This window comes from Chitinophaga sp. 180180018-3 (assembly GCF_037893185.1).
Lineage (GTDB): Bacteria > Bacteroidota > Bacteroidia > Chitinophagales > Chitinophagaceae > Chitinophaga.
On record NZ_CP140772.1, the window covers coordinates 5,420,181 to 5,477,851 of the forward strand.

Below are 57,671 nucleotides of genomic sequence, written 5' to 3' on the forward strand. Positions count from 1 at the left end.
ATGAAACGGAAATGCGCTACCAGCAACCTTTTGATACAGCAGGAGCTGAGATAATAACCACGCGGTCGTACTTCAGTAACGATCATCTGGCACATCAGCTCAACAGCGAAGATTGTGGGGCTCCTTTTTCGTCCGACTATCTGGAAGAAGAACGCAAACGGCTATACGAATCATACGGGCAATTGTTGCAATTAGTGAAGGAGAGATAAATCACACCTGTTATTTAGCTAACTTATTTTCAGGTAGAAGAAAATCTGGCGATATTCTAAGCAAGGAAAGAAAAAGAGACTTATTCGCTTACATACCCCATCCCCTGCCCGTTATATAGTCCCATGCCTGCATTCAGTAACAGCTCTACAAATCTTCTTTCAGCTGTAGCCTGTAGTTCAAAGTTCATCCAGCCCGTCATTCTTTTTTCAGTTGTAGTTCCGCCGTTGAGGATGATCACTCTTGGTTTAGGAGGAGTTTCCAGGAAAACTGGTTCCAATTGCAATAACGCGCTGCTTGCAGTGGCTTCATCATAGCAGGAAGCGATTTTGCATTTCCAGTTGTGTAATAGGTTAGGGATAAATCTGACATCGACCGGAGAGAGGAAATCATAACCAGCTTTATCCGGCATGCCGGCAACGATCGGGGATAAGGGTTTCAGTACCAGTTGTACGATTGTTCGTTCTTTATAATCCTGCACGGGATTAGGCAGGATTTCTATTTCACGCACCACAAAGCCTGTTTTCGACTTTTTGTCGGAAATACCAATCATTTCTGAGTGGAAAAGATCTTTGATAAATGTTTCCGCAGTGTCGGGCAGGTGAAAAGAGATAAAAAAGGACAGCTCGCGGTTCAGGAGTCGCAGGCGATCGCCGTTTTCCTGAAACGGACAATTGATCTGCGAGAAGCTGAACAGTTTGAATCCATTTCCGTATCCTTCTTCATCAAGATAAGCAGCGTAGCTACTATCTGCATGGGATAGTATCCGGTATATGGAAGCGGACAGCGGATAGGCATAGTTCGCCGGTATAACCGGTTTTGCGGCTGCGGTATGAAGTTTAAGGACAAAGCGCATCGGGCAGATTCGGTAAATCGGGAGTAAAGAAAGGGAGAATTGGGGAGATAAGGTACGGGAAAATTCCCGGGGAGAATGAGGTGGATTTTACAGAGGGGTTGGGTTAGCGGCTGCGTAGTGGTTTTACATAAATTAAAAATTAAACGTATATGATTTTATTATTTGACTAGATAATGCTAGAGACCCAATTACTATCATGGGAAAGGGCTGCAAGTTGGGGAAGAATCTTAGTTCTATATAGTCCGATTATTATAGGCTGAGAGTGGCCGCAGCCTGCGAAGCAAATTTCAATTCTGGTTAGTTTGATTATCATTTTCTTCCGGGAAAGGTCGGAACATAATGGATTTTAATTCTATTTAGTCCGATTATCACGATAAAAAACCGGCAAATGCCGACATAGTCAAAACATGATCAATTCACTCCCTCTTTAACGCTTTGATTATCTCTTCAATATACCAAATTCTTGGTTCGCCTATAGCCATTTCCAATTCCTGTATCTTGCGTTCGATTGATCGTAAGTTTGGCATATACTCATCGATCTTTTCCGCTGGTATCTGTGATCTAACAAATCTAACTCCTTTTACCAATTGCTGAATAAGGCCATACGTACTACTCTCAACATAGCTGCCTTTTTCTATTTTCAAATAATCAAATGCAGGTTTCATATGCATTATTTTAATCATTCAATGGCTCATACTCCATGTCTTGCTGAAGAGCAACTTTGGGACCGGTCTTTACCGCATGTTTGATATCCGGGAAGAATGATAGTTCGTGTTTGAATCCAGACAGTGTCTCAGCCTTTCCATTATGCATCAATTCACCGCAATAAGACGCCACCCAATGCTTGTTCATTTCCAAGCCTTCTTTCTTTGTATATAATCTCTGCTGATTCACTATTGTATGAATCACGGTATTGGCAACAGCTGTATCATCATATACATCTAAAGAAAACTTTTTGGTCTCCCTCTCTATTGCAAAGTCGTTTATTAATGATTTAATAGTATCGACCAATCCTGGGCCATAAGAATATTCTTTTATGCAGACTATATATGTTGGAGCATCATCATAACGTGGAATTCCTGGTCCCATTAATTTATATGGGATCAAAGATTTTTTTACGCTTCTAATAGCATTGTCTTTAGGGTCTTTAGAAGGCCCACAGCCAAGAAAAATAAAAGGAATAATAAAATACATTAATTGGGGGAAGGGTGTTCGGAAAATCATAAATGAATTATCAAAATGGTTTTATAAAACAAAGGCTGCTATAATAATTGCCATCATATCTGCTATCCTGTTCAGGATATACAAGTTTAAACTCACCTAATAATCGACCCGCATAAGGACGTATTTTTTTTACTGATGAATCATACTCAGATGCCGATGTAAAATAAATTGTACCAGGTAAAAGTCCTCTCCAAGTAATTTGATTAAACGTCCTGACATGTATCGCTTTTAATTTCTCTGGGCTAGGTATTTTCCAACCATCCTTTTTAAGGCACTCAGCAATAACTAATGCCTCTGAGTAGTATATAGTCTTCTAGATTGTATCATAAATCATGGTATAATAGGTTTTGACGTCTTCCCTCGAAGCATCAACATGAACCGCATAATCAAACTAGGTTTTAGTACAACAAGCCGGGTCAAAAATCTCCGAATAATTAATTGGCCAGATGCCTGGCAGTAAAGAAAACTATTTTTTTTGATTTAGCAAACGGGGTTTTCCCCGGTTTATCATGTTATTCTTAATCTCATCTTATCTTTATTTTCACCCAGCATATTTAATTCTCAACTGAGAAGCTCTCTTTATTAAATAACACATTACACGTGTCCTTAAGTGTTTGCTGAAGTATCATATTCCTCTTCAGCTTAGCTTTGCATTATGAATGAAACATTCAATGCCCCATCTTTGCACTTACAAAAACATGCCATGGTTGTAAATACGCATCAAATAACAAGAAGGTACCATATCAGGCTTCGGATTGTTTCATTCTTCCCGTCAATCTCAAAATCCATTTACGAAATATTTATTACTAAGAGTTCAAAGCTTTAATGCACTTCCATTACACATGCTTGGAAGGCTCCAACGCAGTGACTTCCATCTCCTTATAATATTTCGGGCCAAAGACAAACCGGGTAATACTGCCGATTTCGGGCTTTGTCGTTGTTTCAGGAGACCACCATCCCGATAATCTTTTCTGCGTGGTTACTGCTTTATAAACTCCTCATAATCGACTAACGTTTTTGAATATCATTATTGAAAATTAGCGCCAACCCAATCCGGGCGCCACATGCTCTAAAATAGAAGACAATACATGTAGATTGTAATCAACTCCTAATGTATTGGGTATTGTCAAAAGGATGGTATCTGCCTCCTGAATCGCTTCGTCCTCTGCCAATTCTTTTATGAGTTGATCCGGCTCTGCAGCATAGCTTCTTCCGAAAATGGCCCGCTTATTCGCTTCAATCATTCCGATTTGATCAACCCGATTGGTTTCACGTCCAAAGAAATGGCGATCCTGGTCGTTTACCAATGCGAAAATAGACCGGCTCACCGACACCCTCGGTTCACGATTGTGCCCGGCTTTTTTCCATGCATCTTTGTACAATCTGATCTGCTCGGCCTGCTGTATATGAAAAGGTTTGCCACTTTCATCGTACTTCAGGGTAGAACTTTGAAGGTACATTCCATTTTCAGCGGCCCAAACAGCAGTAGCATTAGAAGCAGCGCCCCACCAAATGCGTTCCCGCAGTCCTTCCGAGTACGGTTCCAGGCGTAGTAAGCCCGGAGGATTCGGAAACATCGGATATGGATTAGGCTGGGCAAAGCCAACACCTTTTAACTTATCCAGGAATTCCAGCGCTTTACGGCGTCCCATTTCTGCATCAGTTTCTCCTTCGGTTAACTCATATCCGAAATAACGCCATCCATCGATTACCTGCTCCGGCGAACCTCTGCTGATTCCCAACTGCAACCGCCCCTCCGAAATTAAATCTGCAGCTCCCGCATCTTCCACCATGTACAGTGGATTTTCATAACGCATATCGATTACGCCTGTTCCCATCTCTATTTTGCTGGTTTTGGCCCCGATAGCCGAAAGCAAAGGAAATGGTGATGCCAACTGAGCAGCAAAATGATGCACGCGAAAATAGGCCCCATCTAAACCAATTTCTTCCGCTGCAACAGCCAGGTCAATAGATTGAAGCAATGTGTCACTCGCTGTGCGGGTCTTATAAGCAGGATGGTCAGACCAATGTCCAAACGATAAGAATCCTATTTTCTTCATAACTTCTTTTTCATACTGAAAAATAGGCCTTTATTATTTATTTTTTTGTTGTTGCAGGTAATGAAGTGCTATACACCCGGATGGAAGCGTCCTCGAATCTGCCAGTGTTAAATTTAGCCGACCCTGAAGGCTGGCGCCATCTAACAACCGTCTTCCCTGACCCACCAGGACAGGATGAACGAGAAAATAATATTCATCAACCAGACCAAGCTTTATCAATTCCGAAGGCAGGCTTACACCACCAATGGAAATATTTTTGCCTGATTGCTGTTTCAGCTTTAAGATTTCTTCTGCGAGGTTCTCACGAATAATCCTCGTATTACCTTCAACGTTGGTTAACGATCTGGAACAAACCACTTTGTCAATGGCGTCAAATGTTTGTGCAAATTCGTTCTCCACTTTTGTTCCGGATTGTTTTTTTGCGACGTCAGGCCAGTAAGGCACCATCAACTGATAGGTCTTACGTCCGTAGATGATCAGGTCAACGTCCTGCATGAGATCCGTGAAATACTCGACGGTCTCTTCGCTGCCACCAAATTTGGTATGGTCGCAGCAGCCATCTGGAGTCAGATTGATACCATAGATTACTTTTCTCATTTGATCGGTTTTAGTGTTACTAGTTCGTGATCATACCCGTGAGGATATACTTATCGATAATATAGGCGGTAATTGGCTTTAACTGGCGGCCAAAGACTACTGGGTGTGCTCCACCGGATGTATAGTATTCAATTTTCCCGTTAATTTTAGAATACCAAACCTTTCCTATGGCCTGGTAGGTGATGGTGTCCGGCCTGGTTATCTTCCTGAAATTTTTCAACTTCATTGTATCTAACGCTATAAGCATCGCATCAGGTACTTTCTGGTTACAGGGTATGGGTTCGTAATGATCTTCATGCCAATACATACAATCTCTGGAGTTCAGCATCTGATTTTTATCTTTCCACAACCACATGGTACCTGTTCCTAGTGCCAGCGATAACATAACTACGGCAGCCAGTGTTTTTGTGGATTTCCCCCCTATTTTTTTCTGATTATTGGGTCCAACGGTTCTAATACCCAGCCTTTCTTTTCCCATTGAGTCATCAATCCAGCCTGGAATTATTGGATTTTCAGGAATTACAGGATTTGCGGCTGGTTTATCGCTTTCAGCTTCGGGTGGGTTGACCAGGAAATCTGATGCCGTCACCTGATCACCTGCTGCCAGACTGGCATCATTTAACACCGAAGCTTCATTTATACCCTCATCGGCGGGAAAATTTTTCCCCAGTTCCCAGGGCCTGCCGGGAAAGTCAATTAGCCAGGCCAGGAGCTCTATATTCTTCACATCTGTATTTTCAGACTTCCCTTTCAGGTAATTCACCAACGGTCTGAACTTATCCGTGTCACATCGCTGAATGATAACATGACAGTTTCTCGATTCATTCAAATCCCCACAGAAATCTCTAATGACCTTTTCATCCTGCCTGGTTACATCTTTTGTGCATCTCTTCACACATTCATCTCTGAGTTTCGCAGGTGTGAGGTACATCAGGCCATAGGGTAGCGTATTGTTTACCTTCTTTCGTTCATACGCCTGCATGACCAGTTGTTGGTAGTCAGGAAAATATGTAGCCATAAATGAAAATATAGAACTGAATAATCGGAGTTAAACTCACATTCCCGGAATTATCAATGGAATATCAGGAATTACCGGAATTACTGGAATTACCTGCAAATCAACCACTTACCTCGAACTATCTTCGTTTTGCAATCAGGTAATGCCTCCCTTGCTAAGAGGCTCTCTGTACAGACTGATTCAACCCGGGTAAAGAAAGCGGAGGCCGGTAACCGGCTTGGGAAACGATCATCAGCTTCCGTAATCCACACCCACACTTCCCAAAAAACAAGAAGCGCTTCTTCACTGACTCGAAACTCCGCTGCCGGTTGCCCGGCAACCGGCGGTCTATTTCCTCAACATTCAAAAAATTAAACCAATGTTTTACATCATATTAAACCTTTTGCTTTCATTCTTCAGCCCCAGCCATTCCGTTAACGGCAATCATAATAATGGCGAACAGGTCACTACTCTTGAGGATACCGGTGGCGAAACCGGAACAATTCCTCCAAGAAGGATACCCTGATTTATAATGTCTGTGAGGCAGGAAAGTTCTTGCCTCACTTTTTTTAGTTCCCCGTCAATAATAATTCCTCAAAATTGAGAAATTCGATACTTTTAAGAGAAATAATCCCTGGTGCGCCCCTCAAACATCATTCTGTCCATACTCCTCAGCGGTCTTGTAGCCTGCACATCCAACCGGGAGCCCCCACAGCCGATTTCCATACCCACATTGGAAAAAGGTGAATCATTTTTCAATAAAAATAACGACTCTGCCTTTTATTATTTCAATCTGGTTGCAACGGGCGCTACAGACAGTTTGGAAATTGCAATGGCCTATACTTATATGGGTATCATCCAGGCATATGAGGGCGACCATTATGGGGGACAGGAAAGCCTGTTGAAATCCCTCGCTTATCTCGATGAACACAAAAGAGAAGACCAGAAATGCCTGAGCTCAGATTACCATGAGTTGGGCAATATCTGTCTTAATCTCAAAAATTATGAAGCAGCTATTGACTACTATCAAAAAGCACTCAAATATATAAAACATTCGGACTACGAGACCATTGCCTTAAACAGTATAGCCCTTACTTACCAAAAGAAAAGAGATTATGATCAGGCTATTGATCTATATAAATCCCTGCTGAACAGGAGTAAGGACAAAAAAGAATATGCCCGGGTACTTTCCAACTACGCTAAAACTAAATGGCTGAAAGATTCAGCTTATCCCGCGGGACCTGAGCTGCAACTCGCATTGCAAATCCGTAAGGATTCAAACGATATCAGGGGGCTCAATGCCAGTTACGCGCACCTGTCGGACTATTATTCGCTATCCTTACCTGATTCGGCGCTTTATTATGCCGGGAAGAGATATGAAATCGCCAGGGAAATGAAAAGTCCGGATGACGAAGTCGAAGCACTATCAAAACTCATTACTCTTAGCCCCACCAATCTGCTGAAACCTTATTTTACCCGTTACCAATACCTAACGGATAGTATCCAAACTGCAAAGAACGCAGCTAAGAACCAATTCGCATTAATCCGGTACGAAGCCGCAAAAAGTAAAGCCGACAATCTTCAGTTGCAAAAGGATAATGCACAAAAGAAAAACCAACTGATGCTGCAGCGATTCATATTAGCGCTAACCATCCTATTCTTCATTAGTGCCGGAGTTGTTTTAACTCTTCGGTACCGCAGACGCCGGCAACAGATAGAATTTGCATCCCGGCAGGCGATACAGGAACATCAACTTAAAACCTCGCAGAAAGTGCATGACGTGGTAGCAAATGGCTTGTACCGCATCATGACAGACCTTGAGTATAAATCGTCTGTAGACAGGGAGGAATTGATAGATAAGATTGAGGTACTGTATGAGCGATCCCGCGATATCTCGTACGAAAATCCCATAATTCCAAATATTCCTTTTGATGTTAAAATTAATGATTTGCTGAAGTCCTTTGGATCCGAGCATATCAAAGTCCTGATCGTAGGCAACGACTCTATGCTCTGGAGCCGGAGCAATACGCAGGTACAACATGAAGTTGAACATATTCTGCAGGAATTAATGATTAATATGAAAAAGCATAGCCAGGCCAATTCCGTGATGATAAAATTCGAAACTCAAAACGGCCATGTTCAGCTGCTTTATACCGATAATGGTGTCGGCATTCCCCCGCAAGTTAAGTATGGGAACGGATTACGGAATACGGTTTCCCGTATTAAAAGAATTGGCGGGCAATATACATTTGAACATCCTGCTAAAGGATTAAAAATTCACATTTCCTTCCCAATAGCTCAATCCTCATGATTACAAAAGTACTAATTGCTGAAGATCACGAAAGCGCCAATATTTCTGTACAAAAAACGCTGGAAGAACTTGCCATCAAGGATGTAGCATATGCCTATTATTGCGATGATGCTTTGTATAAAATAAAACAGGCAGTTAAATCCGAAAGCTCTTTCGATCTCCTTATCACAGATTTATCTTTCGATCCGGATGATCATAAGCAGGTATTATCTGGTGGTATCGATCTGATTGCTGCCGCCAGAGAAGTACAGCCTGACCTGAATATCCTGATTTTTTCATTAGAAAGCAGACCCGCTGTTATTGACCAGCTTTATAACAAGTATGGCATCGACGGCTTTGTACGCAAAGCCAGGAACGATGCCCGGGATCTTAAAGAGGCCATCCATGAAATAGCCCAACACCGACGTTACTTTTCACGTTATATCAGACAGTTGATCGATAAAAAGAATGCCTACTCCTTTTCGGAATTCGATCTCAGGATCATAACACTGCTTTCGCAGGGAATGCTGCAGAAAGACATACCTGCATATCTTCAACGCAACGGGATAACACCATCTGGCTTAAGTAGCATAGAAAAAAAACTCAATCAAATGAAAGAGGCACTTGGCTTTACCAAAAATGAGCAACTGGTGGCTTATTGCAAAGACTCAGGCGCTATATAAACATCTTCTGAAAAATATCGGATTACGGTTTCCCGTAAAAAAAGGAGGTGAGTGAAATATACTTTTGTTTCATAAATTTAAAATAGCACTATGAAACAGAAGTACTATGTAAACAACAATGCACAGCACAATGGCGATCATGAAGTTCACGCCATTACCTGTCGCTACTTTTCTATGATGTTTAACCGGACTTATCTGGGAGAATTTGAAACCTGCCAGGAAGCCGTCCGCGAAGCAAAGAAATTTTATCCAAAGTCGAATGGCTGTAAAGATTGCTCTAAGCCCTGCCATACAAGCTAAACAACCAAGCCGGTTCTCATATAAACCCTTTTCTCCGAATCGATCGAGCTATGAAACTCCTATATGTCTGGTTGCTTATAAGCTATGTCCATTGCAAACCAATAACAGTGTATATCTGTGACAGCAGAGGCGCTACGAAGTACCATTATAACTCGAATTGCCGTGGGTTGAGCAATTGCAAGCATAACATCATCAGCATTCCACTTGAGAAAGCGTTGGAAACCAGAACCCTTTGTAAGTGGGAGCAATAAACTGGCAGCAACTGAAAATATGTTTCAATAAACTCCAAACGATGTTATTATGACAACTCCAAACGATGCGCCGTATAAATATTTGCAGTTTAAGGGAGACCAATTTTATCGCAGATATATCCAGGAAGATATTCCGGCAAAATCTCCTCCGGCACAACCTCAGGAGCTGGATTCTCTGAACGTCAGATCTCACGGCAGTTATGGTGCACTTTTATTTCACCCTAACTGGAAAGCAAAACGAAAGGAAATACTTCACCGCGATATGTATCGCTGTGTACACTGCCGTAGCGATAAAGACTTACAGGTACATCACCGGCAATACCACTTTATAGCGAGCGAGCAAAAATTCAGCCCTCCCTGGGATTATCCCGGCCATTTACTCATTACGCTTTGCGAATCCTGTCATAACAAAGGGCATAATAAATATAAAGTGCCGACAATCACTATTTAATAAAATATGTATGAGCTTATTTGATATTTTCAACCGGCAGCGCCAAAACGGACACTCCCACACGATCGCAATTGAAAATGCAATACCTGATATTCCGGAATCTACTTTCATTGAGAAGGAGTTACCGGAAAAGGAGCCGCCTGAAGGAAAATCTGTTGCGCCGCTCAATGGTGGAATACATCTTTTATACGATTTCCTTGACAAAAATTATGAATCCAAAGGGTACAATGATGCATTGATTAATCCGGACGCCACTCACCTGGACCAAAATGTGATCGCGTTAAAGAATGACCTGGAAAGATCTATCCGAAAAGTAAAAACGTTTTATGAAGACTTTATCCGGCAAATCAATTTTCACATCTCGAGCAGGAGCAGAAGTGGCATGATAGATACTGTAGAAGAGCTGACCATCAAGAAGGAAATTGCAGAGAGCCATATCAAACAGGTCAAAGAAATCGAGGAGCAGGCAAAAATTAACGAGGGTGTTGGTCATGGTATCATTATCAGCTATACCCGCGGATTCAGGAATGGTCTGGCGGCAATTTCCAGTCATATCATTCTGAACAAAAACTTTTAAAATCGAATGTTATGAAACATCTATGGATCCGTTTCGGCTGCTTCATGACCGGATACAATTACAACATACTGCGAAATTGCAGCGAAGCCGCTTTTAAATCCGTGAAAAAGTATACTGCAGCCATGCTGATCGTTTGCATTCTGTGGTTTTTTATCGGCTTTACTTTTGCGCATCGTTACTTGTCACTCAGCCTGCCCGGTTGCATATTTGCGGGAGTGCTCGCCACTGTAATCATTGTACAGGTTGAAAAGCAGATTGTCTTGTCCATCAATCCAAGCCGGCTGCTGCTTTTTTTCAGAGGCTGCCTGGCTTTCATGATGTCTATTCTGGGCGCTGTGATTATTGATCAGATATTGTTCGAAAAAGATATTGAAATCGAGAAGATTTCATACGTCTCGGAAAAAGTAGACAGGATATTACCATCAAAAACGGAAGAATTAAGAAAGCAAATCGCCACGCTGGATACGACGATTGGGAAAAAAGAACTGGAAAGAGACAATTACATCGAGGATATCAGTAAACATTCAACGACAACTGCCACAACAACGCAAACAGCAACCAAACGGGTACCTGAGAAAACAGTAACAGCTTCAGGCAAGGATACCACTATTTGGAAAACGATACATGAGAATACTGTTGCATCTATGCTGGTGCCCAATCCCAAAATAGCTTTGTTGCCGTCCATTGACTCTACCATTGGCGCTATGCGGCAACAAAAAGCCCAAAAGGAAAACGAACTGCTTCACATTAAACCTGCACTTGAAAAGGAAATGAAAGCAAGTACAGGATTTTTGGATGAGTTAACAATCATGACGCACATGTTATCCTCGTCTTACGTTGCATTAGGTTTCTGGTTCCTGTGGATTTTGTTTTTTTTGTTTATAGAGATGCTGGTACTATTTAGTAAGATGGGAGACCGGTCTAATGATTACGAAAAGGTCGTATTGCACCATATGAATCTGCAAATGCGACGGCTCGATGCCCTTGGAAAAGGATTTGAATGATGAAATGCGCTCTAAATAAAAAGCCTTCAAATAATATTCGAAGGCTTTTTATGCGGGATGGAAGGACGTCCAGTCGAACATCTTATATCTCTTCTAATCTTTTTAGATCAACCAGAACCATATCCATCTATCTATATTTTATTACTTTCAATATAATTAATTAATAAAATATTTATATTACAAAAGCAGTATTCCAAAAACTCATATTATAAACGTGGGAATTATTCTGAAATGGTGAGCAGAGTTTTTCAAACAGGAGTCCTAAAAAACATTATCTGATTTGATGTTTATCAAAGTACCAATGAGCCTTACCTGCCAACATATAGGGTATCCCCCTATAGGGGGGCTATTTTTCTAAAGTTTTATCTTAATTGTCGTTAAGTCCTAAAAAAGCCATGTTAGTGTCAATGATAACACGGCTTTTTCGGGACTTGCCTTTTCTACAGCAGCTACCGTCGATGAACTATGTACTAACGCTGCATCCGGACGGATAGTTGATTTATCATGGACATGGTAGAGATTCTTCAGTATAAAAACCGTCCCGTCTTTATTTTACTCTCCCGACAAATCTCTTTCTTCAAAACATCGGGCCCTTTAAGGCCACGTGTATTAAACTCGATGCTGTCTTTGGGCTGATTGCCGGCAGGCGTAATACGGATAACATAATCTGTTTCCTTCTCCAACGTCATAGTAATGGTTCTTCCGGGGGTTGCTATGAAGCACCAGCCAATGTTACGCTGCCGGTTGTACAGATATATGCAGGCATTATAATAGCGTGGGCATACCGTACCTTCAAAAGGAATCTCTAAGGCCGGTCGCGCCAGGGGTATTATATCCCTTCTTTGCGGCGCATGCCAGCTATAAATATCATCGTCGCCCTTCCCACCAGCTCTGTTGGACGAAAGATATCCGCTCCCATCTTCCCGGCTCACAAAATAAAAATCGTCCCCGGACGTATTCATGGGATATCGCATATTTTCCGGAGTTGTCCACTGTGCCTTGCTGCCGTTAGATTTGAAGATATCGAAACCGCCCATACCAACAAAGCCTTTGCTGGAATAATAGAGATTTCCATCAGCTCCTATAGTAGGAAATTCTTCTTCATCTGTTGTGTTAATGATTGGGCCGCAGTTCCGGGGCGTTCCCCAGGAACCATCTGCCTGCCGTTCGCTATACCAGATATCGGTGGCGCCTTGTCCACCGGGCATATCTGAGGCAAAATACAGGATGTTGCCATCTTTGCTCAAAGCAGCATGCCCCACTGAATATTCGCCTGGTTTATTATAGGCAAATGCCGTTGGCTGTGCCCATTTCCCATTACCATCTTTCTTACTGACATACAATTCCAAACGCCTGTTACCCGATATCGTCACCTTTTCTATTTTTTCTTTCACCGTAACAATGCGGCGATCTGGTTCTGTTACAGTGAACCAGGCCGTCTGGTATCCATTATCAAAGGCTACAGGCCCTACGTGGTACCGGTACTGGTTAAACGCTGAAGAAAGATCGCTCAGGTAAACGTTTCCATACCTACTGCTATCTGCGAGATACAATTTATAATAAGGGTCGTTTGTACGGCCATAGTTGTTCTTATTCACTTTGCTACCATAAGCCAGCTGGTCCCGCAACAGGGAATCCGACATAAATACAATACCATTAGGGTACCAGGTAGCTCCCCAGTCAGATTTTGCTGTATTGAGCCTGGTCACATTCCGGATATCATCCATCGTTGGTTGCTGCATCCATTGAACAGCAGCATCACAACCAGCGATCCTGTTTTCCACCTGGCGGGCCTGGTTGGTCTTTTGGGCATATTGCTGAAAGGCTGTTTTGGCAGCATCATATTTGCCCAGGCTTTTCAACATATCGCCATAATACAATTCATCGGTGGGGTCTGCACCCTGCATTGCTATTAATTTCCCATACCACTCAGCTGCATTGGCATAGTCATTTATTTTCCGGTAACACTCCGCCAAACGCTCCAGGTTTTTTATACTGACCTTCTTCTTTTTTGCCATTCTCTTATAGAGATTAGCTGCTTTGGCATAATCTTGCTGCAGGTAATATATGGTTGCCTGTTGTACTACAGATCTTTGTTCCTGGGCGCATACATACCGGGCCATCAAACAGCAAAATATAATTCCAACCGTTTTCATCATGTGGTTATTAACTAAGTGGAAAGCTTTCATGGTGATCAGAAATATCTTGGACTGAGTATACGTGTTCTTTTCCCGGGAAAGGTAATACCCAGGGATATTTCATGGGACCCGTTCTGGGCAGAAGCCAGTTTACTGATCGTAAGATCATAGGCATACCCTATCCGGAACCGGTCATTAGCATAAAATTCAACCACTGCACTGGCAGCATCGAGCGGGTCAAGGTAGGAAGGCAGATTTGACTTGTTCCACAAACGCACGCCTGTTCTGTACGAGCCCCCTACCCACAGTTTTTCTGCGATCAGTAAAAATGCCGTCAGATCCACATTAGTAGGGCCTTTGAAATCTTCCTTTATCAAAATTGAAGGTTTGAGTTTGAAGTTCTCACCCAGATCAAACACTGTTCCTGTTGTAAGATACAGGTGTTGTGTTTTGCGGATCGTTTTGTATTGATACCCTTTCCAATAATACCGGGTAGGGTCGGTATACAATGAAAACAGGTCCATGACCGATGCACTGGCATAAAACCGGGGGGTAAAATAATAAATCCCGAAACGCGCATCCGGAATAAGCGTTGACACCCTCGCAGCTGGGATGGTGGGATCTCCGTCATCGTTGAACTGCAGCGTAGTTCCATCAATAGAATACTGTGTAGCTCCGGCGCCTATGCCTAAACATAAACGCCTGGTACCATCTTCATCCAATGGAATACGGTAAGAATACATTCCGTAAAATGCAGTAGCATCCTGCGGCCCCAGCTTATCGTATGTTACCTGTAGCCCCAACCCCACCCTTTCGTCTTTTGATTTAACTACTCCATCCACCGAAACAGCTGCAGTGACCGGCGCCCCGGGAAAGCCAACCCATTGCTTTCTGTAAATAGTATTCAGATAGAGATCTTCCTTATAGCCGGCGTAAGCGGGATTTACACTCAACATGTTAAACACATATTGACTAAACTGCAGATTCTGCTGCCCTCCTGCCAAAGCAGGAAAGAGCATTAATCCTCCTATACACTGTAACAACGCCCGGTTCCATCTTGATATATTATACATAACAATTTTTTTTCGTTTACGTAATTATCTCAATAATTCTATCCAGCCTTTATATACACGTTCTCCTTCCGGTGTCCTCAGTTTCAATATATAGTAGTAGGTGCCCTCATTCAAACCATTTCCATCCCATTTGTTATCATAGTCCTTGCTCTGGTATACCATATTACCCCACCTGTTATAGATGAACAAACCACTACCAGGATATTTGCCTAATCCCAGGATCACAAAGCGATCGTTCTTACCATCTCCATTCGGGGTAATAACATTTGGAATAAATATCTCATCACTCGCCGTTATCGTTACTACCGATGTATTGGAACCTGGCGCCGGATCATTTTCGTTGCCCTGTATGGTTGCCGTGTTCTGGATACTACCACCGCTTATTATCTGCACGGTATAAGTGAGTGTAAGCGCATCTGTGGTGCTCACATCCCCGATGCTCCATATAATGCTGCGGCTTGCCGGGTCATAGTGCGCCTCTCCTTTCGTTACTATTATATCGGCAGGCATACCCAATGCAACCGGCAGTACATCTGTAACAACAACGCCAGTAGCAGCATTTGGCCCATGATTACTTACTTCGATCTTATATCCGATACGTTTTGCAATTACATATGGCTGCGGTATCACTACCGTCTTACTAACTACCAGGTCGGCCGATCTCACTGAATTGATGTCCACCTTAGCAGTGTCTGGTACCGACGTTGCAGGTGGGCCGGTAATGATAGCAGTATTGCTGATGGTACCCTGATCAAGCAATACCATGTCGTATGTGAGGGTAGTGCTTTGGCCGCTCGTTAATGAATCTATTGACCAGGTAGCTGTATGTGATGCTGCATTATAACTTACTGTTCCAAGACCAGGCTTGCCAAACACCGGTGCTGGCAGGTTATCACCTGTAAGCACATCCGTTACTACCACATCTTTAACTGTAACAGCACCACCGTTATTAACGGTCAATGTATACGTTACTTTATCTCCTGCCTTATATGGGCCTGGCGTTACTGTCTTAGTGATATGCAGCTGGGGTTTCGCTACCACTGTTGTGATAACCGGAGGCGTAGTATTATTGTCCGGTACGTTATCTGTCACTCCCGACGGAGGAGTCACCATGGCTGTATTATTCAATGCACCGATGGTGGCTGCTGTACCGGAGATAAGGATACTTACGCTGCCATTGGCAGGCAAAGTAGCCATCGTGCCGGTCACATTATTACCGCTTGCACTGACAACAGTACCTGCCGCGCCGTTTGACTGGCCCTGAACGGTAGCAGTTACTCCTGTCACCCCTGCAGGCACTGCATCGCTGAAGGTAGCGCCGCTTACACCAGACGGACCGGCATTGGTTATTGTTACCAAATAGCTGATAGCGCTTCCCTGCACCACTGTAGCCGGTCCTGTTTTGGTAATTTGCAGGTCTGCTACTTTACTTACCGTTGTTATAACAGGAGGTGTAACAACAGCCGGTTGACCAGGAACGTTAGCTGTAGCGGTATTTACCAGTTGTCCGCCATAGTCGGCAGGAACTGTTCCGGTCACTGTTATCAGGATGCGATTGCCGGCACCCGCGCCAATATTGGCAGTTACATTGATGTTATTACCGGTACCGCTGCTACCGGCGGTAACATTACCACTACCTGCAACGGAAGTTGTCCAGTTAACATTTTTCAATACAGCAGGCACCGTATCAGTGATAACAACCCCTGTGGCATCACTCGGGCCACTATTACCGGCTGTAATCTGGTAGATCACCTGGTCGCCTGTGCGGGCAATGGTAGGTCCTGTTTTTTGCAGGGTTACACCTGGCTGCTGTATAATCTTCGTTATCACCGTATTGCTATCAGGCGTAGTTGTCACCACGCTAGACGGTACTTTTACATGGGCTGTATTGGTAACCGTAGTTGCGGTGGTTTGCTGCAGCGTTCCGGTAATAGTGATACGCAACTGACTACCGCTGGTGGCAGCTGCCTGGATGCTGATATTATTGCCCGTACCACCAGCCGGACCGGTAAATGTAACGTTACCGGCTACACGCACTGCCTGCCAGCTCTTAACAGTAATGAGCGATGGTACAACATCAGTGACTATCAGGGTATCAAGATCAGATGGACCATTATTGGTTACATCTACGGTGTAGGTAATATCACCGCCTGCTGCCAATTGGGCCGGTCCACTCTTAGCTATCAATACATTGGCTTTACGCTGCACATTCGTCACTGTTGTATCTGTAGTTACCGGCGGATTACCAGGAGTAGCTACTTTAGCGACGTTCTTCACCTGGCCACTGAAATTCGGATCCAGTTTTCCATTGACGGTTACTACGATTTGATTGCCTGCCCCTGCCCCGATATCACCTGTTACCGTTACCGCCGTACCTGAACCAATAGCGCCCGTAGTAACGGTGGCGTTTCCGGAGGCAGTCGCTGTCCAGGTAACATTATTAATACCTGCCGGCACATTATCTGTAATCACTGCACCTATAGCTTTACTTGGCCCGGCGTTCGTCACTGTTACAACATATGTTACAGCATCCCCGCCCTGGGCAGCAGATGGCGCAGCTTTAGTGATATGCAGTCCTGGCTGATTGGTTACCTGGGTTGTTACAGGCACACTGTTAACCGGTGTTCCACCTGGAGGTACAGCAGTGGCAGTATTCGTAATGGCGCCTGTAAACGTTGGATCAACCACGCCATTGATAGTGATAGTTATTTCATTTCCGGCGCCGGCAGGGATATTAGCCTGTAACTGTATATTATTACCACTGCCACTATTGCTGCCAGTGATGGTAGTATTAGTACCCGTTGCCGCGGCTGTCCAGGTAACCTTTTGCACCTGTGCAGGCACGAGGTCAGTGATACTTGTATTGATGGCATCAGATGGGCCTGCATTCGCGATCACAACAGTGTACACAATGGCCTGTCCGGCAATCACACCTGACGGTCCACTCTTAATGACACTCAATCCCTGTTTATTACTGATGGTTGTATTTACAGAACTGGTAGCAGGCGTTCCACCCGGCAACGTAGCTGAAGCAGTATTGGTTATTACTCCGGTGGAAGAGGAAGCAACAATGCCTGTAACAGTAATACTGATCTTGTTACCAGTACCAGCTGTTATATTACCGGTTAAACTGATGTTGTTACCAGTACCACTATTTTGGCTCACACTGGTACCTGTACCTGTAGTTACTGCTGTCCATGCCACTTGTTGGATCTGTGAAGGCACAACGTCAGTGATGCTGATATTGCCGGCATTGGAAGGCCCGTTGTTAACGATATCTATGTTGTAGGTAACCGGCGCTCCTGCGAAAACAGTAGTCGGGCCACTCTTCGTAATTTGTAATGCTGCCTGGCTGACCACATTGGTGCTTACCGGCGGTCCGGTAACTGTAGTGCCTCCATTTGGTGTAGCCGTAGCCGTATTCACCAGCGTGCCGCTGAACGATGGGCTCACGGTGCCTGTCACGCTGATCACCATCTTATTACCTGTTCCGGCAGGCAGGTTGCCTGTAATATGAACAGTATTACCACTGCCGGCACCACCAGTCAACACTGCGCCCCTGCCAGCTGAAGTAGCCGTCCAGCTTACATTTTGCACTGCAGCAGGCACCGCATCATCAATGCTCAGGTTCACGGCATCTGAAGGACCGTTATTGACTACCGTGATACTGTATGTTATCTGGTTGCCCGCCGCAACAGCAGCAGGGCCACTCTTAATTACCTGCAACCCGGTTTGCTTATTGACAATTGTAGATACCGTACTGATAGCCGGGGTAGGATCAATAACTCCTGCCGGCGGTACAGCGGAGGCTGTATTGGTCAATGTACCGGTAAATGCTGCATCTACCATACCGGTCACCGTAACAACAACTTTACCAGTGCCTGCTGGCATACCAGCAGTAATATTGATGGTATTACCTGTACCGGATGCCGCATTCACAGTGGCTCCGCCGGATACGGCAGCATTCCAGGTCACATTACTGATACCAGCCGGTATATTATCTGCAATGGTTGCACCGGTAACATCTGCCGGACCAGCGTTCGTTACTTCAAATGTATAGCTGATCTGTTGTCCTGCATTGATGTTGGCCGGGCCGGTTTTGATGATATTAAGATCAGCCGACTTGTTGACAGACGTAGTAAATGAACTTGTTTTAATAGTTCCTGATGTAGCCGTTGCCGTATTGGTGATAGAAGAACCAGCTGCCGGAGAGATGGTGCCGGTAATAGTAATCAGAATCTGGCCCGGACCATCGGTAGTACCTTCGATCGCAGCCTGCAGATTAATATTATTGCCACTTCCGCTTGTTGCATTTACAGTAGTACCACCGTTACCTGTAGCGGTGGCTGTCCATGTCACATTAGTGATCACCGCCGGCACCGCATCTGTAATAGTTACAGGTGTAATATTAGATGTGCCGGTGTTGCTGACAGTCACCTTATACACAATCTTATCCCCTACATTGGCTTCTGCAGGGCCACTCTTACTGATCTGTAATCCAACATCCGTATTGATGTTCGTATTAATAGTGCTGGTATTGGTTGCCGGTACCGTTTCTGTAATACCTGCAGGCGGTGTTACAGTAGCGGTATTACTGATGGTACCCGGCGCAGCGCCTGCATTTACAACGCCATTGATATTTACCGTTATGCTATTGCCCGCACCAGCCGGAATGTTACCGGTAACAGTCAGGTTACTGCCTGCCAGGCCGGTAGTAACCACCTGGGCTGTACCACTCGCAGTAGCTGTAAACGTGATATTGGTTATCTGGGCTGGTATTGCATCCTGTATTACAGCTCCCGGCACATCTGAAGGGCCGTTATTGGTAATAAGCAGCTGGTAACTGATTGGCTGACCAGCAGCTTTATCAGCCGGGCCTGTCTTGATAATAACCAGGTCTGCTTTCCTGTCTACGGAAGTAGTTACCGTACTGGTAGCAGGTGTTGGATCAGTGGCGCCCGGCGGAGGTGTGGCAGTAGCTGTATTTTTCAGCGTTGTCACGGTGGTAGCAGGATCTACTTTACCATTTACAACAATAGTAACATTGTTTCCTGTGCCAACTGGTATATTAGCAGTGAGGTCCACATTACCAGCGCCTGCGGCAGCACTTACAGAAGTGCCCGTTCCATTAGCAGTGGCGGTCCAGGTGACATTTTGCAAACCTGCAGGAATTACATCAGTGATATGACTGCCGGCGGCGTTAGCCGGACCTGCATTAGTAACCACAATGGTATAAGTCACCTGCTGACCGGCAGTCACCTGCTGAGGACCGCTCTTTACAATATTCAGGTCGGTGATGTTATTCACCTGGGTAGTAACGGTGCTGACAGATGGCGTTTTGCCCGGTACTGCTGCAGTAGCGCTATTGGCAATGGATGCCGACGTATAGGCCGGATCAACTACCGCATTTATGGTAAATGTAATTTTATTGCCAGCTCCTGCGGGAATATTACCGGTTACTGCAATATTGCCATTTCCGGAAGCAGCGCTCACCGTAGTACCAGCGCCTGTAACGGCCGCTGTCCACGAAACCTGCTGTAAACCGGCTGGTAAATTATCGCTGATGGCAACATCATTAGCATTGGATGGTCCGCTGTTGGTAACGTCGAGTGTATATACAACAGGCTGTCCTGCTGAGATAGTAGCCGGTCCGCTCTTCACTATTGCCACGTTAGGATCATTGGTAATAGCTGTTGCCTTAGAAGCCGATACCGGTGTTTTACCGGTTACGCCGGCCGTTGCTGTATTGGTGAGCGTTCCGGAGAAAGACGAGTCTACCGTACCATGGATGGTGATACTTATATTATTAGCAGCTCCCGCAGGAATGTTGCCGGTGACGTTGACATTGCCTGTTCCGGCAGATGCGCTGACACTGGCGCCTGTACCGTTGGCTACCGCTGTCCAGCTGGTATACAACAGGTTTGAAGGAAGCACGTCTGTAATGGCGACGCCAGTAGCGTTAGATGGTCCGGTGTTGGTTACCAGTAACTGATAAGTGATCTGTGTTCCGGCACTTGCCTTATCCGGCCCTGTTTTAATAATATGCAAAACAGGATCATGGGTGATAGTTGTAGTAACTGTATCACTTGAAACTGTTGGTTTACCCGGAATGGTTATCTGCGAGAAGTTAGTCAGCGCGGCTCCGGTATACGCCGGATCTACCTGTCCACTAACGGTAACGGTTATACTATTTCCGGCTCCGGCAGGTATATTTCCGGTAACGTTAACATTTCCGGTACCATTCACAGTATTAACGATGGTGCCGGTTCCCGCAGTAACCGCACTCCACGTTGGATTCAGGATACCGGCAGGAATAGCATCCGCAATCACCGCACCTACAGCATTCGATGGACCGCTGTTGGTAGCGGTAATGGTATAAGTGATATTCTGCCCGGCGCTGAGCGTAGGCGGACCACTCTTGGTGATCTGCACATTGGGATCATTGGTAACGTTGGTAGTGACATTAGTAGTAACCGGCGGTTTACCCGGAAGTGTAGCAGCGGCTTTATTAACAATCCTACCGCTAAACGCAGGATCTACTGTTCCTGTAACGGTAATGGTAATTTTATTAGCAGCGCCTGCCGGGATATTGCCGGTAATATTCACATTTCCACTACCTGACTGTACACTGGATGTAGTGCCGTTACCGTTGGTAGCAACTGCCCATGTTGCTCCTGAAATGTTGGACGGTATGGTATCTATAATTGCTATTCCTGTTGCATCTGAGGGACCGTTATTGCCCACAACAATCGTATAGGCGATGCTGTTACCTCCGCTGACAGATGATGGTCCGCTTTTGCTGATTGTTACATCAGGCGTATTAGTAACCACGGTTGTAACAGGTTGGCTTGATACAGTAGAGCCATCCGGTTGTTTGGCGGTAGCTGTATTGGTGATACTACCTGCAAAAGCCGGATCTGTTTTACCACTAACGGTAATGGTTATACTGTTTCCTGCGCCTCCGGCTACATCGCCGGTAACTGACAATATATTATTGCTGAGGGTGGCGCTGCCAAGGCTGGCATTTCCGGATGCAGAAGAAGTGCTGACAACAGGATTCAGGATATGGCCATCCAGCGTATCTGTTACCTGTACACCGGTTGCGTTGCTTGGGCCGGCATTGGTCAGTACCAATGTATAAGTGATGTTCTGCCCTGCGCTAAGTGTAGCCGGACCGCTCTTTGCCAATTGCAGTGAAGCCTTCCTGCTAACTGCAGTAGTTACCGTATTTGATGACTGTGAAGGCTTACCGGCGGGTGTTATTGTAGCAGTATTAGTTAATGTACCTGTAATGGCAGGATCTACTTTGCCTGTTACCACTATGGTGATCTTGTTTCCAGCTCCGGCAGGTATATTGGCAGTGACGCTCACATTACCTGATGTACCGGTGTTACCGGCTGTTACAGCAGCTGCACCTGTTGCAGTGGCCGTCCACCTGGCTCCCTGTATCTGAGCCGGAATATTATCTGTTATTACAGCACCGGTTGCATCAGAAGAGCCGTTATTTATCACTTCTACTGTATAAGTAATACTATCTCCAGCATTAAGTGCTGCAGGACCATTCTTAGTAATTACCAGTGCCGGATCATTGGTAATATTAGTAGTTACCTGACTGGTTACAGGCGTACCACCGGCAGGTGTAGCACTGGCGCTGTTAGTAATAGTACCGGCGGGTGTAGCAGATGGTATTCTTCCCTTGATAGCAATAGTAACTCCATTACCGTTGCCAGCAGGTAAGCCTGCTGTAATATTGATATTACCAGTACCATTCAGCGGGCTTCCGCCGGTAATGCTGGCAGTACCGATAGCAGTGGCTGTCCAGCTCACACCTGTCAGCGTTGCCGGAATGTTGTCCTGGATATTGGTATTCGGAGCATCGCTGGGCCCGGCATTTGTTACCTGTATGGTATACATGATAGTATCGCCTGCAGATACAGCGCCACTGGCCGGACCGGTTTTCACAACATTAATACCTGTCTGGTTTGTAACAGTTGTACTAACCGTATTAGATGGTATTGGTGTGGCACTTCCCGGAGGTGTAACACTTGCAGTATTTAAAATAGTGCCGGTGGCAGAAGGTATGATAGTGCCATTAACTGTAATGGTAATTGTATTTCCACTACCTGCTGGAAGATTACCGGTGAGGTTAATATTACCACTTCCGCTGGCAGCACTTACTGTGGCAGTTCCCTGCACATTGGCTGTCCAGGTAACACCGGTAATCTGTGTAGAGATAGTATCCTTCAGCGTTACACCGATGGCATCAGACGGCCCGCTATTAACGTAAGTGATAGTATAGCTGACGGCTGTTCCTGCCGGAGCGCTGGGTGTACCTGTTTTTGTTGCCTTAAGATTGAATTGCGGGCTATAAGTATCCGTATCAGTAGCGGTATTATTTGTTGTATTGTTATCTGTATAGCCGGTGGGCGGCGTAACAGTAGCTGTATTTGAAAGATTACCGGTAAATCCTGCCGGCACTGTCAACGTAAGTGTGTAAGTAATGCTGCCACCAGCCGGTATATTTACCAGTTGATTAATAGCGCCGGTACCATTGGGAGCCGGTACTGTTGCCCCATTAAGCGTGCTTGCGCTCCATGTTGCCGTAGTGATGCCGGCAGGTAACGTGTCGCTGACGGTTGCCCCGGTTACACCTGAAGGACCATTATTGCTCACAACGATGGTATACACCACGTTTGTTCCCGGGGTATACGTAGCCGAACCATCTGTTTTGGTAATAGCCAGATCTGCAACACGACTGATTAGCGTGCTGTCCTTAGCTGTTGGCGGCGTTGGATCAGTGGTGCCCGGAGGCGGTGTAGCCGTAACGATATTTACCAATGCAGTTCCACTTACACCGGCACTCACGGTACCGGCAATCGTCAACGTGGCACTTTGACCAGTGGCCAGCGTCAATCCTGTCCACGCGCCGGTTCCGCTGGTATAGCTACCTGCAGATGGTGTATAACTGCCGGCGGTAAATCCGGCAGGTAAGTTATCCGTTACCGTTACAACGTCTGTTGGCAATAACGTAGCCGGACCATTGTTGGTCAGTGTAATCGTATAAGTCAGCGCCTGGCCAGCTACTGCTGGTTTGGGGCTCGCCGTTTTTGTCAGGTTCAGGTCTATAACACGGCTTACCTGTGTTGTGTCTTTGGCTGTTGGCGGCGTTGGATCGGTGACACCCGTTGGCGGGATCAGCGTCACTGTGTTAATCAGGCTAGCGCCGGTATAACTATTGCTGACCGTACCTGTAATCGTCAGCGTAGCGGAGCCGCCAGTGGCCAGCGTCAATCCGGTCCACGCGCCGGTAGCACTATTATAAGTACCTGCAGATGGAGCATAGTTATTAGCCGTAAAGCCGGATGGCAGATTCTCCGTGAGCTTCAACGTATCACCCGGCAGCATACTGCTCGGGCCATGATTAGTTAACGTAATGGTATATGTCAGTGCCTGACCTGCTACTGCTGGTTTTGGGCTGGCTGTCTTAGTCAGCCCATAATCAATCACACGGTTAATCGTGGTTGTCTGATGGGCCGTATCATTTGATAAGTTAGGATCAGTAATCGTTGGCGGGTTAGTTACAATAGCGGTATTGTTCAGGATACCGGTAGCATTAGCTGCTACGGCACCTGCAATGGTGATAGTGGCGCTCTGACCGGATGAAAGCGTCAGGCCTGTCCACATGCCATTGCTGCTGGTATAGGTACCCGCTGATGCGATATAACTATTAGCGGTATAACCCGCAGGAAGGTTATCTGTTACCGTGATGCTATCCGATGCCGTTATTGCAGATGGACCGTTATTGGTAACGGTAAGCGTATATGTCAGCGCCTGGCCGGCAACAGCCGGATTGGGACTACCCGTTTTGGTGATCGACAAGTCTGCTACACGACTTACCTGTGTCGTGTCTTTGGCTGTTGGAGGCGTTGGATCGGTGGTACCAGTCGGTGGTGTCAGCGTCGCTGTGTTGATTAAACTGGCGCCGGTATAACTATTGCTGACCGTGCCTGTAATCGTCAGCGTAACGGAGCCACCGGTGGCCAGCGTCAACCCGGTCCACGCACCGGTAGCACTATTATAAGTACCCACGGATGGCGTATAACTATTAGCGGTATAACCGGATGGAAGGTTGTCCGTGAGCTTCAACGTATCACCCGGCAGCATACTGCTCGGGCCATGATTAGTTAACGTAATGGTATAAGTCAGTGCCTGACCTGCTACTGCTGGTTTTGGGCTGGCTGTCTTAGTCAGCCCATAATCAATCACACGGTTAATTGTGGTTGTCTGACGGGCCGTATCATTTGATAAGTTAGGATCAGTAATCGTTGGCGGGTTAGTTACAATAGCGGTATTGTTCAGGATACCGGTAGCATTAGCTGCTACGGCACCTGCAATGGTGATAGTGGCGCTCTGACCGGATGAAAGCGTCAGGCCTGTCCAGATGCTATTGCTGCTGGTATAGGTACCTGCAGATGCAGTATAACTATTAGCCGTATAACCGGCAGGAAGGTTATCTGTAACCGTAATGCTATCCTGCGCCCTCATAGCAACAGGCCCATTATTGGTAACGGTAAGTGTATAGGTCAACGGCTGACCGGCAGTAACCGGATTGGGGTTAGCAGTTTTGGTGATCGACAGATCATAGCCCGCTTGTATGATCAGGCTATAGTCTTCCACTTCCCCATCCATCGCAGCACCAACAGTACTTGTTGCTGTTAACGGATCTGTGGTCAAACGGAAACGCGCATACGTAATCCCGCCTGAAATTCCTGCTCCTGTGATTAAGGTATTAACATTGTTCCAGGTAAGTGTGGCAGTGGTTCCATTGTTGGCGACCGTAGTACCAGTTGCTTCTTCCGGATCAAAAGTACCATTACGGTTAAAGTCGATCCAGCCTTCCAGGTTGGCCACCGCACCGGTAGTATTAGTAACGGGGAAAGTAAGCGTATAAGTGGTTGTCCCGGCTGTAAGTACAGGTAATGGCGCCGTCAGACCATCATCATTCGGATCACCATTGGGAACATTCGCATCAGCACCGGCAACTACCGCAAGCGCCTCCGGTTTGCCTGCAACCGTAGCGCCTATTTTCAATTTTGGGTTAACAAGATGTATTGGCCCATTAGATGTAGATAAAGTGCTGTAGCTATTCGGCGCATCTCCTAAATCTGCATCAGCTATGGCTACTACGCCATTAAATTCCGAGGTATTGTTACCGGCATCGGTAGCTGTTGCCGTCAGCAAACTACCCTGTGCCACCCCGCTAAGGGTCGACAACGGAATCGTAAATTGAAACCGGTTAGCGTTACGAACTCCTGTTGTACCAGTACCGTCGTCCATATACGTGCCCGTAGCAGCATCCTGGTCTGTAATACCAGCTACCGTTCCTCCTTCCTGAAATGTGGCCAGGTATCTGCGCCCTTCTCCAAATCCCAGTAAGTCGGTAAATGCAGCTGGCAGCGGATTAGGGCTTAATGGTGGTGTAGGAGTAAAACTGGCATCCCTGTCGGCCATAAACAGTTCAATGGTGGCTCCGGCCTTGGAATATCCTTTTACAACCAGGTTATTTCCAATAATTACAGCGCCGGTGATTACCGGAAAATTGAGCAACGCGTTAGGCCCAGCAGTTGAGCTTCCATTGGGGGTAACAATATCCGGAACGCTACCTGTCGGCCGCAAATCAATTCCAAGGCCTGCATTGGCATAAGTACTGTTCTGCGTTATTTTATTGCCAGAAGAAGTAGCATCCCCTCCTATAGCGATACCGGAAGCTCCGCCGGCAGTCACTATATTCTTAGTAATTACGCTGTTCCTGGTATTATTAAACTGGATGTTATCTTTCTCCCCTGTAATCGTACCTGCCACCCCATTTCCGGAAAAAGTATTATTAGTTACTGTAGTACCGGTACCTATTGTCACTTTCAACCCTTCATTCAGGTTGCTTTGCACACTGTTACTGGTAATACTGAGACCTTGCAGGTCCGTTACCACTGCTCCGGTGGTCATTTCAATACCGATGCCGGAAGGTTCTACCGTAGCCGGCGCTCCGTTTCCATTATTCAATATTTCATTACCGGAAATAGTAAGACCATTGATTGCTGCCCTTTGCCGGATCCCCTCAAAGTCGGCACGGATAATATAATTATTGGTGATACTGCTGGCATTTCCGCTAATAGAAATATTGGTGCCCGGATCGCTTCCGGCAGCTTCTGTATTGGTTGAAACAGCTGCTCCTCCGATAATATTCTCTGTAATCAGGTTATTGTTACCAGTACTAAGGATATTGGCTCCTGCATTGGTATTGTTACCAAACCGGTTGATGGCGATACTCCGGACAATCTCACTATTACCGCTCAAATTCAACCCGGTTGCAGCGGTACCTGCGGTGCCATTCCAACGTATTTCCACCTCCGGCCGCGGTACTCCGGGCAACAATAGCTGGTCAACTCCCACCTTAGTTCCCGGGTTGCCCGCCACACCTGGTTGTGTATTGCCGATATTAGCTGTTTGGGTACGGCCATCAATACTGGTGTTAGCGTCTGTAACAGCAGGCAATAAAGTGATAAGGTTAATAATTGCAGTAGCGCCACCTCCGGCAGCGGTTAACTGATTAGGTTTGTTAATCCCGGGGTGTGCGTTACCGTCCGGGATCATGAAAATGCTGGTTTCCACACCAGGTGCAGGTGTAAATATACTGTTAGCGGCCTGGCTCAACCTCGCATTGGTTAATATATTGCTGTTGCTGATAAATTGCTGTAACGAACCCTGCCCGGTATTATTCGTATTAATGATAGTAGAGAAGTTAAAACCAAAGTCAATTCCGGTGATACTGGAAGTCCCAATGGTAGCCTGCGATATAGATTGGGCAACCCCGCTTACGCCCCCACCCAGTACAAAAGTGCTTGTATTCAAAGTAGTAGTGCCAATAGTACCAGTACCCTGATCTTCTGTAGCCGGGTTTCTACCTCCCACTTCATCCACTACATTATTCAGGGTAGCTGCTACCACCCTTTCAGCTCTGAATGTTTGCACTCCCAACTCTGTTCCGTTACTGCCTGTCCGGGTAGACTTAACGGTATTATTTACAATCCTGACGTAAAAAATACCATTTCCGCTTACGCCTATGGTGTAGGTACCATCAGCCAGCGTGTTGGTGAAATTCTGCAGGCTACCTGTAACGTCATACACCTCTACCCTTGCATTAGGAATCCCAACGGTTCCTGCAGTACCAAATACCCTTCCTGCTCCGCCTCCGTAGTTGACATCCTCAAATACGCGTCCGGAGATCTTAAAGGAATTGGAGCCCAGGTCTCCATAGCTAATAGGAAATGGTCCGCTCAGCACTGTAACAGACGAAGCCGGAATGCTACTATTACCGGACCAGGCAGTGGCTCCGGAAAATTCACCGGCTTTTATTTTTACGATATAAGTGGTGGCGCCACTTACAGCTGTAAAAAGCACATTACCCTGTAGATCAAATCCCAGCCCGGAAAAATTCGTATAGGTTGCAGGGGCAATCACCGGCACCGATTTGTACCCCAATACGCTACCGGTGGTGGCATCAATCTCCCAAACGGAAGGGGTGTTACTGCTGACTGTTCCGCTTACAAATAGCCTCCCGATAGGGCTGAAATCAACATCGCCACCGCCGACAGGAAGGTCCGTAACACCAACAGGAGCAGGTATATTAGTTGTTGAAACTATTGCCGCTGTTGCTTTGTTGATGTTGACAATATATGGCCTGGCTGGCAGGTTGCCTGAATTGGCAGCATTGTAATTCGAAATAGTAAAAAGCGCGCCGGATGTGTTAATTGCCAGCTTTCCGAACACCAGGTTTCTTGATACATTGTTTGCATCATTAAATGTAGCGGTTATAGTTCCCACCGTTGAAAGTGTTCCCCCCGTAGCTGGCGGCGGGTTAGGTACAAACTTCAGCAACCTGGCTCCGGCCGCCTGGTTATCTGTAAAGTAGATGTCTCCATTGAGATCCACGGCCAGGGCCGAAGCTGAAGTGACAGTGCCTGGCGCAAAGGTATAGATAGGAGTAAGAGCCCCTGTGGCATTATCTATACGTACAATGCTCGTGGTACTATAGGAATAGGAAACGCCATACCCTTGCGCATATACGCTTTGCGCACTGCTGATACAAAACAATATTATTCCTGATAGAATTACCAGGTATCTTGATAAACTTTTCTTACAATATTGCCACATGGAGCTAACACGATAATAGACATAAGGATTCCTAAGCGTAGAACTTTTACTCATACACCTGATTTAATAACAGCAGTTTTTATTAAAAATAGTTCGGTAAAAAATTAAGCAGCCACAGATCCGATATTAAGGCGCCTTGTTGAACAGATTTCGATGCTGCGCATGGGAAAAGGAATATTCTCTTTATCCGGCAAGCCGGGCCAACGGGTAAACTTCATTAGTGATACAGTCATTCGTAATAAATTAAAATGGTTACTGATGGTTACACAATTTGATCTGGCTGACAGCCTGGTATTCTTCCAGGCCCATGTGTTATTAGGTATCCGTGATCAAAATTCAATCTGGAACCTAAAGCTGAAATATTTAATGATCTTTTCCGCTTCCAACTTCGTATTGGTGCTTAATAAGATCATATATCCCTTTGTCCTTTTTGTTTTGGAGGTATATAGCTAAGGAATAAAAAACTACAGATGCAGTCTCCTCTTTGTTCAGGGATTTATTCTGATACACCAACGCTGCTTAGGGGTACTTTAAAGAAGCTTCCAGCGATTGCATTATCTTAGCAATTTTCCTTACAGCTCATACTTCTTGTAGTGTCCCGACAAAATTAGCAACTTAATATTAACGCGACGTATATGGTTATACGTTATAGCAATAATTTGCTATGTTATTTAGAAAAATAGCAGAATATTACTATTCTTACACTAGTAAACACACCTACTTTAGATTATCCTATAAGTGGTTCCCCTACATTTGCAGGATATATAAACGCAGCATTGCGTCTTCTCTCAAACCAGGTTTTTCCGCTATGAATATTTTTTCACAGATGCAGCAGTTGAAGCGCCCAGGAAAGAAAAGGGCAGGTAGAAATATCGTCAAATTCTATTGTTTCAATAGCTCTGTAATAAATTAAGCAACTACAGATCTGGTATGAAGACATTTGGAGCGGCGATGCTTTATAAATGCCAGACTTGACACCAGTGCATTTATTTAGTAACCCATACATTAGGACGCTATTGGCAATTCCACGTAAAAAGTGGCGGCAGCACTGGGTTTACTATCCAACCCAATGCTGCCGCCATGGCCTCCCAACAAAGCTGATCAGCCCTGGCACCGTCTATCTTTGTCAATTGGCAAATTTGTCTGATTCAGGGCGGTCAGAATCATAGCATACCTACAGATATGAGCGGGATAGATACAATTATCTCAGTACCTTCAGCATTTGAATTTATGTTCGTTTCACCATTTAGATATTGTACCCTGCGACGAATCGAATCCAGGCCTATAGTTGATTTATTACTGGCGGATTTCTTTCCACCTAATCCGATCCCGTCATCGCTGACAGTCAGTATCAGGCTATCTTCTTCTTCATAGACCAGGATGCTTACTTTTTTAGCCCTGGCATGCTTGATGATATTGGTGATAGCTTCCTGGACAATACGGAGTAATGCAATTCGTGTATCTGTATCGACATTAACCAATGAATTATCGTCAATATGAATAGTTTTATTGTACCGGCTGTCGGGCAACGCATGATCTGTAAGCAGCCTGACCTGCTTTTCAAAAGATAGCTCCTGTTGCCCATCTGCGGCGCTGAACCATTCATGGCTTTTTCTCCTGGCTGCCTCATAAGCGTTGGTTGTGGCTAACTGCAATCTATTCAATTTATTCTTCAGGACAATATCCTCGGTATCCATTGACAGCGTTTCCAGCTGATGCCTGATAGCAGCAATAGACGAAGAAAGGCCATCATGAAGATCCTGCCCAAGCCGTCGCTGCTCTTCCCTCACCGCCTCGTGTTTAGCCTCCTCCATGGAGATGATCTGCATATTGGTCGCGTTATTTAATGCTTCAATCTGCGATTTGGCTTTCCTGCTTCGATAAAGCATGATCAGATAGATGGACGCCACAATAAAGGCCGCAGCGAATGAAATAACCACCAGCCAAAGTGTTCGCTGTTTTTTAATGGCTTCTGAATGCTGAAGCTCAATCTTCGTGTTCTCGGCGTCAGTGTAGGCATATAGCAAACTATCCATTTGTGTCATCAATAATGACTTCGCCTTTCGTTCATTTGCCAAAGATTTGGTTAGCCATGTATACCCTCCGTGAAAATCTCCTTGTGCAACTTGAAGTTTTGCCTTGTATTCATCAACTATCGGTTGTTGGTTTTTAAAAAAAAGGGGAAGTGATTCAAGTTTATTGATATAAAGGCGGGCACTATCCGTTTTTTTCAAGGCCAGGAAGTGCTCTATTTTCAATTCGAAAAGTGTTCTTTCTATAAAGGCAGTCGTCTGTTCTTTATACGTATTTTTTAGTGTTTGTATACTATCAAGCAATGCCTCTGCTTCGGTTGGGCGTCCCTCAATGAGGGCAACGTAATGCTGCCTTAGCAGTATAAAATAGTCGTTATAAAGCATGAATTCTCCATTAATAGGGTATTTGCGCTTTAGTTCCGTACTAATCTGATCGGCAATCAGTGCTGTTTGGTAAACAGCTGTCGTATCATGCATATTCATATAGGACTCGAATGCTCCCATTAAAATGTCTATTGCATGCATTCCGTTAACATTATCAGTTTTTTTATTTCGCAGCAGCTCAGGCAGGTGTTTTATATACTCTTCTTTACTCTTATAAAGAGAGATAACCTTATCATATAATCCCTGTTCCATTAAAATATGTACTTTATCCTTATCCGCAAGCAGAGGACGTATTCTACCGTTTTCTTCTAATTCCTTAGATTCTTTTTCTGTATAATACATAGCAGCCCCGGTTTCTCCAAACATTAGTGCATTATTGGCTAATGCCAGATAGTAGTTTACGCGAGGGTGTCCGTATTCTTTTTTTCTCCAGGCAATCTCCTTATACAAGCTGAGGATGTTTGCCAGTTCCTGGGTTTTGAATTCGATTCCTTCATCAAGAAATCCCCGAGTCAACGAATAGGCCTGATCCAGGTATTTGTCATCTGAAATATTACCAGCATAGTAGGCCTTGTTCAGCTTGTCAAAATCCTCTCTGGCTTTGGTTACCGATTGCCCGACAGCAATTGGGCGCTGGCTGATCAGGAGTAGAAAAAAAACTATAAGGAAGTACAAATTCTTTCGAGACAAACAAGATTGGGTTGTCATCATAAGAGTGGAATAAATATTTTACTGATTTGTTTAAATGAGTTCCTGCTTGCGCGCATATGACAACAATGCCGTAATGGAATTTACATTTACTTTTGACATCATATTACGCCTGTGTGCTACAATGGTATGTTTGCTAAGGTAGGTCTGTTCTGCAGTTTGGGCAATAGATAACCCATGTGCAAAATGCTGCAAAATCTCCAATTCCCGTGCAGAAAATGGTATCGTGTTCTTTAAATTTGAATTCGAGTTAATTTCAGCTATCACCGGACTGATATATTGTTCGCCACGGCTTACCATAGCCAGGCATTCGAGAATAGCATCAACTCCTGATGATTTACTAATAAGCCCGTGGGGGCTATAACTGAGAATATTGGTGATGGCTGTTGGACTGACTACAGAGCTTACTACAATAATAGTAACATGTTTATTTAATCGCCGGGCTACATTGATAAGCGGAAGCCCATTTTGATTTTTCAAATAATAATCCAGGAATAGATAAATATGCGACCTGGAATGTTTAATCAGGAATTGAGTTAATTCCTGCTCCTCGCCAAGCGTATGTACTGAACGAAAAAGTTCCAGCCGTTCAATCAATGCCGAAAAAGAGTCTGCAAACAAAAGGTGATCATCAAATACGATTGCTATAGCCTCCTTTTTTTTCATAAGTATCTTCTGTAAAGACCCGAATATAGCAAAAAAATGGGATTTACGGTAGAGATAGGTAGATATCAACGGATAATTAATACTGTATATAAATCCGCTCCCATAGAGCGCTATACAGCAGTCAATAGTATCTTTATAAATTTAAAATTTTCTATAATCTCAACTTTCCTTCATGTTTTTGAGAGAAAGGAAATCTGCTCAAAAGTGCCATTGTTCCCTGGATTAAAATAGCAATATTTTGCTATTTTTCTAAATAACATAGCAAGTTATTGTCTTAACGCGTAGTCGTATACATCGCTTTAATATTAAGTTGCTAAATTTGTCGGGACTTCTACAAGGAGCATGAGCCGTGGGGAAAATTGCTAAGATAATGCAATCACTGAAAGCTTCTTTAAAGCACTCCTAACTGCGTTGGTATATCAGAATAAATTCCTGAATAAAAAAGAGACTGCATTTGCAGTTTTCAAATACACAGAAATTTTGCACAAGGGAAAACGAATACATTTTGCCCCAAAACAGCTTTCGACATGTTTTTTTAAGGGGGCAAACAAAATACTGTGGCTTACCTCAACGTCCATTTTTTTGTTGTAACTCCAATAAGATCTGCATTAGTTTTTGATAGCTACCGGCTAGTTTGATTGCGACAGATAGTAAACGTAACACCCATCAGCATCTATACATACTATAGTAAGTACATTATCCCTCATTCACCTGAGCGGTGTATAAAAATGTATGTTTAGCACTCATCAGTAAGAAATATGCGATTATGATGGCAAGCTATTAGCGGAATATATAAAGTAATAATATTTAATTTTTAAAATGCGATTAATAATCAAGAATGCAAAGACTGCCTGCATTAACCCTGCCGCACAACCAAGCCGATTGAATGTGGACATTGCAGGAATAGAAATTGAAGATATACTGTTTCAGGTAAATATCGATCAGGCTATAAACTACTTCGGTATAACAGAATTACTCGACACTATAGGTGACCAGGAAATTAAGTCTCATCTTTTAAATTCAGAAGGTATAACCCACAAGACGTAGAACACATGATTAAGAGAACGGGCTTCAATAAGTGAAGTTACCGATTCGATAGCGTACATAAATCACAATAATTCATGCCTCTAAATACAGGTATTGTATCGACAGGAGACCAATTGTTCCCACTAATGATGACCAAAAAAAAGCAAGATGCTTCAGATAGCTTCAGCAAAATGCTGATTTCAGTATTAGTACATGATCTCAGACAACCATTTGCTACGCTTATCTCAGCTGCAGACATGATCAAATATGCAGATCACCCTTTATCCGAAGAAGAATTATATATGATCTTTGACCATATGCGTCATACGGCATCGAAAAGTATCAAACTGCTCGATGGGCTGGTTTTTTGGATGAAATCTCAAAGCAACGGTTATACTTATGAAGCACAACCATTACACTTACGTGATCTGATCAACAATGCTAATGGGCTGTATATTCATGATCAGGCGAGTAAAGCTATTCGTATTGCTAATACTATCCCAGAGCATCAACTCGTTCATGCAAATAAAGAAATGCTGCAATTCATTAATAGAAATATATTAAGTAATGCCACCAAATACTCTCCTCCAGGGGGAACCATAAACATATCATGCCGTGTTGAAGACAACCAGATTACAGTTGCCTTTGCAGATCAGGGGATGGGAATCAGGGAAGATCAGCTTGAACGGTTATTTAATACTCAGGATACCAGGGTGTTAGACAGCCATTATTTACAGGGCGCCGGAATTGCCTTAAGTATTTGCCAGGATATGATCTGGCAAATGGATGGAAAATTATGGGCGGAATCTGCATACGGTCATGGAGCCACTTTTTTCTATTCATTACCGCTTTTAGCGTAACTATGTATTCAGCCCTATATATCCATATAATATTAGGCTCCCTTTATCTCATTGCAAAAACGTACAAGAGTAGAAATAGTAAGTACCCATAAGGTATGAATCGAACACCTGAAATCAGCTATTTCATTGGGCCTTTACAGTTAGATCAACTCACGGAATAATCTTAAGATCAAAGCCCGAACACCAATTTATTCCGGAACACGGATCAAGTTGAAAACCTTGGGGCAGGTGACCTGTAATAGTTTGCCATCCAACTTTTCGAAATCTTCTAATACCCGTGTAATCAGTACTGAACAATTCCCTCTTCCGGGGTACTTCCCGTTGAATATACGCTAACACCCAGGCCAGACACATTTGATAATTGCTAAAGAAATCACGGAAGCTGATCCCCCGGTTGTCATAACTTTAAGAAAAACGTAGGTAACATGGCAACGCAATCAGGTCCATTCCTCTTTACCGGCAGGCTGGATAACGTAATTGGCTACGAACGCAATGGAGTTCACTTCCTGCGTAGTATGCCTGCCCGGGTAAAACAAACAACGGCCACCCGGCAGGCTGCCCGCAATTTTGGTATTGCCAGCCGTAAAGGCCGCCTCATACGCAAAGCATTCGCCCCCCACCTGGATCTTCGTTGCGACGACGCTTTCGTAAACCGGCTGAACAAAGTGCTGATACAATCCGGCGTACAGGGCATAAAAGGATACCGGTTCAACCGGCACACCGGCCTGGAAAAATTCTTCTCTCACTCCCCCATATTCACACCCGATGACATACTGCTGATTCCTGCACAGGAATTATCACGATTGTCCGGATTCACCCATTTTGAGATAAAAGCCATCGCTGTGCGGGCTCATTTTGCCCACCGGCGGGTTACAGGCGCAGTCTCCATCACAAAGATGATTGACCTCAGTAAACCGTTCGAAGGCATGGAACTAAACATGACCGTTCCGGGAAAAGGAACAGGGATCGTCGTATTACAGGTACGCGCTTTCCAGGGGAGCCTGGTTATGGACAACAGCAAATACATGACTGCAGAGGTGATCGCTGTAACTACAGCAGCATCTCCAATCCCACAAGCTGGTAAAATACACAGCAAACCACTATTGAAACGATGGCCATTGTACCAGGACGTACTGTCACTTAAGGGTTCTGCTATTGGCTACTCTTCATTAGCCTTACAACGGGAATGAACAGGTATAGCTTGTTCCTGACCGGCGATTGTTATCAGCTGCTCTTATATTATTTCCAGGAAATTGGTTCATGGATACCCATGTCCGGATGTATGAATACCGGCCTTTTTTACAGGTATATGCCTGATTGTTGCTTAGAAAAATACCCGATACCTCACTGCAGTTTTGCCCTGCGCTATTATACCCCAGCTAAAACTTCATTCACCACATCATCCATCCATCTTCAGATCAACTCCACCTTACCTGCACCATTCTCCCATTAATCCTCCTGCTTTCTCCTATCACTCCTTCATGCTGCCGCACTGGCTTGTATGGATGTAAGCGATTGTTCTTCATCCATACCAGGAGAACTATTACTAATCCCCCAAGTTTTCAACTTGATCCCGGAACACCCCGCACAACTCTCTATAAAACGACTAAATATAGGCACAAAAAAAAGGAAACAACCATTTCTGATTGTTTCCTTTAGCGGAGAGTCAGGGATTCGAACCCCGGGACCTGTTACAGTCAACAGTTTTCAAGACTGCCGCAATCGACCGCTCTGCCAACTCTCCAGGGACGCAAAAGTATGAAACTCCCTCAAACTAACAAATTTTTTTTCAAAAATTTTCTAAACCCGCTACCAGTAAGCATAAAATACAAACCGACAGTTGATTACCCCCTCCTCCTCCAGGCTGTTAGTCTTAAAATCTCCTGTCGGTCTTTGCCTGTCTGTAAGGGGAATCTCCTGTCGGTTTTTGTTTAATTCTTCACTCTTAACCTAAATTCTTCTGTTGTTTCCTACGTTTATCTATTGATGTTAAATATTACTTCCATCCTCCACCAAGCGAACGGTAAAGGTCTACCATCGCACTCAGACGCTGCCGGTCTATATCAGCCTTCGACAGCTCCGCCTGTAATGAACGGGATTGTGCGGTGATCACTTCCAGGTAGTTAGCCAGCCCACTGCGGAAAAGCAACTGTGCCTGCTGAACCGCCAGCTGGGAGGTACTTACCTGTCGTACGGCGATTTCCTGCTGACTCTTTGTTTTATCCAATTTCACCAACGCATCGCTCACCTCTCCTATAGCATTCAGTGCCGATTGCCTGAACTGGATCACGGCCTGCTCACGCTGTATCTTAGCCACTTCCAGCTGGGTTTTCAGCTGTCGGCGCTGGAAGATAGGCTGCGTCAGGCTTCCGGCCACTGTACCAAACAACGATGCCGGCATGTTAAACCAGGTGCTGGCCTTGAAGGCATTCAAACCTCCATTGGCGGTGATGTTCAGGGTTGGGTACATGCTTCCCTGCGCCACTCCTACCTGCGCATTGGCTGCTACCAGGCCCATTTCGGTGGCCCTCACATCCGGGCGGCGACTGATCATCGCCGCTGGTACGCCTGCAGGCAGTGAATCTGCTACATGGAAATCACCAAGGCCACTACCACGGGCTATAGTGGCCGGCAGTTCTCCTGTAAGAATACGTAACGCATTCTCCTGGATGGTGATTCCCTGCTCCAGCTGCGGTATCAGCATCTCTGCTGTCTGCTGCTGGGATATAGCCTGCTGCACACCCAGCTCAGTAACTTCTCCCGCTGCCTTCTGCAAACGGATCATCTTTACGATGGTGTCGCTGAGCTCCAGGTTCCTCCTGGCAATGGTGAGCTGATTATCCAGCATCAGCAGGTTGAAATAACTGTTGGCGATAGAAGCCACCAGACCGGTTCTTACTGCTCTCGCACCTTCGTACGACTGCAGATAACTGGCCAGCGCTGCTTCTTTCTGACGGCGAATCTTGCCCCATATATCTATCTCCCACGACATCCCCACGCCTATACTGAAATCTTCCAAATGATCTCCCAGGTTATTAACAGAGAGATTCAATCCTGTAAAACTGTTCTTTGAAGGGAAGTTGGTGTTAGCGGAAGCGGAGGCGGTGAATGCAGGCAACCACGCCAGTTTCGCCTGCTTCAAATAAGCTTCTGCTGTTTCTACCTTCTTTGCTGCCAGCTGCAGATCATAGTTGCCGGTAAGGGCCTTATCTATCAACTGCTGTAAAGTTGCATCAGTAAAAAAACGCTTCCATTCCATCTCCGCAATGCTGCTGTCCGATGGTGCTGCATTCCCGAACTGCTGGGGCAGCGCCACCGGTGGCCGCTGATAATTACGGCCAACCCGGCATGCTGCTAACCCTACAACTAAAAGGAATAATATGCTATGTCTTGTTTTCATTTGTCTTGTTTCTGATTCTGTTTAATTGTTCAACCAGTATTAATGTACCAGTACTTCTTCGGAAGCCTCTACTACCATTGGTTTCCGGCTTATCTTTTCCTGCAGGTACTGGAATATCACATACAATACCGGGATCGCAAATACACCCAGTATCACGCCTGTGAGCATACCTCCGGCGGCACCGGTACTGATAGACCGGTTACCCAGGGCGGATGATCCTGTTGCACGCATCAGCGGCAACAAGCCCGCAATAAAGGCGAAAGAGGTCATGAGAATCGGGCGCAAACGGAGCTTGGCCGCACGTATAGCAGAAGCTACCAATCCCATACCACTGCGTCTGCGCTGTACGGCGTACTCCACAATCAGGATCGCGTTTTTCGCCAGCAACCCTATCAACATAATCAATCCTACCTGTACATAGATGTTGTTGTCGATACCAAACAGGTTGATGAATACAAACACACCAAAGATACCCAGCGGAATAGAGAGGATTACTGCCAGTGGCAATATGTAACTCTCATATTGTGCTGCCAGCAGGAAGTATACAAAGATGAGACACAGGCTAAAGATGATCACCGCCTGGTTACCTGCACTGATCTCTTCCTTCGTCATACCTACCCACTCATAGGTAAACCCTCTTGGCAGATACTTCGCTGCTACTTCTTCCACCGCTTTGATGGCGTCGCCACTGCTGTATCCGGGCTTAGCCTGACCGTTGATGGTTACAGCGTTGAACAGGTTGTTACGGGTTACTGTTTCAGGTCCGTATACCCGTTGCAGTGATACCATCGTGTTGATGGGTACCATCTCGCCATGCTGATTCTTTACGTATACCCCATCCAGTGAGGCAGGATCTTTACGGCGGTCCGCATCTGCCTGCACAATCACACGGTAGTACTTACCAAAACGGTTGAAGTCAGACGCATACATACTTCCGTAATACACCTGCATGGTTTGCAGGATATCACCCACGGCTACTCCCAGCTGCTTCGCCTTACGATCGTCGATCTCCAGCTCATATTGCGGATGTCCGTTGTTGAATGTGGTAAATGCAAAGGCAATCTCTTTACGCTGCATCAGCTCCCCAATAAATCCGTAGGCTGTTTGCCCCAGTTTGTCGAGCGGCCCACCTGTACGGTCCTGCAACACTACTTCGAAACCGGCTACGTTACTGAAACCCGGTACGGTAGGCATATTAAATACGAACACGCTTGCTTCCGGAATGCTGGCAAGTTTCTGCTGCAACATGCCCATAAGCGCATTGATGTCTTTGATGGCGCCACGATCAGCATGTGGCTTCAGTTTGATGAAACCTACGCCGGAGGTGGCACTGCTGGAGTTCGACAGGAAGTTGAAACCTGATACACTCAGATATGCTTTAGACGACTCCAGGTCTTTTACGATATGTTCTACTTTCGCCACTACTTCGCGGGTGCGCTCCAGAGAAGATCCGGGAGGCATGGTAACTGAATACACTGCAAATCCCTGGTCCTCTGTAGGAATAAACCCTGATGGCGTTTTGCGCATCAGCCACACAGTGGCGATGGTAACAATGATCAATCCACCAACAGCTACCCACCTGTTCTTGATCAGGAACTGCAGCCCGTTGCCATATTTAGAGGTCATGGCATTGAAGCCGGTATTGAATGCGGTAAAGAAACGCTGTCCGAAACCTTTCTTCGCCGGAGCTCCATGTTTTTCGTCATGTCCGGTTGCGTGGTTATTCTTCAATATCAGGGCACACAACGCAGGGCTCAGCGTCAACGCGTTCAGCGCCGAGATAAGGATGGCGATCGCCAGCGTGAAGGCAAACTGCCGGTAAAACACGCCCGCCGGGCCTTCCATGAAACCAACAGGAATGAACACGGCCGACATTACCAGCGTAATGGATATAATCGCACCGGATATCTCCTGCATAGACGATAAGGTCGCATTCCGCGGATTAGCCCCCCGCTCCATCTTCGCATGCACCGCTTCCACCACCACAATGGCGTCATCCACCACAATACCAATCGCCAGGATAAGCGCGAACAACGTCAGCAGGTTGATAGAGAACCCAAATAATTTCATGAAGAAGAAAGTACCTACAATGGCTACTGGTACCGCTATCGCAGGGATCAGCGTAGAACGCAGATCCTGCAGGAAGATGAATACCACAATGAATACCAGGATAAACGCTTCAATCAGCGTGTGTTTCACCTGGTCAATGGATTCGTCGAGGTATTCTTTGGTGCTATAGATATTAAAGTACTCGATACCGGTAGGCAAACTCGCGCCTGCTTTCTTCATTAATTTGTTGATATTCTCCTGTATCTCATTGGCGTTTGATCCTGATGTCTGGTTAATGGCAATACCAATACCATATTTACCATTCACACGGGTATCACTACCATAACTAAAGGAGCCAAATTCCACGCGGGCCACATCTTTCAGCCGTACTACAGAACCATCGGCATTGGCACGCAGAATAATGTCTTCGTACTGCTGGTTCTTGTTCAGCTTTCCTTTATACTTGATTACATATTCGAAAGATTCCTTGCTGGACTCTCCGAAACGGCCGGGAGCCGCTTCCAGATTCTGATCGTGGATAGCACCCAACACTTCCTGGGGCGACATATTATACGCTGTCAGCCTTTCAGGTTTGAGCCAGATACGCATGGAGTAATCCTTCGCGCCAAACACCATCGCCTGGCCTACCCCGTTCACACGCTGGATTTCCGGGATGATGTTAATCTTGGCGTAGTTCTGCAGAAATGTTTCGTCGTATTCAGGCTTGTCGCTCATCAGGTTCACCACCATGATCATGCTGGTCTGCTGTTTCTGCGTACTGATACCTGCCTGCACTACTTCTGCCGGCAGCAGACTGGTAGCTTTCGCTACGCGGTTCTGCACGTTTACGGCAGCCAGATCCGGATTCGTTCCAAGTTTGAAATAAATGTTCAGGGTCATGGAACCATCGTTGTTGGAGTTGGAGGTCATGTAAGTCATGTTCTCCACACCATTCACCGCCTCTTCTATGGGAGTGGCTACAGAACGTGCTACCACTTCCGCGTTGGCGCCCGGATAAGATGCTGTTACCGCAACACTCGGCGGCGCAATTTCCGGGAACTGGCTCATGGGCAGCGTATACAACGCCAGTATCCCCAGGATGACCAGTATGATGGATATAACTGTGGCCAATACCGGCCGTTCTATAAATTTTCTAAACATACAAGCAATAGAATTTAAGCGTCATCAATCTGATGGCGTTGGGGAAGGATGACTGCACCCGGCATCACCGTGTGCAGTTATCACCTTCGTGATGAAAAATTAGAGCGGCCTCACTTTCAACAGGCTGTCGAGCGACATCTGTTGCGGAGCGATCACGGTACCATCGTGCAGGCGGTCCAGACCAGTGTATACGATACGCTGACCAGCTTTAACGCCTTTCTCTACGAAATAATAGTTACCGCTTTTACCGGCTATAGTGATGGGAATACCAGTAACCTTGTTGCTGTCTGCCACTGCAAATACCATTACTTTATCCTGCAGTTCATAAGTAGCTTCTGTGGGTACTATTACCACATCTGCAAACTGTTCAGGCAAACGTACTTTTCCTGTATTACCGGAACGGAGTAACCCGGAAGTATTCGGGAACGTAGCCCGGAAGCTTACCGCACCCATTGTTTTATCGAACTGTCCTTCCATGGTTTCAATCCGTCCTTTCTCAGGATAAATACTGTTGTCGGCCAGCTTCAACTCCACTGCAGGCAGGTGTTTCACCTTATCTGCAATTGTATTGCCGGGTGTTTCGTTCTTAAATTTCAGGAACTCGGGTTCGCTCATGGAAAAATAAGCATACACCTCGTTTACGTCCGACAATATGGTGAGGGGCTGTGGTTCTGCCCTGCCAACCAACGCGCCTATCTTGTAAGGAATCCTTCCTATATATCCACTAACAGGAGCCGTGATCAGGGTATACCCTACATTGATGTGAGTAGATCCGAGCTGTGCCTGCGCCTGGCCTACTGCAGCTTTCGCAGCTTCGTAATTTGCCTGTGCAGTTTTTAGCTGTACATCAGATACTACATTGTTGTTTACCAGCGGCGTAAGCCTGTCTACTTCTACCTTTGCTTTTTCCAGGTTCGCTTTGGCAGCCTGTAATGAAGCACTGGCATTGCTTTGTTGTTCGCTGTACATCCGGTCGTTGATTTTGAATAAAGGTTGACCAGCTTTTACATAGGCACCTTCATCCACATAAATCTTTTCCAGTGTTCCTTCCACCTGTGGGCGGATTTCCACGTTGGTACGGCCTTCCAGCGCTGCGCTGAATTCCCTATAGGTAGTGGCCGGCACGGTGCTCAGCTTCAGCACAGGCAACGGTGCAGGAGGCGGCGCTTCGTTCTTCGCCTGAGATGCACTGCAGGCCGACATCACAGAAATAACGATCAAACTATAAAATAAGCCCGCCGGCAAATTAGCAATTGTTGATTTCAATGGTTTCATACATTTTTTTTAATAAAAAACTAAACAATAAGATCCCCTCCGGCGACCAAGGCCAGTTAAAGACAGCCTTGCTTCGCAGCAATCAATTTTCAATGACAGCATTCGGGTTGTGGTGAGTACAGGTAGGCAGCCCCGTAACACATGGGCACATATAACGTCACAGTCATTATATGTACTGACGCAGTATTTTGTTACTACTGCAACAAGAAAATCAGTAGATTTTGCGGTAGGCCGCTAGTAAATTCTCATCGGTTTTCTAATTTTAATGATGCACGGGCAACATCATTGTTTTTTAAAGACAGTGCAAAAATAGACAATTTAAGTTAACGGACGTTTAAATTATTACGGGTTTAATTGTACTTTTCACGGATACTCCTTTGAAACGATGCCGGAGTATATCCCGAATGTTTCTTAAAAAACCTGTTGAAATATGCGTCGTCCTCAAAATTCAATTGAGCAGCAATTTGTTTGATAGAATGTTCGCCCCAATATAAGAGACGTTTTGCTTCCATAATCCGCTTTTCGTCGATAATGTATTTTGCATTTTTCCCCAACAAGGCTTTCACGGTATCATTCAGATGACCAGGGGAAACATATAACATTTCTGCATAGTCGGATACCTGCGGCTTCTGATGGAAATGCTGATCTACCAGCATCTTGAATTGCCTCACCATATTATATTGTGAGCTTTCTCCGTTCATCCAGTTGCCCGAAGGCTCAGAAATTCTTCCACAGGCAATCACAAAAGCATTCAACAGGTTGCGGATGATCGCATCTTTGCGCAGCTTGTTTCCATGATACTCCTTGCGAATCAAATCTGCATACCCCAATACTTCCTCCAGCTCCTCCTCACTCAACGGAATCATTCCTGAACTGAAAACGCAACGCCAGCAACTCACTACACCCTGCATTTCCGGCACCAGAAAATCATCGGTGAAGTAAATATTGATCAGCTCTGCATCTTCACTCATTACATGCTGATGAACCTGGTCCGGCTCCAGCAACATCAATGCCGGTGCCTGTATGTGGTATTCCTTAAAATCGATCGACTGCCGGATTGTACCTTTAATTAATATATCTACACTATATCCATTATGACGGTGGGGAACATTCATTTCATCTCCAAAACACTCTCCTTTCCATTCGCCCATATAAAAATTAGCCCCCTCCGCGTAATCACAATTGGCGATCTCCACAACAGAACTACGTGTTGCAACACTTGCTATTACTTCCATTGTTGTTGTACTTTTTTGGGTAATGTTTTTTACTGTTTCCGTAGGGTAAAGGTAATTCATAAAATAACCCTTAGCCAACTATACGCGGTATAGATAGTTTCTATAACTACCTAATTGCTTACCTCCGGCTTCTCCTGAACCAGTACCAGGTCGCTCAGCTTCACATTAATCGGAATATTACCAATCTTCACAATGGCACGCTTATCCCTTATCTCCAGCACCTTACCTACCTGACGGTTGGTAGTAATCTTTACCTGCGATCCTATGGCGATTTCTCCTTTTACTTCTTCAAATTTCTCCTGTACTTTTTTGTTCAGCTTCTCATTATGCTGTTTCTCTCTTCTGCGGAACAAAAGGATTTCTGCCTGCTTCATCACTTTCTCCTTATCATCGGCACGTTTCCACTCTACAACAATCTGCTTCAGCTTACGCTCCATATCTTTCAGATACTGCAGATCTTCTTCCTTAATCTGGTTCTGCAATTTCAGCAGTGTGTATTGTTGTTGCTTACGCTCTTTGTCTGATAATATTTCGTACTCCTTTTTCAAACGCTCATTTTCTTTCAGCAACTTTTGCAAATCCTTCTCTTTATTCTCCACTTTCTGCAGGTCCTGCTCTGCTTTATTCAGCAACTTGTCGAGCCGGAAATGCCCTTCATCCACCAGCTTCTTTGCCCGGGCAATCAGCTGCGGCGGTAATCCTATGCGCTCGGCAATGGAAAAGGTGTAAGAGCTTCCCGGTTTACCTACCATCAGCTTATACATCGGCAACAGTGTCTCTTCATCAAAGCCCATTGCTCCGTTGATGATGCCTTTCACTTTATTGGCCATCACCTTCAGGTTGAGGTAGTGAGTGGTTACCACGCCAAAGGCATGTTTCTTCGCCAGTTCCTCCATGATTACTTCCGCGAAAGCGCCTCCCAGGTTAGGATCAGATCCGCTTCCCAGCTCATCTATGAAGAAAAGGGTTCTGCCATTGGCATTCTCCATGAAATACTTCATGTTCTTCAGATGCGAACTATAAGTACTCAGTTCAAATTCAAGCGACTGGGTATCTCCGATATGGATCATCAATTGCTTGAATATACCTATTTGGGAAGATGGATGAACCGGCACCAGCAGTCCCGCCTGCAACATCAGCTGGATCAGCCCTATCGTTTTGAGTGTAACCGTTTTACCGCCGGCATTCGGTCCGCTGATCACCAGGATGTGGTTATCCTTATCCAGGTTGATGCTCACCGGTATGGTCGGCTTCTGGTTTTTACGGTTGTATAATAACAGCAACGGATGATATGCCTGCACCAGGTTCAGCTCTGCATGTGGCAACAGCATCGGGTAATTGGCATCCATGTCCAGGGCCAGTTTCGCCTTGCCCCTGATAAAATCAAAGGTGCCCAGTATATCATGATAACTGTTCAGCAAAGGTGCATAAGTACTCAGTGAGGCGGTCATCGCTTTTAGTATGCGGTATACTTCGCGGTCTTCTTCTCTTTCAAGCGATTGTATATCGTTATTCAGCTCTATGGTTTCCTCCGGCTCCAGGAATGCGGTTTTACGGGTATCTGATTCTCCATGAATGATCCCTTTTACCATCCGCTTATTCTCTGCATAGATGGCTACTACCCGGCGTCCGTTGAGGAAAGCCTCTTCCTGGTCGGCCAGGTAATTGAGTTTCTGCAGCTTCTGCAGGATCCTGTCGAATACCCGCCGCAGCTCCGTACGCTTACGGAACAGGGATATACGGATGCGCGCCAGCTCGGGGGAGGCATTGTCTCTCACCTGTCCCAGCTCGTCCAGCACTTCATCGATGGTGGCAGTGATCTTTTTCTCGTAATGTGTGTCTTTGATGACATCATAAAGACCGGTATATTGCGTGCGCCGGTCGTGGTCGAAGAAGCGTACAATGCTATGCATACTTTCTGCCAGCTTACGCAGCAGCATGGCCTGTTCACCAGTGAGTACGGCGCCGTCGATTGCCAGCAGGCGCAATTCTCTCCTCAGATTCAGGATATAATCGTTCGGAAAATTCTCTTGTAACAGGGTAAGCTGTTTATATTCATGTGCCTGTTGCAGGGCTGTTTGTACATAATCAATATGTGTATGTAAGCGTAATCCTGCGGCCAGCTCTTTACCCAATTCTGTTTTGCAGTGCTCTTGCAGCAATGCCTGTACTTTATCGAATTCCAACTGCACTAACGCAGATTCAGGAAAATATTTCAAGGTGTTATATTATTTAATGTAAGAAGACACCAACAACCAGGGTCGTTTGTGACTGCGAATAGGTTTATAGTTTGCGCGAAAATGCGCGGCCAACGTTGTGGCGGAGAAAGTTAATCCGGGAAAATTATTAATTCTTGTCCATTGTTATTGTCATTATGCTATCAAACATCTCCGGTAACCCGGCTTTTATATCTGTTTCTGCTGCTGCTGACTTATATTGCTGGCGGTTTTTCGGGGCGCCCCCGGGTTCCTCTAAACTGCAAAAGAATGTTAAAGTTAAGTAACTCTGGCTTCTTCTCCATCATCTATTACGTAAATTATCATGGGAACCGGGGAATCCGGGTCCCGCCGGCGGGTAGCAATCCCTTTACAGTATTAGGTTCTGCCTGTTAAAAAAAATCCGTTTCTTTGAACTTTATTTTTATGAGAAAATATTCCATCTTCATTTTCCTGATCGCACTGGCCCTGTTTGCCTGTGCCCAACATAAAAACGATAAAGTACCCGGCGATATGGAAGTAAACAACAATCAAAAAAACGCAACCGCCACTTTCGGAGGCGGCTGCTTCTGGTGCACTGAGGCGCAATTTCAATACCTGGATGGTGTTCTTAAAGTAGAATCCGGCTACGCCGGCGGCTCCGTACCCAACCCCACCTACGAGCAGGTGTGCACAGGTACCACGGGCCACGCAGAGGTCATCCGCGTAACCTACGATCCCGCTAAAATCAGCTACGACGAGCTCCTGCAGGCTTTCTGGCTCAGCCACGATCCTACCCAGCTCAACCGCCAGGGCAACGATGTAGGCACGCAATACCGCAGCGTCATCTTCTATAACAGCGAAGAGCAAAAGGAAAAAGCGGAATTCTATAAAAAGAAACTGCAGGAATCCGGCGCCTACAATAAACCAATTGTCACGGAAATTGCTCCCATGACAGCATTCTATAAAGCGGAAGATTATCACCAGAACTACTATAACCAGAACGGCTCACAACCTTATTGCACCTTTGTGATCAAGCCCAAACTGGAGAAATTCAAAAAGGCCTTTGCCGGAAAATTAAAGAAAAGCAACTGATAATTAGTTGCTTTTCTTCATATATAAACAACTAAAAAATAACAGTTAGCTGCTATTAACTTCCTTTCTCTGCATTAAACCATGAAAATTCCCTATCTTCCTTATACTTAAAAATGTTCCACTCTTAATGAGCACTGATCAAAAATGTCCCTGGTGCGGGAGTATCACCACTATGAGCGCAACCACGGTAACCGGCCCTGAAGAGGCCCCAACCCTATGTCCACAATGCCAAAGGGTCATCTCGGAGATCGACCCGAAGATAGAAGCCGCCAAACGGTTGATCGAAGAAAAAACAATGCAGCTTTGCCTGAACGCAGGTAAGGCCAACGCCGTTGCCCATTATCTGACTGAAATCAACAAACTCCCGGATCACCACCTTTCCCCTCACGACGCCAAAGCCGCTGTAGAACAACTGATCAACGCCCGGGGTATACGCCGTGCCGTCAAGAAACCCGGTAAAAATGCCGGCGTCATCATTCTTATTGTTGCACTACTTGCTATTGCCAGTGTGGTGTACTTCTTCACACACACATAAATTTTTCAATTAACCATTATTATTGTACTTTTGTACTGTAATAAAGTCGATTACAGAATGAATAATTCAAGATTTCCCATCTCTTTGCACATTCTGACGCTGTTGGCCAGCGCAGAGGGGGAATTATTATCGTCCGACTATATTGCCGGCAGCATCAATATCAACCCGGTACTGGTACGCAAAGAGGTGAGCAACCTGCGTAACTACGGCCTCGTGGAAAGCAAGGAAGGAAAAAACGGAGGGGCCACCCTGGCCAAATCCGCTGATAAGATCCGGCTATCGGAAGTTTTTCATGCGGTGCAGCAGGCCTCCCTGCTGGGAAACAGCAAGAATAAACCCAATCCCGATTGCCCCATCGGCAAGCAAATCAATCAGCACCTCGATAGTCTTTATCTTGAAATAGAAGGAGCATTGCTGCATAAACTGGAGAAAATGAGCCTGGCAGATTTTCTTCGCCAATTCAAATAACAATAGCTGTCAGCAACTAAAAGCTAACCACAATATGGACCTCCACGATCTTAAAAATATTACAGCCGATTTTAAAAGCACCCACCGGATGCCGGTTATGTTCATTGGCCACGGCAACCCAATGAATGGTATCAGCGACAATGCTTTTACCCATGCCCTGAGCAAAATGGGAAAGGATGTGGGCAACCAACCCACTGCCATCCTTGTTATTTCAGCGCACTGGCTGACCAAAGGCACGCATGTATTAACTGCACCCAAACCTTCTACCATACACGATTTCGGCGGTTTCCCCGAAGCCCTGTATGCCGTACAATACCCGGCTCCCGGCGCGCCGGAACTGGCCAGGGAAACCAAACAGCTGATTACTTCCGCCGACGTAGTGGAAGATGACCAGTGGGGCCTCGATCATGGCTCATGGACGGTACTCCGCCATATGTACCCGAAGGCCGATGTACCTGTGTTCCAGCTAAGTATCGATTTCTATAAATCCCCGGAATACCATTTCAAACTGGCTGCCGAGCTGAAAGCGCTGCGCGACAAAGGCGTGCTGATCATGGGTAGCGGTAACATCGTACATAACCTGCGCCAGGTCAGCTTCTCGGATAATGCCCAACCGTTCGACTGGGCCCTTTCGTTCGATCATACAGTGAAGGAGAAACTGGAACAACGCGCCTTCAACGACCTGGTTAACTATCATACACTTGGCCGGGAAGCGCAGCTTTCCATTCCTACCAATGATCATTATCTTCCTATGTTATATACACTCGGGTTGATAGATAAGGAAGAAGATATCAGGTTTACATATGAAGAAATACAGAATGGGAGTATCAGCATGCGTTGCTTTACCACCGTTTAATACATCCCCTGTACGATATCAGGCTTTCAGCAGTTCGCCTTCTTTTTGCATGCCTGTTGTTTCCACGCAGATATCAATCGCTTTCAGCAACTCTTCTTTCATTTCTTCGGTCACCCGGCTATACCCGAACATCCGGGCAATAAACGGCACTGCTTCTTCCCTTTCAATCGCTACTGCATCCTTCACCACTCGTTCCAGTGCCACCCCAATTTCTTCTACAGCAATGTAGCCAATTTTCCGGGCAGATGCCGGTAACTGGCTTCTGTTGCGGACTACGGGCGTTGGCAAGTCTGTATCCCATAGGAACTGTCCTTTTATCTTAATGCGTTTGCTGGCATCTGAATGCCTGACGGCATGGCGCAGTATTTCACGGATACGCGGGCCCACACGGGTAATGCCTGCGGCCTCCACCATGCGGCGGGCCAGTTCATCGAAATGCACCGGGCTTTCCACATTCACCACCTGCTCTACCCAACCACACAGCTTCACCATAGGCGCCTGATGAAATTCCTGTTCCCGGATATCTTCCGGCAGCACCGCTTCTTCGTACGCAGGCACCTCTACGTTTTCTTCCTCCACTACTTCCCTCGTGATAGAAGGTTCTGCCACACGCTGCGCCGCCATCTGATCATCATCAATAGCCGCCGCTGTTCTGGCCTGCTCAATGACTTCCACGAGGCGATTCAGCTCTTTCTCCGGGTTACGGAACCAGTCGGTACTCCATACCCTGTACATCTTCCAGCCAATACCTTCCAGTACCTGCTGACGCAGGCGGTCACGGTCGCGGGCGGAACGGGCGGAGTGATAAGCCGCGCCATCACATTCAATTCCCAGCAGATACCTGCCGGGATACCGGGGATCTACAATAGCCATGTCTATATAAAATCCCTTCGAACCTACCTGTTTCCTTACCGTATATCCCAACGCTTCCAGTTTGGCAGCTACCATTTCCTCAAAGGGACTGTCGGCCGGCAAGCCGGTTTCTCCGGTCATATACAGCTTTCCATGCTGCGCGAAATAGAGGAAATTTTTCAGCGATTGTATGCCGTAGCTCCTGGTCCGGGTCACATCTATATCATCGGCCGTGATGTTGGTAAACACTTCACAGCGCATCTTCGCGCGGGTGATCAGTACATTCAGCCTTCTTTCGCCGCCGTCGTTATTCAGCGGACCAAACGACATGGCCACATACCCTTCCTCCGTACGCCCGTAACCGATAGAAATAAAGATCACATCCCGTTCGTCGCCCTGCACGTTTTCGAGGTTCTTCACGAAGAAGGGCTCGTTCTGATGTGCACTGAAAAACGATTCCAGCTCCGGCGCATTCCGGCGCCGCAGCTCCAGCTCATCGCTGATGGCCTGTCGCTGTGTGGTGCTGAAAGCCACCACTCCCAGGCTCAGGCCCGGATGCAGGCGGGCATGCTCCATCACTGCATCTGCTACAATAGCTGCTTCCTTCGGATTGGTGCGGGTTTTACCCCTGTCGTACGCGGTATCTTTCAGGTGATGGAATACCAGGCCCCGGCTGTCTTTATCACCCGGACTGGGGAATATCACCAGTTTGTTCTCGTAAAATTCATGATTGGAAAGCGTGATGAGCGATTCATGCCGGCTCCGGTAGTGCCAGCGCAGCATACGTTGCGGAGCACCCTGGGCGTCGCACAGGCCGAGGATACTTTGCATATCTGCAGTTACATTGTCTTCGTCATCCGTTTCCCGGGTCAGCGAATCAAAGAAACTGGTAGGAGGCAGCTGTTTATTATCTCCTACCACTACCAGTTGTTTGCCTCTCAAAATAGCGCCCAGTGCGTCTACCGGTTTCACCTGACTGGCCTCATCGAATATCACGAGGTCAAATTCCACCGCTCCCGGCGGGAGGAAATTGGCGATAGACAATGGGCTCATCATAAACACCGGTTTCACCGCCTGTATCACCACTCCTGCTTCCTGCATCAGTTTGCGGATGGGCATATGACGCGCTTTCTTATTGAACTCCGTGCGGAGGATATTAACCTGTCCGCCTGCCTCCAGCCGGGGCATCTGCTCCCAGTGCTGCAAGGCGGCACGGGCACGGTTATACTGAAGATTAACAACATCCAGCCTGCGGAACTGCTGTACAATTTCCTCATGTCCGCCTCTTTCAAACTTCCGGAGTGCAGGTTGTGATTTGATGGCTGTTTCCACCAGGTATTCGTACCAGTTTTTTTGCAGCGCTGTTTTCAGCCATTGCCGTGCACCTTCCCATTCCTGTGCCGGAGTAATCAGGCATTGCAGATTTTCCTGTATAGCCGTTTCCGTTACATTGTTCCAGGCGATGAGATGATGAATCTCCGGCAATTTGTTGATCCATGTTTGCAGCTGTGCCTGCTCTGCGTCAAACTCACCACGATAAATACCTGCACCCAATTCCAGTTCATCCAGCAATTGAGCGCGGCTTTGCTGATGCTCCTGCACAAGCCGGAGCATTCGTTCCGCATCTGCACGGGCCGTAGCGGCATCACGGTTGTTTTGCAGATAAACTGCCACTTCGGGCGAACAGCTGCCGGAAGCAATGCGTGTATGCAGTTCCGTAAGATAAGCAGTAGCTGTTTGCAGGGCAGCCCAGTTAGTCTGCGCTTTCTGCCAACGGCTGCCAAACAGGGTGCGGGCCAGTTCTGCATGTTCTTTCAACAGCGCATCTTCCCGTTTATACTCCATGATGGCATCCACATACTGCAGCTTTTCTTCGTTATAATCGGGCAGGCGATGCCTGCAAAGGGCTGCCAGCCGGCGATTGCTTCGTTTGTATGCACCTATGAGGAACTTGTACCATTTGTCGCCATGAGCCAGCAGATCCTGCCGGATTTCCAGCACATCCTGATCCCAGGCTTCAGGAATCAGCACTTCCTGGTATTGCAGCTGTATAGCAGTTGCTGCTTCGCCCGCGGTGAGCCAGTCGTGTAGCTCCTGTTGCTGCTGCAACCAGGCCTTATTGTTTACATCCAGCTCCTGCAGATCCGGTTGCCGTGCCAGCAGCTCACATATATCGATCAGTGTTTTGGTTGTTGGAATATTCGCCGGCGCTGTTATTCCCATCTTACCGGCTACGGCATTCGTTTGTTGCAGCAGTGCTTCCAGCGATGCGGCCGTTTTCTGCAGCTGATCGGCCAGGGCCTGTTGCTCATGCGGCAGCAACACGGTCAGCTGGCTGCCGCGAAAAGTAAGTGCCGCCGGCATTCCTGTTTCCTGCAAACAGGCCTGTATACGCAAAGCCATCGTGGTGGCCTTGTTCATGGCTGCCGCATCCCATTGTTCTATATCCGGTAACTGTATGGCCGGCAACACTATTCCGGCTGTTTCTTCGTTTAGCCTTAACAGGTAGCCAATCAGCTGATGGGCTGTCAGCCCGCTTTTACCTATAGTGTCGTTTATAGAGAGACAATAATCATTCAGTTCTTTTTTGTAGCTGTCCAGCAGCAGCACCTCTTCCTGCAGTTTCTGTATCCTGGGCCGGCCCAGCTCCAGCACGCGGCGCAGCTCCTGGTGCAGCTCCTTTTTATTGGCTTTGTGACTGTGAAGCTCCAGGCAGGCCTCGCCTAACTGAATATTATCCAGCCGGCGCTTTACTACTTCCAGTGCGGCCAGTTTCTCCGCAACAAACAACACTTTCTTCCCGCGCCCGATGGCATCTGCAATGATATTGGTGATCGTCTGCGATTTACCGGTTCCCGGAGGCCCTTGTATAACCAGGTTCCGTCCTTCCTGTACCGATAACATTGCCATTATCTGCGAACTGTCTGCATCCACTACCTGGAAAAGCTCGTGGGCAGGCGTATCCCGGTCAATGAAAACATCTTCCGGAATCTGTGGCTGATCGTCTGAAAAACCGTTCCCAAAAAGGCTCTGGATCACCGGATGCGTTAGTACATCATTGTTGTTTTGCCATTTGGATGCATCGAGGTCGTTATAAATCATGAATTTCCCAAAGGAGAAAAAACCCAGCTCAATGGCATCCGGCGCTACTTTCCAGCGTGGCATACTTTCCACGGCGGCAGCTACAGAAGCCAGATAATCATTCACCTCAAAATCTTCAGTATCCGGCAGATCAGGAATATCGATATTGAAATCCGCTTTCATTTTTGCCAGCAGGGAAATGTTGGCGCCTATTTCCTCAAGAGAATATTTCAACCGGAAACGTTCCCGCGCATCAGACCTGTCGAGACGAACGGGTATCATGATAAGCGGCGCCAGGCGGGCTTCCTGCTCTTTTTCATCTTCATACCAGTGCAACATTCCTAAAGACAGGTACAAAATATTCACCCCCTGTTCTTCAATGCTCATGCGGGCTGCATAATAGGTATTCAGCAGCTTTGTATGCAGGATGTTCGGCGTTTCGTTGGTTTGTAAACGGGTATCATAGATCGCCTCTTTCGATACGGGTTCATTGTATTCCACACTTTCCCCAGCCTGTTTTTTCTCGGACCGCCCGAGAAACGACATGGTTTTGTTTTCCCTCACCAGTATATCATAAATGGCGGCAGATTGTTCCTCAACAATATGTAAACCCTTACCCACGGGCAATCTGTAGTTCAACAAAGGATTTCTCAGACCTAAATCCAGTAACTCCTTGCGGGCAGATTCAAGCCTGGTTAATATGGATGCGATCATAATAAACGAAATGAAAACGCTGCAAATATAATTTTAATAAACGGTGAACAGGGAGAAGAAGTATATAAAGATTGAAATTAAGAATTAAGAGTAGAGAATTAAGAATAAAGCGCGAAGACCTTAGCGAATTATAATGTTTTACACATATTCGCTAAGGTCTTCGCGCTTTATTCTTAATTCTCTACTCTTAATTCTTAATTTTCAACGCCCCGATTTTCCCATCCATAGAACTTATCAGCACTTTATCCTTGCCTGCCGGCAAAATCGCATTAATAAGGCAGTTAGATAGTTTGTACTTCCAACGAAGCGTGTGTTGATGGCTGTCTACGGCATAAACAACACCTGAGTGGGTAGATACGTAAATGACGCCGTTACTTTCCACCGAAGGAGCAGGATCCAGTTCATATCCCATATCGAGACTGGCCTGCCACATGAGTGCGAGACTATCGGCGCGGGTGGATACGCCATACAGGCGGCCTTCCATCGTTTTGATGAATATTTCGCTGCTGTCGGCGGAGAGTCCGATGGATTCCCTGACTTTCTTATCCGGCATCGAGGTTCTCCAGATCACTTTGCCGGTTCCGGCGTCAAAAGCAGTCATATACCTATCTGGTGCCACGATGAATACCCTGTTATTAGCAGCAACCGGCCAGCAGGCGGCAGGAGAGAACATCCGGTTAGAGGCGCCGTTGTTCCATTTCCACTTCAGCTCGCCTGTACGGGCATCCAGGGCGTAGAAATCGTTGCCCCAGCTGCCAAAATAGATGTTACCGCCGTAATAAAGTGGTTTATCTTCCACGAAACCATTCACACCGCTGAACTCCCAAACCAGCTTTCCGCTTGCCACACTGATGGCCCTGAAATGCCCGTCGGAAGATCCCGTATAGGCGATACCGTTTACGATCAGTGTACTGGCCACAATTGGTTTGCCGGTTTCAAAACGCCATAACAGTTTCCCGTTGTCTGCCTGCAGACAATAGATATTGTTATCGGAAGATGCCACCACTACCCTGTTGCCCGTCACTTCGGGCGTTGCATAGATTTTACCTTTGGTAGCAAAGGTCCATTTCTTCTTTCCGTTTTGTAACTGTAACGCATATATTTCGCCGGCGGTATTGGTAGAGATCACCAGGTTGTTGTATAACGCCATGCCTGAACCTATATCGCTGTTATCCTGATATACCCATCCTGTTTTCACTGCAGGGAAAGAATCGTTCATGGCCTGCGAAGGGCGCGGGAACGCAGGTTGACCGGGCCGGGCCATATGGCTGGCCAGGGGTATCTCTGCCCAGTGACGGCTCCGGGTAACCAGCGGCGTGCGTTCTTCGAATACGGCTTTGCCGTTGCCCACGGTAACGATGTTATATCCACCGATACTGTCTTTAGCCCGGAGGTTAGACCGGCACATAACGCCGGGGATGTCTTCAAAATTAAAAACATGGTTCGCATGCCCGTGACCACAAAGGATCAGCTGTATGTTGTGTTTCTTCAACGGGTCTATGGCTTCATACCAGTTATTCAGATCAGCATTCTGCGGATAGTGATTTACATAAACAACCGGCGTAATGGTATCCATCTCCCTTAATTGTTTATTCAGCCATACTACATTCTCTCTTGGTACCTGTCCGGGTCCCATACGCATATTAGGTCCGCAGTTGGTGCCCAGGAAACGGTATCCGCCATACGTAAAGGAAAATGTTTCGCTGCCAAAAACCTTTCTGAAGGTATTGCCACCGCTCTCCGACCACTTGGTATCGTGATTGCCCGGAATAATATACCAGGGCTTGTGCAGTCCGTCCAGTACCGATTTCGCCAGCCGCAATTCTTCATCAGCGCCAAATTCCGTGATATCGCCGGAAATGACTACAAAGGCGAGTTCCGGCTGGGCATTGATATCGGCCACGGTTCGCTGCAGATCTTCCAGGGCATTGTCGCTTCCCACATGGGTATCAGATACCATGGCAAATTTGAATATCTTCTGCGCCTTTATTACCGGGGAAATCCCCGTCAGCAGCAGGCTCCACGCCAATAGCCTCGCATAATATTTCATATGATAACCTTTTCTTTCCTTGATCATTATTACTGCCAGAATGGATTTTGTACAAGTGCAGGGTTCAATAATATTTCATTCACGGGCAGCGGGAACAGATAATTCTTTTTTTCATCGAATGTTTTTACCTGGTGCGGATATACCCAGATATTGCCTTTGTCGCCACCTGTCAATTCATGATCAGACCCCAGGATGTAATACTGCACCGCCGGATTGGGGTTCGCAGGCTTCTGGTCCACTACTGCCACATCTGTTTTGCCGTCGCCATCCATGTCTATCTCTCCTTTTGCCGGGCAGTACATGCCCAGGAACTGTTCTGCCAGCAGATGGCCTTCTTTCCAGCGCATCAGATCCTGGTAGCGGAAACCTTCCATAGCCAGCTCTATGCGGCGTTCTCTTCTTACCTCCAGTATAATTGGATCGGACGTATGCTTATACAAGTTACTTACTTCCGGATCAGGTATAATAGCCGCGATATTGAGGTTCGGCATGCCTGCGCGGCGACGGATCAGGTTGATGGATTTATCGGCATCTGCCTGCGTAAACTGTCCCAGCTCTGCTTTTGCTTCTGCATAGTTCAACAGCACTTCTGCATAGCGGAATACGGGCAGGTCGTTGGTATTGGTATTATATCCGTCCTGATCAGTACCGGTTACAAACTTAACACATTGATACCCGGTTTGCGCCACACTGAAATCCGGCACCAGTTTTTTGGTAGTCCCAATGCGCATATACCCGGGTGTACGCATGATCTGCGCCATACGCGGGTCGCGGTTGGCTGTTTCCTGCAGGAAAGTTTCCTGGGCATATCCCGGCTGTGCCGAGAATGGGGTGCCATCCTTCATCAGAAATCCGTTTACGAATGATTTGGTGAATCCTGGCATCGCCAGTGTGGATACAGTAAATACGCCGTTAGCCGCATGTCTTTTTGCGAGCGTATTATCATACACTTCTGCCAGTATATATTCATCTGTATTGGCATTTTCTGCTGCAAACAGGTTCAGATAATCCTGGTTAGGATTGCCGGTGCTATACAGTTTAAAGCCGCTTGTAAACAAGGCAGATGAAGCATCCACAGCGGCCTGCAGCAAACTATTGGCTTGTGCACCCAGGTTCAGTTCATCATGATATTTCCGATAGGTTCCTTCGTATAGGCATACCCGTGCTTTCAGTGCCAGCGCGGCCCATTTACTCACCCGGCTTATATTCCGGATAGCAGGCAGGTGCGCAATCGCATAGTCGATATCTGAGAGGATAGAGTCGAACACCTGCTTGCGCGGCGTGCGTGGATTATACAGCTCAGGGCTGGCTTCGTTCAGGGAAGTGCTGTACCAGGGTACATCTCCGAAACGTTTTACCTTATCGAAATAGAACATGGCGCGGAACATCTTTGCCATGCCGGCATATTGCTCTTTCACGGAATCGGGCGCCTGCGCGCGACGATAATTCTCCAGGAAGTAGTTGATGTTACGTAAACGGTCCCAGGTCCAGTCGGCATCGCCGGCGCTGTTGGGCAACGGCAGTTTACCCGCGATCAGCGCGCTGTTGGAACACTCCACGTTATCGCTGCTGCCATCGGCCTGGAATACACTGCTGCCGGGAAGGTAGGTGTAAAATCCGTTTGTATAGATCTCCAGATCCTTTTCTGTATTAAAGAACTTTCCAGGCTCTATCTGGCTGATAGGTGACCTGTCGAGATAATCCTTCGCGCAGCTGCTCAGGATCGCGAGCCCTGGCAGGAGAATAGATATATAACAGATAATCTTCTTCATAATCTTCAGTTGTTAGCAGGTTAAAAATTCAGATCCAGTCCGGCTGTGAACGTACGCTGCATAGGGTACACGAAACCGGCTCCGTTGGAAGAGGCATCGGGTTCGTCGCCGATGGTTTCAGGATCAAATGCTTTCGATAGCTTCGTCCAGGTAAAGAGGTTTTGACCGGAGAAGTATACACGCACACGATTGAGGTGCAATTTTTTCACCAGTACATCGGGCACGGTATAGCCTATACTGAGATTCTTGAGACGCAGATAGGCTGCATTCTGCAGGTAACGTGTCTGCGGCAGGTTCAGCGCATCACCACTGGCAAATGCTTCGTATGCCCGTGGCC

Annotated in this window: 33 protein-coding genes and 1 tRNA gene (2 of these 34 cut by a window edge); 13 read left to right on the top strand and 21 right to left on the bottom strand. The window is 46.2% G+C overall.

The window, feature by feature from the left end; all coding sequences use genetic code 11:
* Window positions 1-209, top strand: partial view of a hypothetical protein gene (locus UNH61_RS21050; protein WP_326993974.1) — the end only. It extends 349 nt beyond the left edge of the window; only the last 209 of its 558 coding nucleotides appear in the window; its start codon lies off the left edge, out of view; its stop codon occupies window positions 207-209.
* An 80-nt stretch (window positions 210-289) separates the two neighbouring features.
* Here the strand turns inward: UNH61_RS21050 and cas6 are convergent, their stop codons facing one another.
* The 6 genes from cas6 to UNH61_RS21080 form a co-directional block, all read right to left on the bottom strand.
* Complete coding sequence (gene cas6, locus UNH61_RS21055) at window positions 290-1,063, bottom strand: CRISPR-associated endoribonuclease Cas6 (protein ID WP_326993975.1); 774 nt, start codon at window positions 1,061-1,063, stop codon at window positions 290-292.
* 416 nt (window positions 1,064-1,479) lie between these two features.
* Window positions 1,480-1,728 (bottom strand): hypothetical protein, encoded by a 249-nt coding sequence (locus tag UNH61_RS21060; protein ID WP_326993976.1) that lies wholly within the window; start codon window positions 1,726-1,728, stop codon window positions 1,480-1,482.
* A 10-nt stretch (window positions 1,729-1,738) separates the two neighbouring features.
* A complete protein-coding gene (locus UNH61_RS21065; RefSeq protein WP_326993977.1) occupies window positions 1,739-2,287 on the bottom strand; it encodes a hypothetical protein in 549 nt (182 codons plus the stop codon).
* A 1,037-nt stretch (window positions 2,288-3,324) separates the two neighbouring features.
* Complete coding sequence (locus UNH61_RS21070; RefSeq protein ID WP_326993978.1) at window positions 3,325-4,347, bottom strand: LLM class flavin-dependent oxidoreductase; 1,023 nt, start codon at window positions 4,345-4,347, stop codon at window positions 3,325-3,327.
* A gap of 33 nt (window positions 4,348-4,380) precedes the next feature.
* The gene (locus UNH61_RS21075) at window positions 4,381-4,944 is read right to left on the bottom strand and encodes a dihydrofolate reductase family protein (protein ID WP_326993979.1); all 564 of its coding nucleotides are present in this window, start codon (window positions 4,942-4,944) and stop codon (window positions 4,381-4,383) included.
* A gap of 19 nt (window positions 4,945-4,963) precedes the next feature.
* Window positions 4,964-5,962: a hypothetical protein gene (locus tag UNH61_RS21080; RefSeq protein ID WP_326993980.1), complete on the bottom strand. Its 999-nt coding sequence runs from the start codon at window positions 5,960-5,962 to the stop codon at window positions 4,964-4,966.
* A gap of 616 nt (window positions 5,963-6,578) precedes the next feature.
* Here UNH61_RS21080 and UNH61_RS21085 point away from each other — a divergent pair.
* The 6 genes from UNH61_RS21085 (at window position 6,579) to UNH61_RS21110 (ending at window position 11,497) form a co-directional block, all read left to right on the top strand.
* Window positions 6,579-8,252, top strand: a complete 1,674-nt coding sequence (locus UNH61_RS21085) for a tetratricopeptide repeat protein (protein WP_326993981.1) — start codon at window positions 6,579-6,581, stop codon at window positions 8,250-8,252.
* Window positions 8,249-8,914: a response regulator gene (locus UNH61_RS21090; RefSeq protein ID WP_326993982.1), complete on the top strand. Its 666-nt coding sequence runs from the start codon at window positions 8,249-8,251 to the stop codon at window positions 8,912-8,914. The genes UNH61_RS21085 and UNH61_RS21090 overlap by 4 nt, the downstream gene beginning before the upstream one ends.
* 90 nt (window positions 8,915-9,004) lie before the next feature.
* Window positions 9,005-9,214 carry a hypothetical protein gene (locus UNH61_RS21095; protein WP_326993983.1) on the top strand — a complete coding sequence of 70 codons (210 nt, stop codon included), beginning with the start codon at window positions 9,005-9,007 and terminating at the stop codon, window positions 9,212-9,214.
* 300 nt (window positions 9,215-9,514) lie between these two features.
* On the top strand, window positions 9,515-9,916 hold the full coding sequence (locus tag UNH61_RS21100; protein ID WP_326993984.1) for a hypothetical protein: 402 nt from the start codon (window positions 9,515-9,517) through the stop codon (window positions 9,914-9,916).
* 10 nt (window positions 9,917-9,926) lie between these two features.
* Window positions 9,927-10,493, top strand: coding sequence for a hypothetical protein (locus UNH61_RS21105; protein WP_326993985.1), 567 nt, complete (start codon window positions 9,927-9,929; stop codon window positions 10,491-10,493).
* Window positions 10,494-10,537: 44 nt separating this feature from the next.
* Window positions 10,538-11,497 (top strand): DUF4407 domain-containing protein, encoded by a 960-nt coding sequence (locus UNH61_RS21110; protein WP_339071678.1) that lies wholly within the window; start codon window positions 10,538-10,540, stop codon window positions 11,495-11,497.
* Window positions 11,498-12,021: 524 nt separating this feature from the next.
* Here the strand turns inward: UNH61_RS21110 and UNH61_RS21115 are convergent.
* The 5 genes from UNH61_RS21115 to UNH61_RS21135 form a co-directional block, all read right to left on the bottom strand.
* Window positions 12,022-13,620, bottom strand: coding sequence for a tetratricopeptide repeat protein (locus UNH61_RS21115; RefSeq protein ID WP_326993987.1), 1,599 nt, complete (start codon window positions 13,618-13,620; stop codon window positions 12,022-12,024).
* A gap of 71 nt (window positions 13,621-13,691) precedes the next feature.
* Window positions 13,692-14,708, bottom strand: a complete 1,017-nt coding sequence (locus UNH61_RS21120) for a type IX secretion system membrane protein PorP/SprF (protein WP_326993988.1) — start codon at window positions 14,706-14,708, stop codon at window positions 13,692-13,694.
* A 24-nt stretch (window positions 14,709-14,732) separates the two neighbouring features.
* Complete coding sequence (locus tag UNH61_RS21125) at window positions 14,733-28,973, bottom strand: gliding motility-associated C-terminal domain-containing protein (RefSeq protein WP_326993989.1); 14,241 nt, start codon at window positions 28,971-28,973, stop codon at window positions 14,733-14,735.
* Between the two features lie 1,109 nt (window positions 28,974-30,082).
* Window positions 30,083-32,047: an ATP-binding protein gene (locus UNH61_RS21130; protein WP_326993990.1), complete on the bottom strand. Its 1,965-nt coding sequence runs from the start codon at window positions 32,045-32,047 to the stop codon at window positions 30,083-30,085.
* A gap of 30 nt (window positions 32,048-32,077) precedes the next feature.
* Window positions 32,078-32,710 (bottom strand): response regulator transcription factor, encoded by a 633-nt coding sequence (locus UNH61_RS21135; RefSeq protein ID WP_326993991.1) that lies wholly within the window; start codon window positions 32,708-32,710, stop codon window positions 32,078-32,080.
* A gap of 1,121 nt (window positions 32,711-33,831) precedes the next feature.
* Between UNH61_RS21135 and UNH61_RS21140 the strand changes: the two genes are divergently transcribed.
* The gene (locus tag UNH61_RS21140; RefSeq protein WP_326993992.1) at window positions 33,832-34,596 is read left to right on the top strand and encodes an ATP-binding protein; all 765 of its coding nucleotides are present in this window, start codon (window positions 33,832-33,834) and stop codon (window positions 34,594-34,596) included.
* Between the two features lie 425 nt (window positions 34,597-35,021).
* Window positions 35,022-35,786 carry a hypothetical protein gene (locus UNH61_RS21145; RefSeq protein WP_326993993.1) on the top strand — a complete coding sequence of 255 codons (765 nt, stop codon included), beginning with the start codon at window positions 35,022-35,024 and terminating at the stop codon, window positions 35,784-35,786.
* 469 nt (window positions 35,787-36,255) lie between these two features.
* On the opposite strand, the gene UNH61_RS21150 is transcribed toward UNH61_RS21145, so the two are convergent.
* From UNH61_RS21150 to UNH61_RS21175, 6 genes are all read right to left on the bottom strand, one after another.
* Window positions 36,256-36,340 (bottom strand) — tRNA-Ser (locus UNH61_RS21150).
* Between the two features lie 252 nt (window positions 36,341-36,592).
* A complete protein-coding gene (locus UNH61_RS21155; RefSeq protein ID WP_326993994.1) occupies window positions 36,593-37,996 on the bottom strand; it encodes an efflux transporter outer membrane subunit in 1,404 nt (467 codons plus the stop codon).
* A 39-nt stretch (window positions 37,997-38,035) separates the two neighbouring features.
* Window positions 38,036-41,206, bottom strand: coding sequence for an efflux RND transporter permease subunit (locus UNH61_RS21160; protein WP_326993995.1), 3,171 nt, complete (start codon window positions 41,204-41,206; stop codon window positions 38,036-38,038).
* Window positions 41,207-41,305: 99 nt separating this feature from the next.
* Window positions 41,306-42,481, bottom strand: coding sequence for an efflux RND transporter periplasmic adaptor subunit (locus UNH61_RS21165; protein WP_326993996.1), 1,176 nt, complete (start codon window positions 42,479-42,481; stop codon window positions 41,306-41,308).
* Between the two features lie 350 nt (window positions 42,482-42,831).
* Entirely contained in the window at window positions 42,832-43,776 is a 945-nt protein-coding gene (locus tag UNH61_RS21170; RefSeq protein ID WP_339070297.1) for a helix-turn-helix domain-containing protein, read from the bottom strand.
* 50 nt (window positions 43,777-43,826) lie between these two features.
* Window positions 43,827-45,935: a MutS2/Smr-associated SH3 domain-containing protein gene (locus tag UNH61_RS21175; protein WP_326993998.1), complete on the bottom strand. Its 2,109-nt coding sequence runs from the start codon at window positions 45,933-45,935 to the stop codon at window positions 43,827-43,829.
* Between the two features lie 423 nt (window positions 45,936-46,358).
* Here UNH61_RS21175 and msrA point away from each other — a divergent pair, with 423 nt between their 5' ends.
* The 4 genes from msrA to ygiD all read left to right on the top strand — a co-directional run bounded on the left by msrA (window position 46,359) and on the right by ygiD (window position 48,865).
* Window positions 46,359-47,006 carry a peptide-methionine (S)-S-oxide reductase MsrA gene (msrA, locus tag UNH61_RS21180; RefSeq protein ID WP_326993999.1) on the top strand — a complete coding sequence of 216 codons (648 nt, stop codon included), beginning with the start codon at window positions 46,359-46,361 and terminating at the stop codon, window positions 47,004-47,006.
* A 127-nt stretch (window positions 47,007-47,133) separates the two neighbouring features.
* Window positions 47,134-47,541 carry a hypothetical protein gene (locus tag UNH61_RS21185; protein ID WP_326994000.1) on the top strand — a complete coding sequence of 136 codons (408 nt, stop codon included), beginning with the start codon at window positions 47,134-47,136 and terminating at the stop codon, window positions 47,539-47,541.
* Window positions 47,542-47,598: 57 nt separating this feature from the next.
* Entirely contained in the window at window positions 47,599-48,009 is a 411-nt protein-coding gene (locus UNH61_RS21190) for an Rrf2 family transcriptional regulator (protein WP_326994001.1), read from the top strand.
* Between the two features lie 34 nt (window positions 48,010-48,043).
* Window positions 48,044-48,865, top strand: coding sequence for a 4,5-DOPA dioxygenase extradiol (ygiD, locus tag UNH61_RS21195; protein ID WP_326994002.1), 822 nt, complete (start codon window positions 48,044-48,046; stop codon window positions 48,863-48,865).
* A gap of 18 nt (window positions 48,866-48,883) precedes the next feature.
* On the opposite strand, the gene UNH61_RS21200 is transcribed toward ygiD, so the two are convergent.
* The 4 genes from UNH61_RS21200 to UNH61_RS21215 all read right to left on the bottom strand — a co-directional run.
* A complete protein-coding gene (locus tag UNH61_RS21200) occupies window positions 48,884-53,512 on the bottom strand; it encodes a DUF3320 domain-containing protein (RefSeq protein ID WP_326994003.1) in 4,629 nt (1,542 codons plus the stop codon).
* Window positions 53,513-53,699: 187 nt separating this feature from the next.
* Window positions 53,700-55,562 carry a PQQ-binding-like beta-propeller repeat protein gene (locus tag UNH61_RS21205; RefSeq protein ID WP_326994004.1) on the bottom strand — a complete coding sequence of 621 codons (1,863 nt, stop codon included), beginning with the start codon at window positions 55,560-55,562 and terminating at the stop codon, window positions 53,700-53,702.
* Window positions 55,563-55,591: 29 nt separating this feature from the next.
* Complete coding sequence (locus tag UNH61_RS21210; protein ID WP_326994005.1) at window positions 55,592-57,334, bottom strand: RagB/SusD family nutrient uptake outer membrane protein; 1,743 nt, start codon at window positions 57,332-57,334, stop codon at window positions 55,592-55,594.
* Between the two features lie 20 nt (window positions 57,335-57,354).
* Window positions 57,355-57,671, bottom strand: the end of a protein-coding gene (locus tag UNH61_RS21215) for a TonB-dependent receptor (protein WP_326994006.1). The gene runs 2,914 nt beyond the window's last position; only the last 317 of its 3,231 coding nucleotides appear in the window; the start codon falls outside the window, past its right edge — the gene reads right to left on this strand; it ends in the stop codon at window positions 57,355-57,357.

Bases quoted from the DNA above. Each gene is read 5' to 3' on its own strand.
- cas6 (WP_326993975.1), bottom strand. From the start codon at position 1,063: ATGCGCTTTGTCCTTAAACTTCATACCGCAGCCGCAAAACCGGTTATA.
- UNH61_RS21060 (WP_326993976.1), bottom strand. From the start codon at position 1,728: ATGAAACCTGCATTTGATTATTTGAAAATAGAAAAAGGCAGCTATGTT.
- UNH61_RS21065 (WP_326993977.1), bottom strand. From the start codon at position 2,287: ATGATTTTCCGAACACCCTTCCCCCAATTAATGTATTTTATTATTCCT.
- UNH61_RS21070 (WP_326993978.1), bottom strand. From the start codon at position 4,347: ATGAAGAAAATAGGATTCTTATCGTTTGGACATTGGTCTGACCATCCT.
- UNH61_RS21075 (WP_326993979.1), bottom strand. From the start codon at position 4,944: ATGAGAAAAGTAATCTATGGTATCAATCTGACTCCAGATGGCTGCTGC.
- UNH61_RS21080 (WP_326993980.1), bottom strand. From the start codon at position 5,962: ATGGCTACATATTTTCCTGACTACCAACAACTGGTCATGCAGGCGTAT.
- UNH61_RS21090 (WP_326993982.1), top strand. From the start codon at position 8,249: ATGATTACAAAAGTACTAATTGCTGAAGATCACGAAAGCGCCAATATT.
- UNH61_RS21095 (WP_326993983.1), top strand. From the start codon at position 9,005: ATGAAACAGAAGTACTATGTAAACAACAATGCACAGCACAATGGCGAT.
- UNH61_RS21100 (WP_326993984.1), top strand. From the start codon at position 9,515: ATGACAACTCCAAACGATGCGCCGTATAAATATTTGCAGTTTAAGGGA.
- UNH61_RS21105 (WP_326993985.1), top strand. From the start codon at position 9,927: ATGAGCTTATTTGATATTTTCAACCGGCAGCGCCAAAACGGACACTCC.
- UNH61_RS21110 (WP_339071678.1), top strand. From the start codon at position 10,538: ATGACCGGATACAATTACAACATACTGCGAAATTGCAGCGAAGCCGCT.
- UNH61_RS21115 (WP_326993987.1), bottom strand. From the start codon at position 13,620: ATGGCCCGGTATGTATGCGCCCAGGAACAAAGATCTGTAGTACAACAG.
- UNH61_RS21120 (WP_326993988.1), bottom strand. From the start codon at position 14,708: ATGTATAATATATCAAGATGGAACCGGGCGTTGTTACAGTGTATAGGA.
- UNH61_RS21125 (WP_326993989.1), bottom strand. From the start codon at position 28,973: ATGAGTAAAAGTTCTACGCTTAGGAATCCTTATGTCTATTATCGTGTT.
- UNH61_RS21130 (WP_326993990.1), bottom strand. From the start codon at position 32,047: ATGATGACAACCCAATCTTGTTTGTCTCGAAAGAATTTGTACTTCCTT.
- UNH61_RS21135 (WP_326993991.1), bottom strand. From the start codon at position 32,710: ATGAAAAAAAAGGAGGCTATAGCAATCGTATTTGATGATCACCTTTTG.
- UNH61_RS21140 (WP_326993992.1), top strand. From the start codon at position 33,832: ATGCCTCTAAATACAGGTATTGTATCGACAGGAGACCAATTGTTCCCA.
- UNH61_RS21145 (WP_326993993.1), top strand. From the start codon at position 35,022: ATGGCAACGCAATCAGGTCCATTCCTCTTTACCGGCAGGCTGGATAAC.
- UNH61_RS21155 (WP_326993994.1), bottom strand. From the start codon at position 37,996: ATGAAAACAAGACATAGCATATTATTCCTTTTAGTTGTAGGGTTAGCA.
- UNH61_RS21160 (WP_326993995.1), bottom strand. From the start codon at position 41,206: ATGTTTAGAAAATTTATAGAACGGCCGGTATTGGCCACAGTTATATCC.
- UNH61_RS21165 (WP_326993996.1), bottom strand. From the start codon at position 42,481: ATGAAACCATTGAAATCAACAATTGCTAATTTGCCGGCGGGCTTATTT.
- UNH61_RS21170 (WP_339070297.1), bottom strand. From the start codon at position 43,776: ATGAATTACCTTTACCCTACGGAAACAGTAAAAAACATTACCCAAAAA.
- msrA (WP_326993999.1), top strand. From the start codon at position 46,359: ATGAGAAAATATTCCATCTTCATTTTCCTGATCGCACTGGCCCTGTTT.
- UNH61_RS21185 (WP_326994000.1), top strand. From the start codon at position 47,134: ATGAGCACTGATCAAAAATGTCCCTGGTGCGGGAGTATCACCACTATG.
- UNH61_RS21190 (WP_326994001.1), top strand. From the start codon at position 47,599: ATGAATAATTCAAGATTTCCCATCTCTTTGCACATTCTGACGCTGTTG.
- ygiD (WP_326994002.1), top strand. From the start codon at position 48,044: ATGGACCTCCACGATCTTAAAAATATTACAGCCGATTTTAAAAGCACC.
- UNH61_RS21200 (WP_326994003.1), bottom strand. From the start codon at position 53,512: ATGATCGCATCCATATTAACCAGGCTTGAATCTGCCCGCAAGGAGTTA.
- UNH61_RS21205 (WP_326994004.1), bottom strand. From the start codon at position 55,562: ATGAAATATTATGCGAGGCTATTGGCGTGGAGCCTGCTGCTGACGGGG.
- UNH61_RS21210 (WP_326994005.1), bottom strand. From the start codon at position 57,334: ATGAAGAAGATTATCTGTTATATATCTATTCTCCTGCCAGGGCTCGCG.